Annotated in this window: 52 protein-coding genes (1 of these 52 running past the window's edge); 22 read left to right on the top strand and 30 right to left on the bottom strand. The window is 61.9% G+C overall.

The window, feature by feature from the left end; all coding sequences use genetic code 11:
* A protein-coding gene (locus tag PSH66_RS06115; protein WP_305428573.1) for a membrane-targeted effector domain-containing toxin crosses the window boundary here: on the top strand, positions 1 to 1798 show its end. It extends 3977 nt beyond the left edge of the window; only the last 1798 of its 5775 coding nucleotides appear in the window; its start codon lies off the left edge, out of view; it ends in the stop codon at positions 1796 to 1798.
* A 371-nt stretch (positions 1799 to 2169) separates the two neighbouring features.
* Complete coding sequence (locus tag PSH66_RS06110) at positions 2170 to 4581, top strand: glucose/quinate/shikimate family membrane-bound PQQ-dependent dehydrogenase (protein ID WP_003172032.1); 2412 nt, start codon at positions 2170 to 2172, stop codon at positions 4579 to 4581.
* 134 nt (positions 4582 to 4715) lie between these two features.
* Here the strand turns inward: PSH66_RS06110 and PSH66_RS06105 are convergent, their stop codons facing one another.
* The 9 genes from PSH66_RS06105 to PSH66_RS06065 form a co-directional block, all read right to left on the bottom strand.
* Entirely contained in the window at positions 4716 to 7052 is a 2337-nt protein-coding gene (locus tag PSH66_RS06105) for a bifunctional diguanylate cyclase/phosphodiesterase (protein ID WP_042944224.1), read from the bottom strand.
* A 210-nt stretch (positions 7053 to 7262) separates the two neighbouring features.
* The gene (locus PSH66_RS06100) at positions 7263 to 8435 is read right to left on the bottom strand and encodes a PotD/PotF family extracellular solute-binding protein (RefSeq protein WP_305428572.1); all 1173 of its coding nucleotides are present in this window, start codon (positions 8433 to 8435) and stop codon (positions 7263 to 7265) included.
* Positions 8432 to 9406 (bottom strand): GTP-binding protein, encoded by a 975-nt coding sequence (locus tag PSH66_RS06095; RefSeq protein ID WP_305428571.1) that lies wholly within the window; start codon positions 9404 to 9406, stop codon positions 8432 to 8434. The genes PSH66_RS06100 and PSH66_RS06095 overlap by 4 nt, the downstream gene beginning before the upstream one ends.
* Positions 9403 to 9702 (bottom strand): hypothetical protein, encoded by a 300-nt coding sequence (locus PSH66_RS06090; protein ID WP_305428570.1) that lies wholly within the window; start codon positions 9700 to 9702, stop codon positions 9403 to 9405. Before PSH66_RS06090 ends, PSH66_RS06095 begins: the two co-directional genes overlap by 4 nt.
* A 13-nt stretch (positions 9703 to 9715) precedes the next feature.
* The gene (locus PSH66_RS06085; protein ID WP_305428569.1) at positions 9716 to 10465 is read right to left on the bottom strand and encodes an SDR family NAD(P)-dependent oxidoreductase; all 750 of its coding nucleotides are present in this window, start codon (positions 10463 to 10465) and stop codon (positions 9716 to 9718) included.
* 79 nt (positions 10466 to 10544) lie between these two features.
* Entirely contained in the window at positions 10545 to 11306 is a 762-nt protein-coding gene (locus PSH66_RS06080) for an SDR family NAD(P)-dependent oxidoreductase (protein ID WP_305428568.1), read from the bottom strand.
* A 10-nt stretch (positions 11307 to 11316) separates the two neighbouring features.
* The gene (locus PSH66_RS06075; RefSeq protein WP_305428567.1) at positions 11317 to 12657 is read right to left on the bottom strand and encodes an MFS transporter; all 1341 of its coding nucleotides are present in this window, start codon (positions 12655 to 12657) and stop codon (positions 11317 to 11319) included.
* A gap of 29 nt (positions 12658 to 12686) precedes the next feature.
* Positions 12687 to 13565, bottom strand: coding sequence for a polysaccharide deacetylase (locus PSH66_RS06070; protein WP_305428566.1), 879 nt, complete (start codon positions 13563 to 13565; stop codon positions 12687 to 12689).
* 11 nt (positions 13566 to 13576) lie between these two features.
* A complete protein-coding gene (locus PSH66_RS06065; protein ID WP_305428565.1) occupies positions 13577 to 14899 on the bottom strand; it encodes an amidase in 1323 nt (440 codons plus the stop codon).
* 334 nt (positions 14900 to 15233) lie between these two features.
* On the opposite strand from PSH66_RS06065, the gene PSH66_RS06060 reads away from it, so the two are divergent.
* The 6 genes from PSH66_RS06060 to cmoB all read left to right on the top strand — a co-directional run bounded on the left by PSH66_RS06060 (position 15234) and on the right by cmoB (position 21842).
* On the top strand, positions 15234 to 16223 hold the full coding sequence (locus PSH66_RS06060) for a GntR family transcriptional regulator (RefSeq protein WP_305428564.1): 990 nt from the start codon (positions 15234 to 15236) through the stop codon (positions 16221 to 16223).
* 159 nt (positions 16224 to 16382) lie between these two features.
* Positions 16383 to 18803 (top strand): endopeptidase La, encoded by a 2421-nt coding sequence (lon, locus tag PSH66_RS06055; RefSeq protein ID WP_003172023.1) that lies wholly within the window; start codon positions 16383 to 16385, stop codon positions 18801 to 18803.
* Between the two features lie 258 nt (positions 18804 to 19061).
* Positions 19062 to 19451, top strand: coding sequence for a protease inhibitor I42 family protein (locus PSH66_RS06050; protein WP_003172022.1), 390 nt, complete (start codon positions 19062 to 19064; stop codon positions 19449 to 19451).
* 1 nt (position 19452) lies between these two features.
* Positions 19453 to 20109, top strand: a complete 657-nt coding sequence (locus tag PSH66_RS06045; RefSeq protein ID WP_305428563.1) for a lysoplasmalogenase — start codon at positions 19453 to 19455, stop codon at positions 20107 to 20109.
* A 36-nt stretch (positions 20110 to 20145) separates the two neighbouring features.
* The gene (gene cmoA / locus PSH66_RS06040) at positions 20146 to 20889 is read left to right on the top strand and encodes a carboxy-S-adenosyl-L-methionine synthase CmoA (protein WP_305428562.1); all 744 of its coding nucleotides are present in this window, start codon (positions 20146 to 20148) and stop codon (positions 20887 to 20889) included.
* Positions 20886 to 21842, top strand: coding sequence for a tRNA 5-methoxyuridine(34)/uridine 5-oxyacetic acid(34) synthase CmoB (gene cmoB, locus PSH66_RS06035; RefSeq protein WP_003172019.1), 957 nt, complete (start codon positions 20886 to 20888; stop codon positions 21840 to 21842). Before cmoA ends, cmoB begins: the two co-directional genes overlap by 4 nt.
* Before the next feature lie 77 nt (positions 21843 to 21919).
* On the opposite strand, the gene tadA is transcribed toward cmoB, so the two are convergent.
* From tadA to lptF, 10 genes are all read right to left on the bottom strand, one after another.
* The gene (gene tadA / locus PSH66_RS06030) at positions 21920 to 22417 is read right to left on the bottom strand and encodes a tRNA adenosine(34) deaminase TadA (protein ID WP_003172018.1); all 498 of its coding nucleotides are present in this window, start codon (positions 22415 to 22417) and stop codon (positions 21920 to 21922) included.
* Positions 22417 to 23799 (bottom strand): multicopper oxidase family protein, encoded by a 1383-nt coding sequence (locus tag PSH66_RS06025; protein ID WP_003172015.1) that lies wholly within the window; start codon positions 23797 to 23799, stop codon positions 22417 to 22419. Before PSH66_RS06025 ends, tadA begins: the two co-directional genes overlap by 1 nt.
* 141 nt (positions 23800 to 23940) lie before the next feature.
* On the bottom strand, positions 23941 to 24684 hold the full coding sequence (pdxJ, locus tag PSH66_RS06020; RefSeq protein WP_003172014.1) for a pyridoxine 5'-phosphate synthase: 744 nt from the start codon (positions 24682 to 24684) through the stop codon (positions 23941 to 23943).
* Positions 24685 to 24735: 51 nt separating this feature from the next.
* Positions 24736 to 25425 (bottom strand): DNA repair protein RecO, encoded by a 690-nt coding sequence (gene recO / locus PSH66_RS06015; RefSeq protein ID WP_305428561.1) that lies wholly within the window; start codon positions 25423 to 25425, stop codon positions 24736 to 24738.
* 142 nt (positions 25426 to 25567) lie between these two features.
* On the bottom strand, positions 25568 to 26470 hold the full coding sequence (gene era / locus PSH66_RS06010) for a GTPase Era (protein WP_005785147.1): 903 nt from the start codon (positions 26468 to 26470) through the stop codon (positions 25568 to 25570).
* A complete protein-coding gene (gene rnc / locus PSH66_RS06005; RefSeq protein WP_003172010.1) occupies positions 26463 to 27152 on the bottom strand; it encodes a ribonuclease III in 690 nt (229 codons plus the stop codon). The genes era and rnc overlap by 8 nt, the downstream gene beginning before the upstream one ends.
* Before the next feature lie 150 nt (positions 27153 to 27302).
* Positions 27303 to 28157, bottom strand: coding sequence for a signal peptidase I (gene lepB / locus PSH66_RS06000; protein ID WP_003172009.1), 855 nt, complete (start codon positions 28155 to 28157; stop codon positions 27303 to 27305).
* A gap of 5 nt (positions 28158 to 28162) precedes the next feature.
* Positions 28163 to 29962 carry a translation elongation factor 4 gene (gene lepA / locus PSH66_RS05995; RefSeq protein WP_305428560.1) on the bottom strand — a complete coding sequence of 600 codons (1800 nt, stop codon included), beginning with the start codon at positions 29960 to 29962 and terminating at the stop codon, positions 28163 to 28165.
* 151 nt (positions 29963 to 30113) lie between these two features.
* Positions 30114 to 31193 carry an LPS export ABC transporter permease LptG gene (lptG, locus tag PSH66_RS05990; protein WP_003172007.1) on the bottom strand — a complete coding sequence of 360 codons (1080 nt, stop codon included), beginning with the start codon at positions 31191 to 31193 and terminating at the stop codon, positions 30114 to 30116.
* A complete protein-coding gene (gene lptF, locus PSH66_RS05985; RefSeq protein WP_003172006.1) occupies positions 31186 to 32304 on the bottom strand; it encodes an LPS export ABC transporter permease LptF in 1119 nt (372 codons plus the stop codon). Before lptF ends, lptG begins: the two co-directional genes overlap by 8 nt.
* A 285-nt stretch (positions 32305 to 32589) precedes the next feature.
* Here lptF and PSH66_RS05980 point away from each other — a divergent pair, with 285 nt between their 5' ends.
* From PSH66_RS05980 to rlmF, 5 genes are all read left to right on the top strand, one after another.
* On the top strand, positions 32590 to 34080 hold the full coding sequence (locus PSH66_RS05980) for a leucyl aminopeptidase (protein ID WP_305428559.1): 1491 nt from the start codon (positions 32590 to 32592) through the stop codon (positions 34078 to 34080).
* A 56-nt stretch (positions 34081 to 34136) separates the two neighbouring features.
* Positions 34137 to 34565 (top strand): DNA polymerase III subunit chi, encoded by a 429-nt coding sequence (locus PSH66_RS05975; RefSeq protein ID WP_003172004.1) that lies wholly within the window; start codon positions 34137 to 34139, stop codon positions 34563 to 34565.
* A 7-nt stretch (positions 34566 to 34572) separates the two neighbouring features.
* Positions 34573 to 34965, top strand: coding sequence for a hypothetical protein (locus tag PSH66_RS05970; RefSeq protein WP_003172003.1), 393 nt, complete (start codon positions 34573 to 34575; stop codon positions 34963 to 34965).
* Between the two features lie 122 nt (positions 34966 to 35087).
* Positions 35088 to 37934, top strand: a complete 2847-nt coding sequence (locus PSH66_RS05965; RefSeq protein WP_003172002.1) for a valine--tRNA ligase — start codon at positions 35088 to 35090, stop codon at positions 37932 to 37934.
* A gap of 249 nt (positions 37935 to 38183) precedes the next feature.
* Positions 38184 to 39200 (top strand): 23S rRNA (adenine(1618)-N(6))-methyltransferase RlmF, encoded by a 1017-nt coding sequence (gene rlmF / locus PSH66_RS05960; protein ID WP_078823375.1) that lies wholly within the window; start codon positions 38184 to 38186, stop codon positions 39198 to 39200.
* 67 nt (positions 39201 to 39267) lie between these two features.
* On the opposite strand, the gene PSH66_RS05955 is transcribed toward rlmF, so the two are convergent.
* A complete protein-coding gene (locus tag PSH66_RS05955; protein ID WP_003171999.1) occupies positions 39268 to 39549 on the bottom strand; it encodes an HU family DNA-binding protein in 282 nt (93 codons plus the stop codon).
* Positions 39550 to 39945: 396 nt separating this feature from the next.
* On the opposite strand from PSH66_RS05955, the gene yejK reads away from it, so the two are divergent.
* Both yejK and PSH66_RS05945 read left to right on the top strand, forming a co-directional pair.
* Entirely contained in the window at positions 39946 to 40950 is a 1005-nt protein-coding gene (yejK, locus tag PSH66_RS05950) for a nucleoid-associated protein YejK (RefSeq protein ID WP_003171997.1), read from the top strand.
* Positions 40950 to 41300: a glutaredoxin family protein gene (locus PSH66_RS05945; protein ID WP_305428558.1), complete on the top strand. Its 351-nt coding sequence runs from the start codon at positions 40950 to 40952 to the stop codon at positions 41298 to 41300. The genes yejK and PSH66_RS05945 overlap by 1 nt, the downstream gene beginning before the upstream one ends.
* Here the strand turns inward: PSH66_RS05945 and PSH66_RS05940 are convergent, their stop codons facing one another.
* Genes PSH66_RS05940 through PSH66_RS05920 form a run of 5 tightly spaced genes read right to left on the bottom strand, consistent with a single transcriptional unit; the run spans position 41301 to position 45062 of the window.
* Entirely contained in the window at positions 41301 to 42278 is a 978-nt protein-coding gene (locus PSH66_RS05940; protein WP_305428557.1) for a FecR family protein, read from the bottom strand.
* Complete coding sequence (locus tag PSH66_RS05935) at positions 42275 to 42853, bottom strand: RNA polymerase sigma factor (protein ID WP_003171994.1); 579 nt, start codon at positions 42851 to 42853, stop codon at positions 42275 to 42277. Before PSH66_RS05935 ends, PSH66_RS05940 begins: the two co-directional genes overlap by 4 nt.
* Before the next feature lie 8 nt (positions 42854 to 42861).
* Positions 42862 to 43188, bottom strand: a complete 327-nt coding sequence (locus tag PSH66_RS05930; protein WP_141064070.1) for a DUF3325 domain-containing protein — start codon at positions 43186 to 43188, stop codon at positions 42862 to 42864.
* On the bottom strand, positions 43189 to 44763 hold the full coding sequence (locus tag PSH66_RS05925) for a PepSY domain-containing protein (RefSeq protein WP_305428556.1): 1575 nt from the start codon (positions 44761 to 44763) through the stop codon (positions 43189 to 43191).
* Positions 44760 to 45062, bottom strand: a complete 303-nt coding sequence (locus PSH66_RS05920) for a DUF3649 domain-containing protein (protein WP_042944219.1) — start codon at positions 45060 to 45062, stop codon at positions 44760 to 44762. Before PSH66_RS05920 ends, PSH66_RS05925 begins: the two co-directional genes overlap by 4 nt.
* Positions 45063 to 45232: 170 nt before the next feature.
* On the opposite strand from PSH66_RS05920, the gene PSH66_RS05915 reads away from it, so the two are divergent.
* The 3 genes from PSH66_RS05915 (at position 45233) to fecA (ending at position 49089) form a co-directional block, all read left to right on the top strand.
* Positions 45233 to 45721, top strand: a complete 489-nt coding sequence (locus PSH66_RS05915; protein WP_042944217.1) for a sigma-70 family RNA polymerase sigma factor — start codon at positions 45233 to 45235, stop codon at positions 45719 to 45721.
* On the top strand, positions 45718 to 46659 hold the full coding sequence (locus tag PSH66_RS05910; RefSeq protein ID WP_305428555.1) for a FecR domain-containing protein: 942 nt from the start codon (positions 45718 to 45720) through the stop codon (positions 46657 to 46659). The genes PSH66_RS05915 and PSH66_RS05910 overlap by 4 nt, the downstream gene beginning before the upstream one ends.
* A 90-nt stretch (positions 46660 to 46749) precedes the next feature.
* Positions 46750 to 49089, top strand: a complete 2340-nt coding sequence (fecA, locus tag PSH66_RS05905) for a TonB-dependent Fe(3+) dicitrate receptor FecA (RefSeq protein ID WP_305428554.1) — start codon at positions 46750 to 46752, stop codon at positions 49087 to 49089.
* On the opposite strand, the gene PSH66_RS05900 is transcribed toward fecA, so the two are convergent.
* Positions 49090 to 49962, bottom strand: a complete 873-nt coding sequence (locus tag PSH66_RS05900; RefSeq protein WP_003171987.1) for a LysR family transcriptional regulator — start codon at positions 49960 to 49962, stop codon at positions 49090 to 49092. It lies immediately after the preceding gene.
* Positions 49963 to 50066: 104 nt separating this feature from the next.
* Between PSH66_RS05900 and PSH66_RS05895 the strand changes: the two genes are divergently transcribed.
* Positions 50067 to 51578 carry an MFS transporter gene (locus PSH66_RS05895; protein ID WP_305428553.1) on the top strand — a complete coding sequence of 504 codons (1512 nt, stop codon included), beginning with the start codon at positions 50067 to 50069 and terminating at the stop codon, positions 51576 to 51578.
* A gap of 51 nt (positions 51579 to 51629) precedes the next feature.
* On the opposite strand, the gene PSH66_RS05890 is transcribed toward PSH66_RS05895, so the two are convergent.
* Together PSH66_RS05890 and PSH66_RS05885 are read right to left on the bottom strand one after the other, a co-directional pair.
* Positions 51630 to 52040: an HPF/RaiA family ribosome-associated protein gene (locus PSH66_RS05890; RefSeq protein ID WP_003171985.1), complete on the bottom strand. Its 411-nt coding sequence runs from the start codon at positions 52038 to 52040 to the stop codon at positions 51630 to 51632.
* Between the two features lie 212 nt (positions 52041 to 52252).
* The gene (locus PSH66_RS05885) at positions 52253 to 53200 is read right to left on the bottom strand and encodes a LysR substrate-binding domain-containing protein (protein ID WP_003171983.1); all 948 of its coding nucleotides are present in this window, start codon (positions 53198 to 53200) and stop codon (positions 52253 to 52255) included.
* A gap of 137 nt (positions 53201 to 53337) precedes the next feature.
* Between PSH66_RS05885 and PSH66_RS05880 the strand changes: the two genes are divergently transcribed.
* On the top strand, positions 53338 to 54714 hold the full coding sequence (locus PSH66_RS05880) for an L-serine ammonia-lyase (protein ID WP_305428552.1): 1377 nt from the start codon (positions 53338 to 53340) through the stop codon (positions 54712 to 54714).
* Between the two features lie 315 nt (positions 54715 to 55029).
* Entirely contained in the window at positions 55030 to 55347 is a 318-nt protein-coding gene (locus tag PSH66_RS05875; RefSeq protein ID WP_003171981.1) for a DUF3509 domain-containing protein, read from the top strand.
* Here PSH66_RS05875 and PSH66_RS05870 read toward each other — a convergent pair.
* On the bottom strand, positions 55344 to 55832 hold the full coding sequence (locus PSH66_RS05870) for a phosphate-starvation-inducible protein PsiE (RefSeq protein WP_003171980.1): 489 nt from the start codon (positions 55830 to 55832) through the stop codon (positions 55344 to 55346). The two genes, PSH66_RS05875 and PSH66_RS05870, sit on opposite strands and share 4 nt — an antisense overlap.
* A gap of 440 nt (positions 55833 to 56272) precedes the next feature.
* Between PSH66_RS05870 and PSH66_RS05865 the strand changes: the two genes are divergently transcribed.
* Positions 56273 to 56533, top strand: a complete 261-nt coding sequence (locus tag PSH66_RS05865; protein ID WP_003171979.1) for a YebG family protein — start codon at positions 56273 to 56275, stop codon at positions 56531 to 56533.
* A gap of 55 nt (positions 56534 to 56588) precedes the next feature.
* Here the strand turns inward: PSH66_RS05865 and PSH66_RS05860 are convergent, their stop codons facing one another.
* Positions 56589 to 57608, bottom strand: coding sequence for a Glu/Leu/Phe/Val dehydrogenase dimerization domain-containing protein (locus tag PSH66_RS05860; protein WP_078731687.1), 1020 nt, complete (start codon positions 57606 to 57608; stop codon positions 56589 to 56591).
* Positions 57609 to 57671 lie beyond the last annotated feature (63 nt).

Genomic DNA, 57671 nt, shown 5'->3' with positions numbered 1-57671 from the left:
CGCAAGTAAGCAATTTTTGATCGACAACATGCCGGCCCTCAGCAAACAAGGGGTCAAAACACTCTATATGGAACATCTGCCTCGGGACGTGTTCCAGGGCAAACTCGACCAATACAACACCACGGGGTCTTCCCGTAATGTCACCGACCGACTAAATGCGGTCGATAAAAGTTTAGGGTCAAGTAAGCACGCCAAATACAGCTACAGCAAATTGGTAACTGCCGCACGTGCCCAGAAGATTCAAGTCAAAGGCTTGGACGCATCCACCAGTTATGACCTCGACCGCGCGATGGATCTGCCCGATAACCCATCATTTGCCCATCGTTCCAACACCCTCACCAATTTCTACTCTCACAAAGTGATCGGCAGCGACACCGCACAAAAAACCGATGACCGATGGATAGCGCTTGTAGAGCAAAAACGCACGAACACCTACAACGGCGTCCCCGGGATCGCTGATCTGGAAAAAACCGTAAGCCTGCGTATCGTTGACGTTCCTGCCGGCGACCCCGTCGGCATCGGCCCGGACATCGCCGGCGACATTGCAGGAGACCCGTTGGCCAAGGCCGACTTCCGCCTGAAGCTTGAGAGCGACTACAAAGTGCCTGAAGAGCCTGGGCCCTCGCAGACGCGCCCCATCCCGGCCCAGGCCTACAGCCAGTTTGATCTGCCCGCGCAATACGCCGCCATCTACCGCGAACACATGGCCACGGCAATGGGCAAGAGAACCTTCTTTGCAACGGATTACGCTGAAACCGTTGCGCCCAAAAGCCTGGCGCAGAGTGCGTTCAAGAGAGCCCGGACCCAGCTGGCCACTGAAGCAGAGGCGTTTTTCAAAAAACTCACTCTCACACCACGTACTTCTTTGCCAGGGGTGCGGGACACCGTCACCCAGACCGAGTTTCTCGATGCTGTCTTCAGTAAAACCAACGGCTTTGTCGTCGGTGAAAGCCATGCGGCGACATCCAGCAAACGCTTCCTGATGGACAATATGAAGCACTTGGCCAAGGAATCCGGCGTCAAGACGTTGTATCTGGAACACCTGACAACCGATCTTCATCAGGCATCACTGGACACCTTGTACCTCACGGGAAGCATGTCCAAACCCCTGAAAGAGTATTTGAAACAGCTGGACGTCGGCCATGGCGTGGCGGCAGGCAGTCAGTACTCCTTCAGGGCACTGGTGGAGCGCGCCAATAAATATGGGATCCGGATCAGGGCGATTGATTGCGTGGCCAGCTTGCGTCAGGACGGCAGCCCATTCTCTCGCACCGAAGTCATGAACTATTTCGCAATGCGCACCCTCCAGGCCGACCAAGTGAAACACGGTGCCCACCGCTGGGTCTCCCTGGTAGGTAGCGGGCATACCAATTGGTTCCAAGGCGTGCCCGGCATGGTCGACCTGATGGACGCTGTCAGCCTGCATATTCACGATGTCGCGCCTGTGCAAGCCAAGGGCATCTCACGGGCCAGCCGTGAACTGCATTCCGAAGGTTCCACACTGGACGCCGACTTCCGACTGGACGTCGCCACCCCGGGACGCAATCCCGAGCCGGCTTTCGTCGCGTTCGACAGGGCGCGTCTACGCAATATTGGCGATTACGCGGTAGAACAGACTTCGCCGACCGACGTGCGTATCCTGCATCACTCCAACTCCGGCGAGATCCTGGAAACTGCGGTGCAGTTCGATGACAAAGGCTTTTTATTCATTGACCGCTGGAATCTCAAAGAGCACCGGGCCCTCAATCTGGCCTACCTCCTGGCCGCTCTTCCTCGGGGGATGAAACGCGTGACCTGACCTCGCTCGCCAAGCCTCGCACTGTCCATGGCAGGCGAGGCGTTAAGCGACGTTTTGTCACTGTTACCGGATTGGAAATGATGCATATCGCGATTGGCCCTTTCTCTCGACGCCCTCTCCCTTTATCCTTCGCAACAACCTGAAACGTTTCATCTCCCCGGTCGACCCCATCTTGCTGATTATTCCCGCCCACAAAGACAGCGCTGTCTTACACCCAACCGCGCCTGGGGATAAATCGCCGGCCTGTGGATAACCGAGCCGCTCCACGGAAAAACCCAAATAACGCTGAACCAAGCCCGCGCCGAATCGTCATCTACAGTGAATGAAGCACGGGGTTACACCTTTATTCCAACGTCACGGAGAAACACACTATGAGCACTGATGGTGCTTCAAGCCCAAGCCGCCTGCTGCCCAGGCTGCTAGGCGTCTTGCTGCTGATCATGGGCCTGGCCTTGCTGGCCGGCGGTATCAAGCTGACGATGCTCGGCGGGTCGCTGTACTACCTGCTGGCCGGTATCGGCATTACCTTGACCGGCATCCTGCTGCTGGCCACCCGTCGCACCGCGCTGGGCCTGTACGCACTGGTACTGTTCGCCAGTACGGTGTGGGCATTGTGGGAAGTCGGCCTGGACTGGTGGCAGTTGGTGCCGCGCCTGGCACTGCTGTTCGCCCTGGGCATCGTCATGTTGCTGCCGTGGTTTCGCCGTCCGTTGCTGCGTGGCCAACCGGCCCCGTTGGGCACCGGCGCACTGAGCGTGGCGGTGGTGTTGGCCGGCGCTGCCGCCCTCGCCAGCCAATTCACCAACCCCGGTGAGATCAAAGGCCAACTGGACCGCGACGCGGTACCGGGCATGGCCAATGCCGCGCCGTCCCAGGCCGATGGCGACTGGAACTCCTACGGCCGCTCCTCGTTCGGTGATCGTTACTCGCCGCTGGCGCAGATCACCCCGCAGAACGCGCACAAGCTGGTACCGGCGTGGACCTTCCGTACCGGCGACATCCCTGGCGCAGGCGATCCGGGCGAGACCACCGCGGAAAACACCCCGCTGAAAGTCAACGGCATGCTCTACGTGTGCACCCCGCACAGCCAAGTGATCGCGCTGGACCCGGACACCGGCAAGGAAATCTGGCGTTTCGACCCGAAGATCAGCACCCAGGGTGCCGAGAACTTCAAGGGCTGGGCGCACATGACCTGCCGTGGCGTGTCGTATCACGATGACGCCGCCTACGCCTCCGAACAGAGCCCGACCGGCAGCGCCAGCCCGGCCGCCGCGCCGAATGCCTGCCCCAAGCGTATCTTCGTGCCGACCGCCGACACCCGTCTGATCGCCCTGAACGCCGACACCGGCAAAATGTGCGAAGACTTCGGCGACAAAGGCCAGGTCGACCTGCGTGCCAATATCGGCAGCTTCGCCCCGGGCGGTTACTACTCCACTTCGCCACCGGCCGTGACCAGGAACCTGGTGGTGATCGGCGGTCACGTCACCGATAACGTCTCGGTCGACGAGCCCAGCGGTGTGATCCGTGCGTTCGACGTGCACACCGGCAAGCTGGTGTGGAACTGGGACAGCGGCAACCCGGACGACACCACCCCGTTGGCCGAGGGCAAAACCTATACGCGCAACTCGCCGAACATGTGGTCCATGTTCGCCGTGGATGAAAAACTCGGCATGCTCTACCTGCCGATGGGCAACCAGATGCCCGACCAGTACGGCGGCGACCGTACCGACGACTCCGAGAAATACGCCGCCGGCCTGACCGCGCTGGACATCGACACCGGCCACGTGAAGTGGACGTTCCAGTTCACCCACCATGACCTGTGGGACATGGACGTGGGCGGCCAGCCGTCGCTGATCGACATCAAGACCGACGCCGGCGTGAAGCAGGCGGTGATGGCGTCGACCAAGCAAGGCAGCATCTACGTGCTGGACCGCGCGACCGGCCAGCCGGTGGTGCCGATCCACGAAGTGGCGGTACCGCAGGGCGCAGTGGCGGGCGACCGCACCTCCCCGACCCAACCCAAGTCCGAGCTGAACTTCATGCCGCCGCCGCTCAAAGAGCGCGACATGTGGGGCGTGACACCATTTGACCAGATGCTGTGCCGCATCGATTTCAAATCCATGCGCTACGACGGCGCGTTTACTCCGCCATCGCTGCAGGGTTCGATCGTGTACCCAGGCAACTTCGGCGTGTTCGACTGGGGCGGTATTTCCGTCGACCCGGTGCGTCAGATCGCATTCGTGAACCCCAGCTTCATGGCGTTCAAATCGAAACTGATCCCGGCCGCCGACATCGCCAAGCAAGGCCCGCGCGTCAGCGAAACCCAAGGCGTGCAGCCGAACAAAGGCGCGCCGTACGGTGTGATCCTCGAAGCGTTGCTGTCGCCAATGGGCCTGCCGTGCCAGGCACCGGCGTGGGGTTATGTGGCGGCGGTCGACCTGACCACCCACAAAACCATCTGGATGCACAAGAACGGTACCGTGCGTGACAGCTCGCCGGTTCCGATCCCCCTGAGCATGGGCGTACCGAGCCTGGGCGGCACCTTCACCACCGCCGGTGGCGTGGCGTTCCTCAGCGGTACCCTCGACCAGTACCTGCGTGCCTACGACGTGAAAAACGGCAAGCAACTGTGGGAAGGCCGCCTGCCGGCCGGCGCGCAAACCACCCCGATGACCTACACCGGCAAGGACGGCAAGCAGTACGTGCTGGTCGTGGCCGGGGGTCATGGTTCCCTGGGCACCAAGCAGGGTGACTACGTGATGGCGTTCAAACTGCCGGATTAAGCAGGACCGGCGGTAAAACAAGGCGGCTACCTTCGACAGGTAGCCGCCTTTTTAATGGACGACGACGATCCAAATGTGGGAGGGGCGGTGCGACGATTCGACTTGCTCTCTCCCACAGTGGAACGCACCAGTCGTTAGGTGGGTGCCCGCTCACGCCGCATCCACCTCTCGAACGTCATGGCATCCAGCGGTCGGCTGATGAGATACCCCTGGGCGGTGTCGCAGTTCCACAGCCTGAGCAGCTTGAGGCTGGGTTCGAACTCCACCCCTTCAGCCACTACCTTAAGCCCCAGGTTGTGGCTCATCTCGATGGTGGAGCGCACGATCACACCATCGCCACTGGTGCTGTCGAGATTGCGCACGAAAGACTGGTCGATCTTCAGCTCCTGCACCGGCAAGCGCTGCAATTGCGCCAGCGACGAGTAACCGGTGCCGAAGTCGTCCACCGACAGGCTGATGCCACAACCGCGCAGTTGCTCCAGCACGCGCAGGGCCTGTTGCGGGTTGTGCATGATCGCGCTTTCAGTGATTTCGAAGAGCAACTGCGTAGCCGCTACATCGTGCTGCATCAGCAAGGTGGTGACGCGAATCGCCAGGTCATCATCGGCCAGGTCATCCACCGAGATATTCACCGACAATTGGATAAGCAAACCGCGTAGCGTCCACTCGGCGATCTGGCGGATGGCGGCTTCGATCACCCAGTGGGTCAGGCTGGCCATGCTGCCAGTGCGTTCGGCCAGGGGGATGAATTCAGCGGGCGACACCAGCCCCAACGTCGGGTGCTGCCAGCGCAGCAAGGCTTCGGCTTGGCCTACATGGCCATTCTTGAGGTCGAGCTTGGGCTGGTAACACAGGTACAAATCGCCCTCCACCGCGGCCCGGCGCAGGTCGCGAATCAGGGTGATCTGGCGTTGGTGGGCCAGGTCGCGGTCCTGCCGGTAGATCTGCAGGTAGCCCGGGAAGGCCGCCGCGTCGTGGCGGGCGATGGCGGCGCGGCTGATCAGCTCTTCCACCTGCTGGCCATCAGCAGGATAGGCGGCGATGCCGATGCTCACTTCGTGGCGCAGTTCGTCATCACCAATGCGTTGGGGTTCGGTGAGCAGCGCATAGAGACGGTCGGCGCGGGCCACGGCGCGATCAACCTCGGTGTTTTCCAGCAACAGCAGAAACTCGCTGCCGGCGATGCGCGCTGCGGTATCGCTGGCCAACAGGCTCATGGACAGGCACCGGCTGGCTTCGCGCAGCATGTCTTCCACCCCTTGCGGCCCGAAACCTTCGTTGATCACCCGATAATTCTCGATCCCCAGGTACAGCAATACCACCGGCCGCCGCGCACTGATCGCACTGCCCAAGCGCTCCATGGCCAGGGCGCGGTTGGGCAGACCCGTGAGCGGGTCATGCAACGCGTTATGGGCCAATTGCCGCTCGCGCATGGCGATGCCGCTTTGCATGGCATTGAAGGCCCGCGCCAACAGGCCGAACTCATCGTGGCCGCGCACGCGCACCGGCGTACGGTAATCACCGGAGCCGATGCGCCCGGCCGCGGCCACCAATGCAATGAGCGGGCGCGACACGCGCCGCGCCAGGAACAACGCGCCGGCCAACGACACCACCAGCACCGCCAGGGCAATTCCGAGGAACTGCCGGTCCAGCGGCGCGAAGGATTCCAGCGCATGGTCCAGTGGGCTTTGCAGCAACACGCGGACCTCATCACCATCGCCGGTATTGGCCAACGGTACTACCTGGCTGAGCACGCGCTCGCCATAAAACAGATGGACCCGCGCTTCGGGGTGGGTCGACGTCTCACGCAACAGGCTGAGGATCCTGGCCTGGTACGCGTCGGGCTGGGTGCTGAACACGCGGCCGGACTTGCCGTCCTGCACACTGAGGAACGAGACCTCCAGGTTGCTCATGGAGCGCAGTTCGTTGGCGAACAGTGTGTCCATGGGAAAGCCCATGACGACACGTGCAATGGGCTGCGGGTCGAGCACTTCATCCTGCACCAGCAAGTAGGGGCGCCCGTCCAGGGGCACGATCAACAATTGCAGGCCACTGCGTCGTGCATGACGCAACGCGTCGACATAGGGAAAGTCCTCGCCGCGCTCAAGCAAGGGCAAGGTGCTGGCCATGACTCTGCCCTCCAGGCCCAGCACAAAGACTTCACTGGAACGAATACCGGAGCCATGCCGGCGCAGCGCCGCCCGGATCGCTACCGCGTCGCCCGCGGCCACGGCCCGCTTGAACGGGCCGTCCGCAGTCAGCCAGTCGAGGCCGTATTGCAGGCGGCGACCACGCAGGTCGAGCAGGCGTTCGAACACCTGGCGACCGGTTTTCAACTGCACCTGGGCCTGGTTCTCCACGGCACGCGTCGTGGCGGCCTTGACCGCGAAGTACGTGGCGGCCACCACCACCAGCAGCAACAGCGCCAGCACCCCGGCTATGCGGGTTTGGAACGTATGGCGCCACATCATGGCAGTGCCCTCGGGCAGCGTTAGCCTTCTTCTGCCACTACGTCCCTTTGTCATGCGCATTCCTTGCAACGGCTGACCTGGCGTCAAAAAAACATCCATTTTTATTGGATATTTTGAATTAGCAGATTAGCTGGCGAAACGCATAAGTCCACCCAATAAAACAAGGGACTTCACTGACGTTTTATTGGCGATGAGCCTTCGACCGGCACCTCAGCCGCGCGCACGCATAAAGTCCCCCCAGCGCCGCACCAGGTAGTTGTGTTCATCCATCACCGAATTCCACACAGCAATATGCCCCATGCGCTGTTCATAGGACCCGCCGTCGCGCACCTCGCCGAGGTCAATCAGCGGTAAACCGTCGCTGCCCGGTAACTCTTCCCGCGCAGGCTGGCCGGCGTACCAGTAGTCCCACTCGGCGCTGCTCAGGTGGTCGCGGCTGCGCGCCGGGTTGCCGATGTAGTAGCCCTGGCGCGCCATCACCGCGCCGGGCCAGCCGGACAGCCACCAATTGAGGTACGCGTAGGCCGCATCCAGCACCGGGCCTTGGGCGTGACGCGACAGTGACAAGCCCCCGAACCAGGCGCGATAGCCCTCGCGGGGCACCGCCAGGCGGTACTTCACGCCCGCGCGGTGCAGGCGCATCAGGGTCGGCGACCACAGGCTCTGGATATCGATGCTGGGGCTGAGCATCAACTGTGCGGCTTCTTCATCGTCCGACCAGAACGCCGCGAAGTGGCCCTCCTTCTGTTTGCGCACTAGGATATCGGCAAGCACGTCGATCTCTTCGATGCTCATATTGCCGATGTCCTTGAAGTGCGCCAGCCCCGCGCCCTGCACCGCCAGCGCGGCATCCAGCGCACCGATGGCGGCGTCGCTTTGCAATGCCGTGCGGGCGCGCCAGGCCGGGTCGAGCAGCCAGCCCCAGCTCTCATTGCCGTGGCAAAAGCCTTCGGGCAGGCGCTCGGGGCGGTAGGCGAAACTGTCGGCATTGTGGGTCAGGGGCAGCATGCTGATGCGGTCGGTGACCGTGCTGCCCAGGCTGCCGTCGTGTTGCACGAACAGGCGCTCGCTGGGCACGCTGCCGCTGCCCAGGCGGTCGTTGGGCGACAGGCGACCACGCTTGGGCAGGTCGTTGATCTCGTGCCACAACGCGATACGCCGGGTGTCGATGGGCTGGATCGCCCGGGCCGGCCACACGAAGTCGACGTTGTGAAACCACTGGTCGTACAGGTCGTAGCTGTCAGGATGCATCACCGCGATGCGCTGGGCCTGTTCGACATCGTGCACCTGGTAGACCAGGCGAATCCCCAGCTCCTGCTCGGCGCGCACGCGCAAGGCTTCGAGCAAGGTCACCGAGGTACCGAGAACGCGCAGTGTGATCATGCCGCGAACCGCCGCGAGAACACATCAAAGGAGCGGCGCAGCCATACCGGGTCGAGGCCGCGCAGGATAAACACCAGCCGTGACCGGCGGTCCGTGCCCGGCCACGCGGGCAAGTGCACCGGGGCATGCAGGCAATGCTGCACGCCATGAATGACGATAGGGGCGTTACTGGCGTTCACGTTGAGCAGTCCTTTGACGCGAAGGATTCGTTCGCCGTGGCATCTTAGCAGCATCGACAACCAGACCCCGAAGCCGACCCAGTCCAGCGGCTGGTCGAAGGTCAGGCTGCACACCTGGGCGGCGCCATGGTTGGCGCTGGTGGCTTGATGCAGTTGCCAGCGGCTGACTTCCACGGCCGGCTCGGCGCTGCGCAAGCCCTCGCCGAGCAGCAATTGATCGCCGCTGTGGATGTCTTGGGTCGCGAGGATCGGTGTACCGGCGTTGAGCGCCTGCAAGTGCGCACGCAGCGGTGCGCAATCGCCGGCCAGGTCGGTCTTGCTCAGCAGCAAACGGTCGGCGGCGGCGACCTGGGCCAGCCACTCCGGGTGCAGGCGCTCTTGCAGCGCGGCATGGCTGGCGTCGACCAAGGTGACCACCAGGCCGATATGAAAACGCCCGCGCAGTTGCACATCGTTGTTCAACGTGGCGAGGATCGGCGCCGGGTCGGCCAGGCCGGTGGTCTCGAGGATCACACGTTTGAACGCGGGTATTTCGCCACGTTCACGGCGTTGCAGCAGGCCGAGCAAAGCGTCCTTGAGTTCGCCGCGAATCGAGCAGCAGATACAGCCGCTGGGCAGCAACACAGTGTCCGGCGCGACTTCTTCCACCAGCAGATGATCGATGCCGACATCGCCGAACTCGTTGATCAGCAACGCTGTGTCGCCCAGGCTTTCACCTTGCAGCAGACGCTTGAGCAAGGTGGTTTTGCCGCTGCCGAGGAAGCCGGTGATGACATTCAAGGCAATGCTCATGGGGCTGACTCCAGGTATTCCAACAGCGTTGGATCGAGAGGGTCCAACGGCCGACCAAGCATGCTTTCGGCCGCCAGCCAGAGTTGATCCAGGCCGCTGGCCAATGCTTGTTTACCGGTCGCACCGAGCAGCAGGTAGGACGCGCCCTGGAAGTCTTCGACCTTGAGCCGGAACACCGCCAGCACCTGGTTGATCGCGGCGATGCGGCGCAGGCGCTCGCGACGCCTGGGCAACTCATCGCCCAGGGGATCGCTCCAGTGCAGGTCTTCACCGAGCAAGCCGCAGAGTCCGCACATGGCTAAACCCCGCTCATGGCATGACATCGCCGGAGTTCGGGCCCAGGGTCTGGCCGACGAACAGGTTGCCGCCCGGTTCGCTGGCCAGCAGCACGGCGGTGGGCGCTACTTCATCGGCCAGGCCGAAGCGGCCCAGGGGCAGTTCGGCGGCCTTGGCGCGTTTCCACTCGGCGCTGATCCCGCCCACCAACGGCGTTTCGATCGGGCCGGGGGCGATGGCGTTGACCAGCACATTGTCCTTGGCCACTTCCAAGGCCAGGGACTTGGTAAAGCCGATCACCCCGGCCTTGGCCGCCGCGTAGTGAGTCAGTTCGGCACCGCCCTTGATGCCCAGTTGCGAGGCGACGTTGATAATCCGCCCCCAGCGCTGCGCGAGCATGTGCGGCAATGCCCGCTGGCTGGCGACAAACACGCTGGTGAGGTCGACGCGCAGCATATCGTTCCACATCTCGATGGACAGGTCGACGCAGCGGGCCTGAGTGAGCATGCCGGCGTTATTGACCAGAATGTCGATGCCGCCGAAGTGTTCGACGCAACGGTCGACACTGGCCTGGGCGCCTTCGACCGTGCCGACATCGGCCAGGCACTCGAACACCTCGGCGCCGAGGTTGCGACAGGTGATCGCGGTTTCGGCGAGGCTCGCGGCGTTGCGGTCGGCCAGCACCAGGCGTGCGCCTTCAACGGCGTAGGCACGGGCGATGGCGGCACCGATGCCGCTGCCGGCGCCGGTGATGACGGCACGGCGGTGGGTGAGTTGAGGCATATACCTATCTCCTAAAGCAAACACATATCCAATGTGGGAGGGTGCTTGGCCCCTCCCACATTTGGATCGAGTACACCAATCAATCGGGCCAGCGTACGGTCAAGCCGCCGTCGATGACGATGCTTTGCCCAGTCAGATAACTTGAGGCCTCACTGGTCAAGAACTGCACCAGCGACGCCACTTCATCCGCGCGCCCTACCCGCCCCAGCGGGATCGCCCGCGCGGCCTTGGCCAAGCCCTGCGGCCCCAACGAATTCTTCGCATCCAACGACTGCGGCGTCTCGATCAACCCCGGGATCACCGCATTGCAACGAATGCCCTTGGCCGCCAACTCCACCGCCAGCGAGCGACACAGCCCCGGCACGCCGGCCTTGGCGGCGGCATAGTGCGAATGCTCCTGCCAGCCATACACGCCACCGGCAATCGACGAAATCGCCACTAGCGCGCCGCCTTCGCCCATGTGCCGGGTCGCGGCGCGGAAGGTGCGCATCACCCCCGTGAGGTCGACGTTGAGCATCTCGTCCCACAGCGCATCGGTCATCTCCAGCAATGGCGCACGGCGCAGCAAACCGGCGTTGGCCACGGCATAATCCAGCCGGCCAAAATGCTGCACGGCCTGTGCGGCCAAGGCGTCCACCGAGGCGGTGTCGCCCACGTCCAGCGGCAACATCAGGCACGCGCCGCCGGCCTGTTCCACCAGGGCCGCGGTGCTTTGCGGGTCATGGGGGTCGGCCGGGTAATACCCGCCCACCACCGCCACGCCCACACGCGCATAGGCCACCGCGAGGGCTTGGCCGATGCCGCTGGCGGCACCGGTAATCAAGGCAACTTTACGGCTCATCACACACTCCTTACTGAACGGTTTCCGGGCGCACATGGCGGGCGGCGAACATCAACATGCCGGACAAAAAGCACGGCACGGCGCCGAACCACAGCGCGGCGGTCTGCCAGTCGCTGCCGGCGGACAACACTTGGGTGGCGCCGAAGCCTGCGACCACCGCACCGATCGGGCCCATGGCGTGGATGATCGCGCCACCGGTGGCACGAATGCTGGTGGGGAAACTTTCGCTGATAAAGAACAGCGCCGCCGAGTACGGCCCGATCAGGAAGAACAGGCCCAGGCTGTACAGCCCGACCACCATCGCCATGTTGCTCGGGCCGAACAGCATCCCGGCAAACGACAAGCCGCCGAGCATCCAGCCCAGGCCGATCACGTTGCGGCGACCGATCTTGTCGCCCATCCAGCCGTGGCTGAGGTAACCGCAGTAACCCACCAGGTTCGACAGCACGAGGATGATCAGCGAGTTCTCGAACGAGATGTGGTGCACGCTGACGATCACCGAGGTGCCCAATACGCTGAACACCTGGATCGCCGCCCAGTTGAGCAACAGCGCGGCGCCGATGACCAACGTGGCGCGTCGCGCCGGGCCCCGGAATGCGGCCTTGAGACCGGCCTTGCTGTGCTCGTCGTAATCCACGCCGTAGGTCACGGCGACGTTTTGCGCGTCTTTCACCGCGCCGCTTTTACGCAGCTCGCTGATGCGCTGGTGAATCTGGAATTGCGGGCTCTCCTTGAGCTTGCGCGCCATGATCGCAATCACGATCGCCGGGATCGCCGCGAAGATAAAACAGCCCTGCCAGCCGATGATCGGCAGCAACAGCGCGGTCAGGCCCGCCGCGATCAACGCCCCGACCGGCCAGCCGCCCTGCACCAGACTGTAGATGAAGCCGCGACGCTTGGTCAGCCGCGGGTCTTCGGAGGCGCCATACAACTCGGTCAGATAGGTGGCGTTGACGGTTTCCTCGGCGTAGCCCAGGCCGCCCAGCGAACGGATCAGGATCAGCGGCGACTTGCCCCACGCCCCGCCAATCGCAGTCAGCGCCGAGCACAGCGCGGAACCGGCCACGGTGAAGATAATCCCTTTGCGCCGCCCCAGTTTGTCGACGGTCGGCCCGATGGCCAAGGCCACGACGGCGGTACCCACCGCCACCCAGGTCGCGATTTCAGCTTGCTCCACTTCGCCCCAGCCAAAGTGCCGGCCGATCTCCGGCAGCAAGGTGCCGAACAGGATGAAGTCATACACCGCAAACACCCAGGCGAAGAAAGCGATCCAGGTCGCAAAGCGCACTTCCCGGGACGTCAGTTGCCGGGGTTTCCAGCCAGTCAGGTCAAGCTTGTTGTAGATGGACATAATCGCGCCTCAAGGGTGGGGGCAAAGGGTCAGGAACGGGGTTGGCGGCGGATAAAGTCGTCGGCGATTTCATCGAAGGTGACGAAGCGCACGCCGGCATGGCTCTGGATGTGTTCGATCAAGCGCTCAAGCATCAACAGCACTTGCGGGCGGCCGGACACGTCGGGGTGGATGGTCATGGTGAACACCGCGTGTTCGTGCTCGCGGTAGACCCAGTCGAACTGGTCGCGCCACATTTCTTCCAGGTGGCGCGGGTTGACGAAGCCGTGGCTGTTGGGGGCTTTCTTGATGAACATCATCGGTGGCAGGTCGTCGAGGTACCAGTTGGCCGGGATCTCCACCAGATCGGTTTCTTCGCCGCGCACCAGCGGTTTCATCCAGGTGTCGGGGTGCTGGCTGTAGTCGATCTTGGTCCAGCTGTCGCCCTTGCGCACGTAGTAGGGATGGAAGTCGTTGTGCATCAGGCTGTGGTCATACTTGATGCCTTTTTTCAGCAGCAGCTCGTTGGTGACCTTGCTGAACTCCCACCACGGCGCGACATAGCCGGTGGGGCGTTTGCCGGTGACCTGGGTGATCAGGTCGATGGACTTGTCGAGCACGATTTCTTCCTGCTCGGCAGTCATCGCGATGGGGTTTTCGTGGCTGTAGCCGTGCACGCCGATTTCGTGACCTGCGTCGGCCACGGCCTTCATCTGCGCGGGGAAGGTTTCCATCGAGTGACCGGGGATAAACCAGGTGGTACGCAGGCCGTAGCGTTCGAACAATTTGAGCAGGCGCGGCGCGCCGACTTCACCGGCGAACAGGCCACGGGAAATGTCGTCCGGCGAGTCTTCGCCGCCGTAGGAACCGAGCCAGCCGGCGACGGCGTCTACGTCGACGCCAAATGCACAGAGGATGTCTTTAGCCATGGTGTGTCTCCTTAAACGTTAAGTACGGATTCGACGGACAAGGCCGCGCGCAACAGGCGTGCGTCTTCTCCCGTCGGGGCGCTGAGCAGCAGCCCGGTGGGCAGGCCCTGGGCATCACGGCCGCTGGGCACGCTGACGCCGGGCATATCCAGCAAACTGCCGGGCATGGTCAGGCGCAGGGTGGCGAGGTTGGTGTGCACGAACAGCTCGTCGTCGGTTTCCAGCGGTGCCAGGGCTGGCGCGACATGGGCGACGGTGGGGGTCATGAGGACGGCGCCGTCGAGCTCGTCGATCAGTTGCTGTTGCAGACGACGGCGTGCATCGGTCAGGTGGATAAGTTGGCTGGCCGGCAGCGCGCGCGCGGCTTCGAGGCGACGGCGCACACGCGGGTCGAGTTGCTCGGCATCGCGGCTGTCCAACAAGGCTTCGTGCAGGGCGAAGGCTTCAAAGGCGCCAAGCCAGCCGTGGTGCTTGATCAGCGCCAGGGTGGCCTGGAAGGTCGTGCATTCGCGTTCTTCGATGAGCGCGCCCTGGGCCTTGAGTTGCTCCACGGCGCGCAGCAGGTTGTTGCGCACGGCCGGTTCAACGTCTTGTTGCGCCAGCACAAAGCGCTGGCCCTTGAGCGGGCGGGCGCGGTGGGTTTGAGTACGGCCATGCAGCAGATCATCGATGGTCAGCGCATCGCGCACACTGCGCGTCAGCGAGCCGAGGCTGTCGAGGGTGTGCGCCAGCGGGAAAACACCGTCGCGGCTGTAGCGTCGGCAACTGCTGCGATACCCCACCACGCCATTGAATGCCGCCGGAATCCGAATGGAGCCGGCGGTATCGGTGCCCATGGCAATCGGCACGATATCGGCCGCAACAGCCACCGCCGATCCGGACGAAGAGCCGCCTGGGATACGTGCCTGTTCCACGCCATGGGGGTTGCGCGGCGTACCGAAATGCGGGTTCAGGCCCAGGCCGGAATAGGCCAGTTCGCTGAGGTTGGTCTTGCCGACGCTGACCATCCCGGCGCGGCACAACAGGCCGACGCTGGGCGCATCGAGCAAGGCGGCGGGCGCATTGCAACGGTAAGCGGCGCCTGCGGTGGTGACGCTGCCGGCCACATCGAACAGGTCTTTCCAGGCCATCGGCACGCCATCGAACACACTCAACGGCTGGCCGGCACGCCACCGGGCGGTGGCGGCCTCAGCTTCACGGCGCGCGCGTTCGGCGGTCAGGCTGATAAACACCGCGGCGTAGCGTCCCGCTTGATCGAGCGTGTGTTCGAGGGCTTGCACCGGGTCGCTGCGACCGCTGGCAAAATCCTCGGCCATCGACGTGGCGTCTGACATCTGCATGCACCTCATAAACGTACATATTAATAAAATGTACATTTTACAAAGGCAGATTTCGTGCCAGTCTCTGTAGAAGGCCTTTGCCGGTTTTCAGGTTTATTGTTCAAGTCTGCGGGCTAGATGCTTTTTATTTAGACAAAAACGTTTCAGCGAAGCGTCATCAAGCGCGCCTACCGAATAATGTATCTTTTATAAATAAATACATTTTGGTGCAAAAAAGTAACATTCCCTGCTTCCAGGCCCCAAAAAAGTGCCACCGACGTGGCGCGGAGTGACAGGCGCATCTATGAGAGAATCCTCGGCCACCGTCCTATATGCCCCAGGGAACGCAATGAAAGCAGTGTCCGCCTCGGCCTCCCGTTACGCGATGATTCACCGACTCTTGCGCGACGCGATCGTCAACGGCACCGCCCGCCACGGCCTGGTGCTGCTGGAAGCGCCGCTGGCCGATCTGTTCGGTACCAGCCGTGTGCCGGTGCGCAGGGCGCTGGACCTGCTGCATGCCGAAGGCTTGATCTGTCGCTTCAATGGCCGTGGTTACCTGATCAACCCCGACGGCCTGGCCATTGAGCCGCTGCGCCTGCCCTTGAGCCATGCGCACCTGGGTCTGAACGGCGAGGCGGAGCTGGTGGACACACGGCCACTGGGCGAGCGCATCGTCGAGGAAATCGGCGCGGCGTTGTCCACCTGTATCGCCTTCGGCCACTACCGTCTGGATGAACAAGCCGCCGCCGACCACTACGGTGTCAGCCGCGCGGTGGTGCGCGAAGCCTTGATGCGCCTGCGTGATCGTGGTCTGGTGGAAAAGGAGCCCTACTCCCAATGGCTGGCCGGACCGTTGACCGCTCGGGAAGTCACCGAAGACTACGAACTGCGCGCCTGCCTGGAGCCCGAAGCCTTGCGCCAAAGCGCACCGGACCTGGACCGCGACCTGCTCCAAGCCATGCTGCAGCGCGTGCTCGACGCCCAGGCCAGCCCCCAGTGCAGCCTGGAAGCCATCGAACAGATTGAAAACGACCTGCACCAACGCTGCCTGGCCGGCCTGCAAAACCGCAAGATCGCCGCGCTGATCCGCCAGGGCCAGAGCCCGATGATCATCAGCCGGATTTTCTACCGTTTACTGGGGATCGGTGCTGATCCGGCGATGTTGGCCGAACATCGCCTGATATTGGAGCTGTTGCTGCATGGCGCGTTTGATGCGGCGGCGTTGAATTTGCGTGAGCATTTGCAACGGGCCAGTCAAAGGATGTTGCAGCGGTTGAAGGTGCTGTCGGTGTTGCCGGAACAGCCTTTGCCCGCCTACCTCCACAAAATCAGCTGACTAAACGCTAATCAAAATGTGGGAGGGGGCTTGTTCCCTCCCACATTGACCGCATCTGCCCGCGTAATTTCATGCAAATTATTGCTATCTCCCCTCCCCCATTGAAACCACCACTGCACCGCCCCATCTAAGCACCATACTTCCTGATGCAGGTGCCCCATGAGCGACCAGCAAGAATTCCCCGATTACGACCTCAACGACTACGCCGACCCCGAAAACGCTGAAACCCCTTCGTCCCACACCGGCCTGGCCCTGCCTGGGCAAAACCTGCCGGACAAGGTCTACATCATCCCGATCCACAACCGGCCGTTTTTCCCGGCCCAAGTGTTGCCGGTGATCGTCAATGAAGACCCCTGGGCCGAAACCCTGGAGCTGGTGAGCAAGTCCGAACATCACTCCCTGGCGCTGTTCTTCATGGACACGCCGCCGGAAGATCCGCGCCATTTCGACACCTCCAGCCTGCCGTTGTACGGCACTCTGGTGAAGGTGCACCACGCCAGCCGCGAGAACGGCAAGCTGCAATTCGTCGCCCAGGGCCTGACACGCGTGCGTATCAAGACCTGGCTCAAGCACCACCGCCCACCGTACCTGGTGGAAGTCGAATACCCGCACCAGCCCAGCGAGCCGACCGATGAGGTCAAGGCCTACGGCATGGCGCTGATCAATGCGATCAAGGAGCTGCTGCCGCTCAACCCGCTGTACAGCGAAGAGCTGAAGAACTACCTCAACCGCTTCAGCCCTAACGATCCGTCGCCGCTGACCGATTTCGCCGCCGCATTGACCTCGGCCACCGGCAACGAATTGCAGGAAGTGCTGGACTGCGTGCCCATGCTCAAGCGCATGGAAAAAGTGTTGCCGATGCTGCGCAAAGAGGTCGAAGTTGCGCGCCTGCAAAAAGAACTGTCCGCCGAGGTGAACCGCAAGATCGGTGAACACCAGCGCGAGTTCTTCCTCAAGGAACAGCTCAAGGTTATCCAGCAGGAGCTGGGCCTGACCAAAGACGACCGCAGTGCGGACGTGGAGCAGTTCGAACAGCGCCTGGAAGGCAAGACACTGCCGGCCCAGGCGAAAAAACGCATCGATGAAGAACTGAACAAACTGTCGATCCTGGAAACCGGCTCGCCGGAATACGCGGTGACGCGCAACTACCTGGACTGGGCCACCTCGGTGCCATGGGGCGTGTATGGCGAGGACAAACTTGATCTGAAACACGCACGCAAGGTGCTGGACAAGCACCATGCCGGCCTGGATGACATCAAGAGCCGCATTCTAGAATTCCTCGCGGTGGGCGCCTATAAAGGTGAAGTCGCCGGTTCCATCGTGCTGCTGGTGGGCCCGCCGGGCGTGGGCAAGACCAGCGTCGGTAAATCCATCGCCGAGTCCCTGGGCCGGCCGTTCTATCGCTTCAGCGTCGGCGGCATGCGCGACGAGGCCGAGATCAAGGGTCATCGTCGCACCTACATCGGCGCCCTGCCGGGCAAGCTGGTGCAAGCGCTTAAAGATGTGGAAGTGATGAACCCGGTGATCATGCTCGACGAGATCGACAAGATGGGCCAGAGCTTCCAGGGCGACCCGGCGTCGGCGTTGCTGGAAACCCTGGACCCGGAGCAGAACGTCGAATTTCTCGACCACTACCTGGACCTGCGCCTGGACCTGTCCAAAGTGCTGTTCGTGTGCACCGCCAACACCCTGGACTCTATTCCCGGCCCGTTGCTGGACCGCATGGAAGTGATTCGCCTGTCGGGCTATATCACCGAAGAAAAAGTCGCCATCGCCAAACGCCACCTGTGGCCAAAACAGCTGGAAAAAGCCGGCGTGGCGAAAAACAGCCTGACCATCAGCGACGGCGCCCTGCGTGCATTGATCGACGGTTACGCCCGCGAAGCCGGGGTGCGCCAGTTGGAAAAACAACTGGGCAAACTGGTGCGCAAGGCGGTGGTCAAGTTGCTGGACGCGCCGGACTCGGTGATCAAGATCGGCAACAAGGACCTGGAAAGCTCCCTCGGCATGCCGGTATTCCGCAACGAGCAAGTACTGTCCGGTACCGGTGTGATCACAGGTTTGGCCTGGACCAGCATGGGCGGCGCGACGTTGCCGATCGAAGCCACGCGTATCCATACGCTCAACCGCGGCTTCAAGCTCACCGGGCAGTTGGGCGAGGTGATGAAAGAGTCCGCAGAAATCGCCTACAGCTACATCAGCTCCAACCTGAAGTCGTTTGGCGGTGACCCGAAGTTCTTCGACGAAGCCTTCGTGCACCTGCACGTACCGGAAGGCGCCACACCCAAGGACGGCCCGAGCGCCGGGGTGACCATGGCCAGTGCGTTGTTGTCGCTGGCGCGCAACCAGCCGCCGAAAAAAGGCGTGGCCATGACCGGCGAACTGACGTTGACCGGGCATGTGCTGCCGATTGGCGGCGTGCGCGAGAAGGTGATTGCGGCGCGGCGCCAGAAGATTCACGAGCTGATTCTGCCGGAGCCCAATCGCGGCAGTTTTGAAGAGTTGCCGGACTATCTGAAGGAAGGCATGACGGTACACTTTGCCAAACGGTTCGCGGATGTGGCGAAGGTGCTGTTCTGACAAACTTCTAGCGTCTGTGAAGGCCTCTGTGGTGAGCGGGCTTGCCCCGCGCTGGGTGGCGAAGCCGCCCCTGAAAAACGCTGCGCGCTGCCAGACAAAACGTGGCGTTTGGTTTTGGGCCCGCTGCGCAGCCCAGCGCGGGGCAAGCCCGCTCACAACAACAAGCAAGCTCACACTCACTTCTGTCATTTCCCTCCTGTCACACCTTGCCCCATCTTCGGTTATGCTCGCCCTTCGTCGTGTATAAACGGAGCCCTCATGACCGCTGCCCGCCTGCTTCTCCCCTTGAGCCTTGCCCTGCTGGCCGCGTGCGCCAGCGCGCCGAAGCAAAACGTCACCGTGGACAACCAGAGCGCCTGCCCGCTCCAGCTTAAATCCGGGCAAAACCTGATCCTGACCCTGCCCAGCAACCCCACCACCGGCTACCGCTGGGCCATCCAGGACTCCGCCGGCGGCGTGCTGCGCGCGCTGAGCCCCGAGGTCTACAGCAGCACGGAGTCCGGCGTGATCGGTGGTGGTGGCCAGTCGACCTGGCGCTTCCAGGCGTTCGCCGCCGGCCAGGGCCGTTTGCGCCTGACCTCCCAGCAACCGTGGGAACCGGAAGCCGAACCGGCCGAAGTCTTCGACTGCGCCATTACGGTGAACTGAAATGCCGTGGCTGATTCTGGCGTTGATGGGCGCCGCCACTTTTGTCTACGGCCTGGCCACGCATGCGGCCTTGCTGTGCCTGCTGGTCAAGCCGCTGCCGGTGCTGGCGCTGCTTGGCTGGCTGCATGACGCGCCGCCCACCGACTATCGACGCTGGATCAGCCTGGGGCTGATTTTTTCTCTGGTCGGCGATGTGTTGCTCGCCTGGCCGGGCGACCTGTTTATCTTCGGCCTTGGTGCGTTTCTGTTTGCGCACCTGGCCTACCTCAAAGCCTATTTCAGCGATTGCCGACGCTTGGCCCTGTTGCCGTTGGTACTGGCACTGGGCGTGGGTGCGATCCTGTTGAGCATCCTGATTTTCCACGGACTCGGCAATTTGCTGATTCCCGTGGTGGTTTACGCGCTGGTGATCAGCGCCATGCTCTGGCGCGCGCTGGCACGCCTGGGCAGTGATGTGCCGAAACGCTCGGCGCTATTGGCGGCAGCCGGCGCGGTGTCGTTCGTGTTTTCCGACACGTTGATCGGTATTAATCGTTTTGTCGTGGCGTTCGAGGCAGCGCCGTATGCGTTGATCGCCACCTACTGGCTCGGGCAGTGGGGTATCACCGCTTCGGCTTTCCATCAGACAACCCGCGCATACGAGGGCCAACTTGGCTAAAATGCCGGCCTTTCCCCCATCGTCGCCGGAACAACCGTGAGCAAAGAACCCGATCGCCTATTCGCCCAGCCCCTGCCCCAGGTGCCGGACTTCGCCTTTAACGAGGACGTGGTGCGGGTGTTCCCGGACATGATCAAGCGCTCGGTGCCGGGTTACCCGACCATCGTCGAAAACCTTGGCGTGCTCTCCGCGCAGTTTGCCCAGCCCAATAGCGTGCTCTACGACCTCGGTTCATCCCTTGGCGCGGTGACCCAGGCGTTGCGCCGGCATGTGCGTACCGATGGCTGCCGGGTGATCGCGGTGGATAACTCGGCGGCGATGGTCGAGCGTTGCCGCCAATACCTGAATGGCCAGGACTCGATGTTCCAGGAGCTGCTGCCGGTGGAGGTGATCGAGGGCGATATTCTCGCACTGCAGTTCCAGCCGGCCTCGGTGGTGGCGCTGAATTTCACCCTGCAATTCATCGCCCCGGAAGAACGCCTGGCGTTGCTTGGGCGCATTCGCCAAGCGCTGTTGCCCGGCGGCGCGCTGATCCTCTCGGAAAAGCTGCGCTTCAACGATGCTGAAGAACATGCCCTGCTCACCGATCTGCATATCGCGTTCAAACGCGCCAACGGCTACAGCGAACTGGAAATCGCCCAGAAGCGCAGCGCCATCGAAAATGTCATGAAGCCCGACAGCCTCGAAGAACATCGCGAACGCCTGCTGGCGGCCGGGTTCTCGAAAGTCGTGCCGTGGTTCCAGTGTCTTAACTTTGCCTCGTTGATTGCCTTGCCATGATTGATTTGTCCCCCCTCGCCCGCCATTTGGTCGGCACTCCCCTGGCCGTTTGGGCCCAGGGCCTGCAAGCGCAGCTCGACAGCAAGATGGAGAAGGGTCACGGCGACCTGGAGCGCTGGCAAAGCGCGCTGGATGCGCTGCCGAAGATTCAGCCCAGCAACGTCGACTTGCTCAATGGCCTGACCCTCGATACCGAGTGCGATGACGCCACCCGCGCACAAATGCACACCGCCCTGATGGGGCTCAGCCCCTGGCGCAAGGGGCCGTTCCACCTGTTCGGCGTGCATGTGGACACCGAATGGCGCTCGGACTGGAAGTGGTCCCGCGTAGCGCCGCACTTGAACCTTACGGGCAAGCGCATCCTCGATGTGGGCTGCGGCAACGGTTACTACATGTGGCGAATGCTCGGCGCCGGCGCCGACAGCGTGATCGGCGTCGACCCCAACTGGCTGTTCTTCTGCCAGTTCCAGGCGGTGCAGCGTTATCTGTCTGAGCCCAAGGCGTGGCACTTGCCATTCCCGTTCGAAGATTTGCCGGCAAACCTGGAAGGCTTCGACACGGTATTTTCCATGGGCGTGTTTTATCACCGCCGCTCGCCGATCGAGCATTTGCTTGCGCTGAAAGACACTCTGGTCAAGGGCGGCGAGCTGGTGCTGGAAACCTTGGTGGTCGAAGGCGACCAGCAACAGGTGCTGGTGCCGGAGGACCGCTACGCCCAGATGCGTAATGTGTGGTTCCTGCCATCGGTGCCGGCGCTGATGCTCTGGCTGCGGCGTGCCGGGTTCAGTGATGTGCGCTGCGTGGATGTGAGCGTGACCACGGTAGAGGAGCAGCGAGGGACGGCGTGGATGAAGTATCAGTCGCTCAGCGATTTTCTCGATCCGGAAGATCACAGCAAGACGATTGAAGGGCTGCCGGCGCCGATGCGGGCCGTCATCATCGCCAGGAAATAATCCCGATCTCCCTGAAACAACAGAGATCTAAATCTGGGAGGGGCCCGCCCCCTCCCACATTTGATCTCCAGTATTTTTTAGAGCGGGGGCTTAGCCCGGCGGGCCTTGAAGAATTCGCTCAACACCGTCCCACATTCCTCAGCCAACACCCCGCCTTCAAACAACACCCGATGGTTCAGAAACCCCTGGGTAAAAAACTGCCCCTGGCTTTGCACAATCCCCGCCTTAGGCTCCAGCGCGCCATACACCACCCGCGCAATCCGCGAATGCACGATCAGGCCGGCGCACATGCTGCACGGTTCCAGCGTCACATACAGCGTGCTGCCCACCAGACGATAATTGCTGATCGCTCGCGCGGCGGCGCGGATGGCGACCATTTCGGCATGGGCGCTGGGGTCGTTGCCGCTGATGGGGCAGTTGAAGCCGCGACCGATGATTTCACCGTCCTGCACCAGCACAGCGCCCACCGGTACTTCACCCAGTACGGCGCCTTGGGCGGCGAGGGCCAGGGCTTCGCGCATGAAATGCTGATCGCGGCTGCGGTCGATGATCGCGGTGGGACGAATCTGGCGCATCACGCCACCTCGATGGCGGCCATCAGGCCGGTTTCCATATGGTCGATCACGTGACAGTGGAACATCCATACCCCTGGGTTATCCGCCACCAACGCTACACGGGCGCGCTCGTTCTTGCCCAGCAAGTAGGTGTCGGTGAAGTACGGGATCACCTTGTGGCGGTTCGAGGCGATGACCTTGAAGCTCATGCCGTGCAAGTGGACCGGGTGCTGGTACTGGGTCATGTTCTTGAGTTCGAAAATGTAGCTCTTGCCCAGCTCAAGCTTGGCAATTGGACGGTCGGCGCAGGTCTTGTCGGTGATGTCCCAGGCCTGGCCGTTGATCTGCCACAGGCTGGGCGGCTTGCCGTTGTCGACGTTGACCGACACCGAGCCGACCCATTCGAAATTGAAGTTGAGTTTCTCGGCGTTGGCCAGGTCCGGCTCGGCCACCGGGTTGGCCGGCAGTGCCGGCGGCCACGCGGTCGGCGCATCGTTGTTGACCACTGAGCGGAAGGTGCCGAGGCGTACCGGGCCGTTGCGGATCGACAGCTCTTCACCCGCCGGCGGCGCCTTGATCGCCAGGCAAATGCGCATGCCCGGGCCCAACCAGTATTCCTTGCCCAGCGGGCGCGGCTCGATAGGGTTGCCGTCCAGCGCGTAGATCTGCGCTTCGACGCCGGGGATGTTGATGCGGTAGGTCAGGGTGTTATCGAGGTTGAGCAGGCGCACGCGGGTGATCTGCCCGGCAGGCAGGTCGATGACCGCCTGGGGCACGCCGTTAATGGTCGAGAGGCGCCCGGCGGTACCGCCACGCGCTGCTTCACGCGGGATGCTGAACTCGACAAAGGCGCCCTCTTCGTCGATGTGCCAGTTCTTCAGGCTCAAGGTGCGTTCGTATTTGAAACCGGTGGGCTCGCGCTCTTCCACGATCAAAGGGCCGACCAGGCCACGGCCGAGTTCTTCGCTGCTGCTCACATGGGGGTGGTACCAGTAGCTGCCGGCGTCGGGCACGCGGAATTTGTAGTCGAAGTACTCACCGGGCAGTACCGGCAATTGCGAGACGTAGGGCACACCGTCCATTTCCAGTGGCAGGCGGATGCCGTGCCAGTGAATGGTGGTGGCGACCGGCAGGTGGTTGATGAAGCGTACCCGCAGCCATTCGCCCTGGCGCACACGCAATTCGGTGCCCGGTGCCGAGGGGCCGAACGCCCAGGCTTGGGTGGTGTGGCCCGGCACCAGCTCCACGTCCAGCGGTGCGGCGATCAGCTCGTAGTCATGGCCCGCCTCCGCCTCGGCGACTTTCCCCAGCCAGTAGCGATAGGCGCCACCGGCACCGACGCCCACTACGGCCAGGCCTGCAAGGCCACCCAGGATTTGTCGACGGGAAAAGGATCGGGACACAACAACCTCACGTATCGGCGGCAGGCCAGTGGCCTGCAAAGGGCGGATACGATACACCTGCGTCGGCTAAACAGTAAGGCTTCGCATTGCCGCATGGGTGAATTCCGGAATGCCCCTCCCACACTCGATCCTCATTGTGTTTTAGGCCTTGGCGGCAGCCAGGATCAGGGCCTTCATCTCGGCCACCGCGCCTTTGAACCCGACGAACAGCGCATGCGCCACCAGCGCATGGCCGATGTTCAGCTCGTTGATGCCCTTGATAGCGGCCACGGCTTCAACGTTGTGGTAATGCAAGCCGTGGCCGGCGTTGACGATCAGGCCTTCGCCTAGCCCACAGTTCACGCCGTCGATGATGCGTTGCAGTTCATCGGCCACTTCAGTGGGGGTGGTGGCATCGGCATAACGGCCGGTATGCAATTCGATGGCCGGCGCGCCGACGCGGCGCGAGGCTTCGATCTGGCGTTCGTCGGCGTCGATGAACAGCGACACTTCGCTGCCGATCCTCGACAGGCGCTCCACGGCGGCCTTGATCCGCGCCTCCTGGCCGGCCACATCCAGCCCACCTTCGGTGGTAAGTTCCTGGCGGGTTTCCGGCACCAGGCAAATGTGCGCCGGGCGGATGCGTTCGGCGAACGCCATCATTTCTTCGGTGACGCCCATTTCGAAATTCATGCGGGTTTGCAGCACATCCTTGAGCAGCAGCACATCGCGCTCCTGGATGTGGCGGCGGTCTTCACGCAGGTGCACGGTGATACCGTCGGCGCCCGCTTCTTCGGCATCCAACGCCGCCTTGACCGGGTCCGGATAACGAGTGCCCCGGGCCTGACGCAGGGTAGCGACGTGGTCGATGTTGACGCCAAGAAGAATGCGATTGCTGGTGGTCACGGAAGCGCTCCTGAAAAGGGAAAGAAACGGTGCACAGCATACACGGGGATGTCAGGGCTTTCGAAACAACTCGCGACTGACCAGCGGCCGTCCGCCCAGGTGCACGGCCAAGGCCTGGCGCATCAGGCGCTTGGCGGCCGACAACGCGCCGGGAGCCGACCAGTCCGCTTCGCTCATGGCGAGCAATTCGGTGCCTTGGAACAGGCCCGGTTGCAGCAGGTGCACACGCTCCAGTCCCGCGTCGACTTGCAGGCGGTACATGCCATCGGCGGCGATGGGCTCACCGTGCAGGTCGTTGGCGAGTTCGAAGCCATAGCCCAGGTCGTCGAGCAGGCGCCATTCGAAAGCCCGCAGCAGCGGCTCCAGCGGGCGGCCTTCGGCCAGGGCCAGCAAGGTGGCGGCGTAGTGATCGAAGACCGCCGGGTGCGGGTCTTCGGCGGGCAGCAGACGAATCAGCAGTTCGTTGAGGTAGAGGCCGCTGAACAACGCATCGCCGTTGAGCCAGGCCGACGTGCCGACGCTTTCCAGGCGGCCGACGTTTTTCAGCTCACCCTTGCCGCGAAACTCCACATCCAATGCAACGAACGGCCGCGCCAACGTACCCGCCTTGCCCCGCGCACTGCGCAAGACTGCACGCAGGCGGCCTTGGGGCGTGAGGAAATCCACCAGCGCGCTGGTCTCGCGGTAGGCGCGACTGTGCAGGACATAGGCGGGTTGGCTGGGGGGTTGGGATTGGGACATGGGTTCTCTATCTTGAAAACAATACAAACCTAATGTGGGAGGGGGCTTGCCCCCGATGGCGGTGGTTCAGTCACTTATCTATTAACTGACCCACCGCTATCGGGGGCAAGCCCCCTCCCACATTTTATGCCCTGCGGTGTCCTTACAGGTCGCCGTAGCCAAGGGAGCGTAACGCACGCTCATCATCGGACCAGCCACCCTTCACCTTCACCCACAGGTTGAGCATGATCTTGGAGTCGAACAGCAGCTCCATGTCCTTGCGCGCTTCGGTGCCGATGCGCTTGATGCGCTCGCCCTTGTCGCCAATGATGATTTTTTTCTGGCCATCACGTTCAACGAGGATCAGCGCATGGATATGCAGGGTCTTGCCCTGCTGCTTGAACTCTTCGATTTCGACGGTGATCTGGTACGGCAGCTCGGCACCCATCTGACGCATGATTTTCTCGCGTACCAGTTCGGCGGCGAGGAAACGGCTGCTGCGGTCGGTGATCTGGTCTTCCGGGAAGAAGTGCTCGTTCTCCGGCAGGTAACCGGCGATCACGCGCTCCAGGGCTTCGAGGTTATGGCCGTGCTGGGCCGAGATCGGCATGATCTGCGCGTTGGGCAGTTGTTCCTGCAACCAGGTCAGGTGCGGCATCAGTTCGGCTTTGTCTTCGATGCGGTCGGTCTTGTTCAACGCGACGATCAACGGACCGGTCACATACTGCACACGCTCCAGGACCATCTGGTCTTCGTCGGTCCACTTGGTGCGGTCGACCACGAAGATCACCACGTCGACGTCTTTCAACGCCGCCGAAGCGGTCTTGTTCATGTAGCGGTTCAGAGCTTTCTCGCCGCCTTTGTGCATGCCTGGGGTATCGACGTAGACCGCTTGCACGTTGCCTTCGGTCTTGATGCCCAGCATGTTGTGGCGAGTGGTCTGCGGCTTGCGCGAGGTGATCGCGAGCTTCTGGCCGAGGATGTGGTTGAGCAGCGTCGACTTGCCCACGTTGGGGCGGCCAACGATGGCAACATAGCCACAGCGTGTTGCGGTTGAATCAGTCATGGCCATTCTCCACGCCCAGGGCAATCAGTGCTGCTGCGGCCGCTACCTGTTCGGCAATACGACGGCTCACACCCTGACCTCGGCTTTTTTCATTCAGTAAGGTGATTTCACATTCCACGAAGAACACGCGGCAATGGGGTTCACCCTGGATATCCACCACTTCGTAGCGTGGCAGTTCGCACCCGCGTGATTGCAGGAATTCCTGCAGGCGGGTCTTGGGGTCCTTGTTGGTGTCGACCAGGGTGAGGCTCTCGATCTCGGAGGTCAGCCACGCGGTGACGCGCGCCTTGGCTGCTTCCATGCCGGCATCCAGGTAGATCGCGCCGATCAGCGCCTCGAGGGCATCGGCCAGGATCGATTCGCGGCGGAAACCACCGCTTTTCAATTCACCGGACCCCAGGCGCAGGTACTCCCCAAGGCCAAAACCACGGGCCAGCACGGCCAGGGTCTCGCCTTTTACCAGGCGCGCGCGCAGGCGCGATAACTGGCCTTCACGGGCCTGCGGGAAACGCTCGAACAGCGCCTCACCGGCGACAAAATTAAGGATGGCATCACCGAGGAATTCCAGGCGCTCGTTATTGCGCCCTGCAAAACTGCGGTGTGTGAGGGCAAGGACCATCAATTCCTGGTCCTTGAAGGTGTAGCCGAGCTGGCGCTCGAGACGACTGAGAGAAACGGTCACGGTTTATCCATAGTGAGTTGGTGGCACCGGCGGCCATCGACGATTGACGCAGTGTTCAAATTCAAATCCTGATGGGTGTTGCATGAGGCAGGACCGATTTGTCCCCACCCCAGAAAAGCATTCGGCGCTGTGTTCACAGCGCCGTCTGTATTACTTGATCAACCCGACCCGCGAGAAGTTCGGCAGGTGGCTGAGTTTGGGTTCCGGCCAGCTCATCCAGACCGCGAAAGCCTTGCCGACAATATTCTCGTCGGGGACCATGCCCTGCAGCTCCTTGGGAATGGTTGAATCGTCCCAGTAGCGGCTGTCGTTGGAGTTGTCGCGGTTATCGCCCATCATGAAGTAATGACCGGCCGGGACTTTCCACTGGCCGCCCTGCATCGAGCGGCTCATGGCCTTGTGCACCAAGTGCTCGGAAGCGGCGCCCAGTTGTTCCTTGTACACCGCCACATCACCCAGTTGCGGGTCGTATGTGGTGCCGATCATCTGGTCGGTGATCAGTTGATCGTTGACGTACAGATGCTTGTCGTGGGTGTAGCGAACGGTATCGCCGGGCAAGCCGATCACGCGCTTGATGTAGTTGACGCTCGGGTCTGCCGGGTAGCGGAACACCATCACATCGCCGCGCTGCGGGTCGCCGACTTCAATGACTTTCTTGTCGATCACCGGCAGGCGAATCCCGTAGGAAAACTTGTTCACCAGGATGAAGTCGCCCACGTCCAGGGTGGGTTTCATCGACCCCGAAGGGATCTGAAACGGCTCCACCAGGAACGAGCGCAACACCAGCACGATGAACAGCACCGGAAAGAACGACTTGCCGTATTCAACCAGCAAGGGCTCTTTGTTCAGCTTTTCGACCACCACCGCATCGGGCTGGCTGACGCTGCCCTGATAGGCCGCGATAGCCGAACGCCGACGCGGGGCGAAGAACACCAGATCGAGCAACGCCAGGAGGCCGCAAACGGCAACGGCGATGACCAGCAACAGCGGGAAATTTAGTGACATAGGACCTAACTATCCAACCTGAGCACCGCAAGGAAGGCTTCTTGTGGAATTTCCACGTTGCCCACTTGCTTCATGCGTTTTTTACCGGCCTTTTGCTTCTCAAGCAGCTTGCGCTTACGGCTTACGTCACCGCCGTAGCATTTGGCCAGTACGTTCTTTCTGAGAGCCTTGACGGAGGTCCGTGCAATGATCTGCCCGCCAATGGCGGCCTGGATCGCAACGTCGAACATCTGGCGCGGAATCAGTTCTTTCATCTTTTCGGTCAACTGGCGCCCTTTGTAGTGCGCGTTGTCCTTGTGCACGATCAGTGCCAGTGCATCGACCTTGTCGCCGTTGATCAACACATCCAGCTTCACCAGATTAGCCGACTGATAACGATCGAAATGGTAATCCAGCGAAGCATAGCCGCGACTGGTGGATTTGAGACGGTCGAAGAAGTCCAGGACCACTTCGTTCATCGGCAAATCGTAGGTCACTTGCACCTGGGTACCGAGGAACAGCATGTCGTGCTGTACGCCACGCTTTTCGATACACAGGGTAATGACGTTGCCCAGGTGTTCCTGCGGCACAAGAATATTGGCCCGCACGATCGGCTCGCGCATGTCTTCAATAGAGGACAGGTCTGGAAGCTTGGACGGGTTGTCGACGTAAATCGTTTCACCGTTTTTCAACAACAGCTCGAAAATAACGGTTGGCGCGGTGGTGATCAGGTCCAGGTCGTATTCGCGCTCGAGGCGCTCCTGGATGATCTCCATGTGCAGCATGCCGAGGAAGCCGCAGCGGAAGCCGAAGCCCAGGGCGTCGGAGCTTTCCGGGGTGTACTGCAACGACGAATCGTTGAGGGTGAGCTTTTGCAGGGCTTCGCGGAAGTCTTCGAAGTCGTCGGAGCTGACCGGGAACAGGCCGGCGTAGACCTGCGGCTGGATACGCTTGAAGCCCGGCAGCACATCGACGTCAGGGGTGGTGCTCAGGGTCAGGGTGTCACCGACCGGGGCACCGTGAATGTCCTTGATGCCGGCGATGATGAAACCTACTTCGCCGGCTTTCAGATCAACGGTGACGGTGTGTTTCGGGTTGAATACACCGACGCTGTCCACCAGGTGGATCTTGCCGGTGGATTTGACCAGGATCTTGTCGCCCTTCTTCACACGGCCATGGCGCACGCGGACCAGGGAAACAACGCCCAGGTAGTTGTCGAACCAGGAGTCGATGATCAACGCTTGCAGCGGATCTTCGATATTGCCGGTGGGCGCGGGGATGGTCTTGACCAGGCGTTCGAGCACTTCGTCGACGCCCAGGCCGGTCTTGGCGCTGCACTCGACGGCGTCGGTGGCGTCAATGCCGATGATTTTTTCGATTTCTTCTTTGACGCGGTCCGGATCGGCCTGTGGCAGGTCGATCTTGTTCAGCACCGGCATGACTTCCAGGCCCTGCTCGATCGCGGTGTAGCAGTTGGCCACGGACTGGGCTTCCACGCCCTGACCCGCGTCCACGACCAGCAGCGCGCCTTCGCAGGCCGCCAGGGAGCGGCTGACTTCATAGGTGAAGTCGACGTGGCCGGGGGTATCAATGAAATTCAGCTGATACTTGATACCGTCTCTGGCGGTGTAATACAGGGTAACGCTGTGGGCCTTGATGGTGATCCCGCGCTCGCGTTCGAGGTCCATGGAGTCCAGTACCTGGGCTTCCATTTCACGCTCGGCAAGGCCGCCGCACATCTGGATGAATCGATCGGCCAGCGTCGACTTACCATGGTCAATGTGGGCGATGATGGAGAAATTGCGGATATGACTCAAATCACTCACGGATCAACACTCAAAAAGGCTGCAGGCAGATTGCCCGCTGAAAAATAGCCGGGAATTGTACCTGATGCTCGGGCCAGACGTCATCTTTGCTGACCAGAACAAAAATGCCCCACTCATTCGAGCGGGGCATTTTTTGTGCATAAGCGGGGTATCAACCGGCCCGGCGCAACAGCCAGAAGCCGGCCAGGGCGCAGATGGTGGTGGGCACCAACACCGCAAACAGCGGCGAGAAACCGAACACCAGGCTCAAGGGGCCGAGCAAGTTCTGGGCGATCTGGAAGATAAAGCCCACTAATACGCCGGTAAACACGCGCTGACCGAGAGTCACCGAACGTAGCGGGCCGAAGACGAACGAGATCGCCATCAGCACCAGCGCAGCGGTCACTACCGGCTGCAGCACCTTGACCCAAAATGCCAGCCAGTAGCGGCCGTTGTTCAGGCCCTGGTCCTTGAGGTAATGGATATAGCTCCACAAGCCGGAGATCGGCAGGCTTTCGGGAATCATCACCACCGTATTGAGCAATTCCGGCTTAAGCGAGATACCCCACTCTTCGCTCGGCACGTTGATCACTTCGGTGCTGGCCTGGGTACCTTGGCCGACATTGCGGAAATAAGTCGTGGTGATGTCCGTCAGTTGCCATTTTTCATTACTGTACTGCGCACTTTTGGCGAAACTGGACGACAGCATATGACGCTCTTTGTCGAACCTGTAGCGCGTGACACCAATCAACAGTCCGCCGGGCTGAACAGCGTTGATGTGGATGAACTCATCCCCCTGGCGGTGCCACAAGCCGTGCTTGGCGCTTTGCGCATCGCCCGAACCCTGGGCCAGGGCGCGATTGGCCTGGGCTGTGGCTTCGGCCGGCGGCGCCACGTATTCGCCGATCAGCACGCTGCAGACCATCAGTAACAGCATGGGCTTCATGACCGCCCAGACGATACGGCCGATGGACACACCGGCGGCACGCATGATGGTCAGTTCGCTGTTGCTGGCCAAGCTGCCCAGGCCGATCAGGCAGCCGATCAGTGCGGCCATCGGCATCATCTCGTAGAGACGTCGCGGGGCGGTGAGGAGCACGTAGTTCAGCACGTTCCATACGGTGTAGGTGTCATTGATGCTTTTCATTTCATCAACCATAGCGAACAGCGATGCCAGGCCGATAATGATGCCAAGTACGGCCAGGATGGCGATCAGTACACTGCTGCCGATGTAGCGGTCGAGCTTAACCACGAGCCATCTCCTTCATACTGCGACGACTCTGCATCTTCAAGCGCAACGGCTCCCAATAAAGTAGAGCCAAGCCAACTGTCAGGAATATCGCGTGAACCCACCATAAGCCGAGCACGAGCGGGGTCTTGCCGTTCTCCAGCCAGCCACGGGCATAAGTCAGTAATGTCAGGTAGGTCATATACAGCAGGATGGCCGGCAACAGCTTGAGGAAACGGCCCTGACGCGGGTTGACCCGGGACAGCGGCACGGCCATCAAGGTCACGATGAACACCAGCAGCGGCAGGGAAATGCGCCATTGCAGCTCGGCGATGGAGCGCAGCTCCTGACTGCCGAACAGCGACGCCGTCGGCAGCGCGTCGCGGTCGGTCACCTCTTCACTGATATCCGGCCGTGCGAGCATTACGCCATAGGTGTCGTACTTGATCGCCCGATAGTCCGCCAGACCAGGGCTGCCGTCATAGCGATAGCCGTTTTCCAGGACCAGGTAACGGCTGCCATCGGGGCGCACTTCCTGGCGCCCGCTGTCGGCCACCAGAATCGAAATACCACGGTCTTTCTGGTTCTCGCCCTGATTTTTCTGAGAAATAAACACACCGCCGAGGTTGGCGCGGTCATCGGTCATGGTTTCGGTGTAGGTCACCCGCGTACCGTCGTTGAGCGCTTGGAAGCGTCCCGGCTCGAGCGTGTCGAACTCGGTCATCGCATCCTGCTTGTTCAGCAACAATTGGAACTGCATGGCACCCTGGGGCGCCAGGCTCAGGCTCAACCAGGCCATCACCAGGGCAACGCCGGCAGCCGGGATCATAGTCATGCCCAGCAGGCGCTGCTGGCTCATGCCGGTGGCCGAGAGCACGGTCATTTCACTTTCAAGGTACAGCCGGCCGTAGGCCAGCAGGATGCCGAGAAACAGGCCCAGCGGCAGGATCAGCTGCAAAAAGCCCGGCAGGCGAAACCCCATGATCAGGAACAGCGAGCCCGGATCCAGGGCGCCGGAAGCGGCCTGGGCCAGGTATTTGACGAAACGACCACTCATGATGATGACCAGCAATACCGCACTCACGGCACTCAGGGTCAACAGGACTTCGCGGGACAGATAACGGAAGACAATCAAACCAGACACTCCAGGGTTGTCAGGCTAAGGCGGCCAAACAAGCAAGCATACCGAGTCAGCCCCTTTACACAGGGCCGGCTAAAAAGATGGCGCATTATCCTGTGATTGACCGCGCCTGTCACTGCGCAACCTCACGCGTATGCACAAAGGCTGCGCCAAGGGTTGTCAGGCTCCGCCGGCGAGGTTCAAACTGCGGCCTTTGTCGCTGGCGGTTTACAAAGGCTGCCACGCTTTAAAGCCTGGGGACACACGCCAGGCTCACAGACCTTTATAAGGGACCCGAACATGGAATTGGTTGTAAAAAGCGTTAGCCCCGAAACGTTGAAGACCGCCACCCTCGTGGTCGCCATCGGCGAAGGCCGCACGCTTGGCGTGGCCGCCAAGCAAGTCGACGAGCTCAGCGGCGGCGCCATCAGCGCCGTGCTCAAGCGCGGCGACCTGGCCGGCAAAGTCGGCCAGAGCCTGCTGCTGCATAGCCTGCCCAACCTCAAGGCCGACCGCGTATTGCTGGTGGGCGTGGGCAAGGACGCCGAGCTGGGCGACCGCCCGTTCCGCAAGATCGTCAGCGCCATCCTCAGCACCCTCAAGGGCCTGGGCGGCAGCGACGCGGTACTGGCCCTCGACGAAGTCGTCGTCAAAGGCCGTGACAGCTACGGCAAGACCCGCCTGTTGGCCGAGTCGCTGGTAGATGGCGGCTATACCTTCGACCAGTTCAAGAGCCAGAAAGCCGAACCCCGCGCGCTGAAGAAAATCACCCTGTTGACCATCAAGGCCGCACAGGCTGAAGTCCAGCGCGCCGTGACCCACGCCACCGCCATTTCCAACGGCATGTCGTTCACTCGCGACCTGGGCAACCTGCCGCCGAACATCTGCCACCCGACTTTCCTGGGCGAACAGGCCAAGGCACTGGGTAAAGAATTCAAGGGCCTGAAAGTTGAAGTCCTGGACGAGAAAAAGATCAAGGAACTGGGCATGGGCTCGTTCTATGCCGTGGGCCAGGGCAGCGACCAGCCGCCACGCCTGATCGTGATGCAATACAACGGCGGCAAGAAGTCCGAGAAGCCTTACGCCCTGGTGGGTAAAGGCATCACCTTCGACACCGGCGGCATCAGCCTCAAGCCAGGCCTGGGCATGGATGAGATGAAGTACGACATGGGCGGCGCCGCCAGCGTGTTCGGCACCCTGCGTGCCGTGCTGGAACTCAAGCTGCCGATCAACCTGGTGTGCATCCTGGCTTGCGCCGAGAACATGCCGAGCGGCGGCGCTGCTCGCCCAGGCGACATCGTCACCACCCTGAGCGGCCAGACCGTAGAAATCCTCAACACCGACGCCGAAGGCCGCCTGGTGCTGTGCGATGCCCTGACCTACGCCGAGCGCTTCAAGCCGCAGGCGGTAATCGACATCGCGACCCTGACCGGCGCATGCGTCGTTGCCTTGGGTGCCCACACCTCAGGCCTGCTGGGCAACAACGACGAACTGATCGAGCAACTGCTCAGCGCCGGCAAGGCCGCCGACGACCGCGCCTGGCAACTGCCGCTGTTCGATGAGTATCAGGAACAGCTGGACAGCCCGTTCGCCGACATCGCCAACATCGGCGGCCCGAAAGCCGGCACCATCACCGCCGCCTGCTTCCTGTCGCGCTTTGCCAAGAACTTCAACTGGGCGCACCTGGACATCGCCGGCACCGCCTGGACCAGCGGCGGCAAGGACAAGGGCGCCACCGGCCGTCCGGTTCCACTGCTGACCCAGTACCTGCTGGATCGCGCCAAGGCCTGACAATGAAGCCCCCGGGGCGGTTGCTTCGATAACCGCCCCGGACTTCAGGAACCGCAATGACCCAAGTCGACTTCTATATATTGCCCAGCGCCGACCCGCTCGCGCGCCTGGACTTTGCCTGCAAGCTCACCGAAAAAGCCTGGCGCATGGGCCACCGCATCTACCTGCATTGCAGCGATGCCACCCAACGCGACGAGCTCGATGCCCGCCTGTGGCGCTTCAAGGGTGAAAGCTTCGTGCCCCACGGCCCCGCGGAATCCGAACCCGAAGGCCTGATCGTGCTGGGTTTGGGCGACCATTGCGGCGACCACCATGACCTGTTGGTCAACCTGGACCTGAAAGTACCGCCCTTTGCCAAGGCCTTCGCCCGCGTGGCGGAAGTGGTGGTGGAAGATCCGGCTATTCGTCAGGCCGCGCGGGAGAGTTTCCGTTTCTACCGCGAACAGGGCTATCCTTTGCAAGATCACCGGCTACAACGACTTTGAGCACACGATGGACACTTCCAACCCCGTAAAAAAAGATGACCACCTGCTGGACGACCTCGAGTCGATCCGCAAGTTGCTGGGTGATGACGACTTGCAACCGCCGCTGTTGACCGAACAGGCCGATGGCGAGGTACAGATTCCGCTGTTGTTCGACATGGTAGGCGGCAAGCCAGCCCCCGCACCGGTCGAGCCGCCCGCCGTAGAAGCGCCCCCCGTTGCCGCCGCCGCCGAGAAAACCCAGGACGCCCTGCTGCTGCACCTGGACAACGAACTGCGCGCCGCCGCACAACTGATCATGCAAGACGTGATCGACGACTTTGCCCCGCATATCGAAACCGAAATCAAGCGCCGGATGGATGCGCGGATGGAGCGTCTGATCGCCGCAGCCACAAGTAACTAGCTATAAGCTGCAAGTGAGAGCACTGCGACCCGCTTGCTGCTTGCAGCTTATAGCTTGCAGCTGCCTCACCCCTTATACTTGCCGGCTTTCCTGAATAAATGCCAACTAGGGTCCCGCCGCGCATGGATAAGACCTACCAGCCGCACGCTATTGAAACTTCCTGGTACAACACCTGGGAGTCCGAGAACTATTTCGCTCCGCAAGGTGCGGGCGAGTCCTACACCATCATGATCCCGCCACCGAACGTCACTGGCAGCCTGCACATGGGCCATGGCTTCAACAATGCGATCATGGATGCGTTGATCCGTTTCCGCCGCATGCAGGGTCGCGACACCCTGTGGCAGCCGGGCACCGACCACGCCGGCATCGCCACGCAGATGCTGGTGGAGCGTCAACTCGAAGCCACCGGCCAGAACCGTCACGACCTGGGTCGCGAGAAATTCCTGGAAAAAGTCTGGGAATGGAAAGACCAGTCCGGCGGCAATATCAGCCGTCAGATCCGTCGCCTGGGTTCGTCCGTCGACTGGAGCCGCGAGCGCTTCACCATGGACGACGGCCTGTCCGAAGCCGTGAAAGAAGCCTTCGTGCGCCTGCATGAAGACGGCCTGATCTACCGCGGCAAGCGCCTGGTCAACTGGGACACCAAGTTGCACACGGCAATTTCCGACCTCGAAGTGGAAAACCACGACGAGAAAGGTTTCCTGTGGAACCTCAAGTACCCGCTGGCCGACGGCGCCAGAACCGCCGAAGGCAACGACTACCTGATCGTCGCCACCACCCGCCCGGAAACCATGCTGGGTGACGCCGCCGTCGCGGTTAACCCGAACGACGAGCGTTACCAGGCACTGATCGGCAAGTTCGTCGAATTACCGCTGGTTGGCCGTCGCATCCCGATTATCGCGGACGATTACTGCGACCCTGAATTCGGCACCGGCTGCGTGAAAATCACCCCGGCCCACGATTTCAACGACTACGAAGTCGGCAAGCGTCACAACCTGCCGTTGCTGAACATCTTCGACAAAAATGCCGCCGTCCTGCCGGCCTGCCAGGTGTTCAACCTGGACGGTACGCTGAACGAGAGCATCGACGGCCAGATCCCGGCCGAATACGCCGGCCTCGACCGTTTTGAAGCGCGCAAGCAGATCGTGGCCGCCTTCGACGCCGCCGGTTTGCTGGTGAGCGTCGATGACCACGGCCTCAAAGTGCCGAAGGGCGACCGCTCCGGCACCGTGATCGAGCCGTGGCTGACCGACCAGTGGTACGTGTCCACCAAGCCGCTGGCCGAGCCTGCGATTGCCGCCGTGGAAGACGGCCGTATCCAGTTCGTGCCTAAACAGTACGAGAACATGTACTTCTCGTGGATGCGCGACATCCAGGATTGGTGCATCAGCCGTCAACTGTGGTGGGGCCACCGCATTCCGGCCTGGTACGACGAGTCGGGCAAGGTCTACGTGGGCCGCGACGAAGCCGAAGTGCGTGCCAAGCACAACCTTGGCGCGGACGTGGCGCTGCAACAGGACAACGACGTACTGGACACCTGGTTCAGTTCGGGCCTGTGGACGTTCTCGACCCTGGGCTGGCCGCAGCAGACTGAATTCCTCAAGAAATTCCACTCCACCGACGTACTGGTCACCGGCTTCGACATCATCTTCTTCTGGGTTGCCCGGATGATCATGCTGACCATGCACTTGGTGAAAAACGAAGACGGCACCCCGCAGGTACCGTTCAAGACCGTGTATGTGCACGGCCTGGTGCGCGATGGCCAGGGCCAGAAGATGTCCAAGTCCAAAGGCAACGTGCTGGACCCATTGGACATCATCGACGGCATCGACCTGGAAACCCTGGTGCACAAACGCACCTCGGGCCTGATGCAGCCGAAACTGGCGAAAAAGATCGAGAAGCAGACCCGCGACGAATTCGCCGACGGCATCGCCAGCTACGGCACCGACGCCCTGCGCTTCACCTTCTGCTCACTGGCGTCCACCGGTCGCGACATCAAGTTCGACATGGGCCGCGTCGAAGGCTATCGCAACTTCTGCAACAAGATCTGGAACGCTGCGCGCTATGTGCTGGATAAAGGCGAAGACTGCGGCCAGAACGGCGAAGCCTATGAACTGAGCCTGGCCGACCGCTGGATCATCTCGCAGCTGCAACGCACCGAAGCCGAAGTGACCCGCCAGCTCGACCAGTTCCGTTTCGACCTGGCCGCCCAGGCCTTGTACGAGTTCATCTGGAACCAGTATTGCGACTGGTACCTGGAGCTGTCCAAGCCGGTGCTGTGGGACGAAACCGCGCCGGTCGAACGCCAGCGCGGCACACGTCGCACCCTGGTGCGCGTACTGGAAGTGGCGCTGCGCCTGGCGCATCCGTTCATGCCGTTCATTACCGAAGAAATCTGGCAGCGCCTCGCGCCGCTGGCCGGTATCGAAGGCAAGACCATCATGTTGCAGCCTTGGCCGGTGGCCAACGAGGCACGTATCGATGAGGCGGCCGAAAGCGATATCGAATGGCTCAAGACCCTGATGCTCGGCACGCGTAACATCCGCGCCGAGATGAACATCGGGCCAGGCAAGCCACTGGCGGTGTTCGTGAAGAACGCCAGCGTCGAGGACCAGCGTCGCCTCAGCGAGAACGACGCCCTGCTCAAGAAGCTGGCGAAGCTGGAGTCGATCACCGTATTGGCCGAAGGCGCCGAAGCACCGCTGTCCGCCACCGCACTGGTCGGCGACATGGAAGTGCTGGTACCAATGGCCGGCCTGATCGACAAGGGCGCGGAACTGGCCCGTCTCGACAAGGAGATTGCGCGCCTGCAAGGCGAAGTGCAGCGCGTGGGCGGCAAGCTGTCCAACGCGGCATTCGTCGACAAGGCGCCGGCGCAAGTGATCGAGAAAGAACGCGCCAAGTTGGCCGAGGCCGAACAGGCTTTGGGCAAGCTGGCCGAGCAACATGCGCGGATTTCCAGCCTGTAAGGCTTGATTCGCGTGGAGAAAGAGACCTTCGGGTCTCTTTTTTTGCCTGGATATTCCCAATCCCTTGCTGGCAATACAGTCAATGTACGAGGGGCGGTGCGACGATTCGACTTGCCCCCGATTCCGGTATGTCAGCTGCCTATAAACTGGCTGACCCTCCACTATCGGGGGCCCCCTCCCACATTTGACCGAGTTCTCCTCGGGAATGTGTGACAATGCCCGCCACTTTGAGCCAACACCAGAATCATCATGACCGCCCCCAGCACACCCAAACCTCCGCGCAAGAAGCCTAAAACCGCAACCCCGGCCAAGCCCGTGGTCCCGCGCAAAGAGGCCACTCTGCACCCGCGCAACCGCCACACAGGCCGTTACGACTTCCCGGCGCTGATCAAGACCACGCCGGAACTGGCGCAGTTCGTGATTCTCAACCCCTACGGCAAGGAAAGCATCGACTTCGCCAGCCCGGATGCGGTGCGGGTATTCAACCGGGCGTTGCTCAAGTCGTTCTATGGCATCCAGCATTGGGATATCCCGGCGGATTACCTGTGCCCGCCAGTGCCCGGGCGTGCCGACTACGTGCATTTCCTCGCCGACCTGCTGGCAAGCACCAATGACGGCAAGATCCCGCGGGGTTCAATCGTCAAGGTGCTGGACATCGGCATGGGCGCCAACTGCGTCTATCCGCTGATCGGCTACATGGAATACCGCTGGAATTTCCTCGGTTCGGAAGTCGACCCTATCGCCGTAGCCGCCGCCAAGGCCATCGTGCAGTCCAACGACCTGAGCAAGGTCATCCAGCTGCGCCAGCAGCCCAACCCCAAGCACATCCTGTTGGGTCTGCTGGAGCCGGCCGAGCGCTTCGACCTGACCATGTGCAACCCGCCGTTCCACGCGTCCATGGACGAAGCCACCAAGGGTAGCGAACGCAAGTGGCGCGCCCTGGGCAAGGCCGACCCGAAACGCAAGTTGCCGGTGCTGAACTTCGGTGGCCAATCGGCCGAGCTGTGGTGTGAAGGTGGCGAAGCGCGCTTTGTGACGCAGTTGATCGCCGAGAGCGCGCATTTTGCCCACAAGGTGCTGTGGTTCAGCACCCTGGTGTCAAAAGCGTCGAACTTGCCCGCGATCGAGACCGCCCTGAAAAAAGCCGGCGTGCTGGAAAGCCAGGTCGTCGAAATGTCCCAGGGCCAGAAGCAAAGCCGTTTCGTCGCCTGGACCTTCCAGACCAAGAACGAACAGCAGATCTGGCGCCAGCGCTGGGTGCGATAACACCGAATCGCAGGCAACAAAAAACCGTGCCCGAATGACTCCGGAGCACGGTTTTTTTTGCTGCGTCTTACTTGTTAACAGCGTCGGTCAGGCCTTTGGCCACAACCAGCTTGATAACTTTCTTGGCAGCGATTTCGATGGCAGCGCCAGTCGAAGGGTTACGGCCAGTACGGGCAGGACGCTCGGTCACTTTCAGTTTGCCGATACCTGGCAGAGTGATTTCGCCGCCGTTTTCCAGCTGATCAGCAACAACTTGGCTCAGTTGGTCCAGCAGAGCGCGCACGGTGGTTTTCGGTGCGTCTACTGCTTCAGCCAGGTCAGCGATCAGTTGGTCTTTAGTAATAGCCATTGTGGTGTTCCTTCCCTATCAAATTCATATGGATTGCAGAGTGCAGTGTCAGCCATCGAGCCCGACCGTCTAGGTCTGGCACCCCTGGCTATAACCTCGGAGATCGGGGTTATAGATGCTTGAAACGGGGATTGGTTCGACCTGACAGATGCTGAATGCACGCTTAACGCCGAGACGCGGCGTAAGACGGGGCAAAACTAGCACAGAGACGGGGAAATATCCGCCTCTACCTACCCATTTGGTCAGCTTTATCGCTCTAAACCGTGAAAAAAAGGCATATGCCTCGTCAGAGGAAGGCCAAAACCGCCTTCGAGGGGTGTCTTGGCCAATGGGTGCGGTACACTTGTCGACTTTTCGGGGAGGCCAACCGCTCCCCTTCAACCAGCCGAGAAGCCCATGCCGATCCGTCATTGCATCGTCCACCTGATCGACAAAAAACCCGACGGCACACCCGCAGTTCTCCACGCCCGCGATTCGGAGCTGTCTGAATCGGCCGCCATCGAGAACATGCTTGCCGACCTCAACGAGAGCTACAACGCCAAACAAGGCAAGGCCTGGGGTTTCTTTCATGCCGAGTCCGGCGCGCACCCGTTCAGCGGCTGGTTGAAGGAGTATTTCGACGGTGGCCAGGATTTCACCACGTTCAGCCGCACCGCGGTCGAACACCTGCAGAAGCTGATGGAAGAATCCAACCTTTCCACCGGCGGCCACGTGTTGTTTGCCCATTACCAGCAAGGCATGACCGATTACCTGGCCATCGCCCTGCTGCACCACAGCGAAGGCGTGGCGGTGACCGATGAGCTGGACGTGACCCCGTCCCGTCACCTTGACCTGGGCCAACTGCACCTGGCCGCGCGGATCAACGTGTCCGAATGGCAGAACAACAAGCAGTCCAAGCAGTACATTTCGTTTATCAAAGGCAAGAACGGCAAGAAGGTGTCGGAGTACTTCCGCGACTTTATCGGCTGCCAGGAAGGCGTCGACGGCCCCGGCGAGACCCGCACCCTGCTCAAGGCCTTCAGTGACTTCGTTGAAAGCGAAGACCTGCCGGACGAATCCGCCCGCGAAAAAACCAAGACCCTGGTGGACTACGCCAGCAGCCAGGCCAAGCTCGGCGAGCCCATGGGCCTGGAAGAACTGTCGGGGTTGATCGATGAAGATCGGCCTAAAGCGTTCTACGACCATATCCGCAACAAGGACTACGGCCTGTCGCCGGAAATCCCGGCGGATAAGCGCACGCTCAACCAGTTCCGTCGCTTCACCGGCCGCGCCGAAGGCCTGTCGATCAGTTTTGAAGCACACCTGCTGGGCGACAAGATCGAATACGACGAAGCTGCCGGCACCTTGATCATCAAGGGCCTGCCGACGCAATTGACCGATCAGCTCAAGCGCCGTAACTGATGCTGGGCGGGGTACTCAAGAAAGTCCTGCTGGTGTTGTTGGTCGTGGTGGCGATCCAGAACTGGGGCAAGATCGAGCGGGTGTTCAACCCCTCGCAGGTGGTGCCGGAGCCGGTACGCACCTCGGCGCGCGTGGTGCTCTACGCCACCGAGTGGTGCGGCTACTGCAAGCAGATCCGCCGCTTTCTGGACCACAAAGGCATTCCCTACCAGGCGTTCGATATCGAGAAGGACGCCCAAGCGCGCAAGACATATGAGGCGCTGGGCGGCGGCGGGATTCCGTTTGTGGACGTGAACGGGACGCTGATTCGCGACTACAACCCGGATGCGATCATGGCGGCGCTGAAGTAGTCAGCGCACCACGATCATCCGCCCCAGCAGCTTGTGCTGCTCAAACCCCAGCACCGCCTGCAACGCGTTCAACACCGCTTGCGGGTCTTTGCTCGGGAAACTGCCGCTGACGCGCCTGGCGCCCATCTCTTCGTTGAGCAGCAGGATGCGGCCAGGGTAGTAGCGAGCCAAATCCTTGATCACATCGGCCAACGGCGCCTTGTAATAGTTGAGCCAGCCATCGCGCCAGGCCAGGCGCGATTGGCTGTCCACCGCCTGCAGTGGCCCAGCCATACCCTCGGCGTAGGCCACTTGCTGGCCTGCCGTGAGGATTTGCTGCCGGGCCTGCTTCGACGGCGTCACGCCCACTCGCCCCGACAGCACTGTGACCTCGGCCCCCACCGGCTGCAGGCGCACCTCGAACTGCGTCCCCAACACCCGTGCTTGCCCACCGCCCGCCTCCACTACAAAGGACTCGCCGGTGTGGTTCACGCTGAAAAAACCGGCGCCACGGCGCAGTTGGATGTGCCGCTCGCCATGGCTGAAATCCACGGCAATCGCGCTATCGGCGTCGAGGGTGACCTGGGACTGGTCGGCCAGGGTGACAGTCTTCAATTCCCCCGGCGCCGTGACGTAATCGGCGCCCAAGTCATCGACCCAGCGCGACGGCTGCCAACCGGCACCCATCGACACCATCAGCAGCAGGCACGCCGCCATGGCCAAAGCACCGGCCCCGCGCACTGCACGCGAGCGCTTGGACGTATTCATCGCATTGAGGTAGCCCTGCAGCGCCAGGGCTTCTTCGTCCGCCAGCCTACGCGCGGGTTGCTCGCTCAATTCCCACAACACCTGAGCCTGGGCATATGCCTCGGCATGGGCGGGATCGGCACGCAGCCAACGGCTGAACGTGGCCTGGTCGCCGCTGCTGGGCTGGTCGTGCAGCAGGCTCAACCAGGCCAGCGCGGCGTGTTCCTGATCGGGCGTGGGAGTGACGTTCACGGTGCTTTCCCTGGCGTGCGTGGGGGCGATGGCTCACGAAGGCTGGCCTTGCAGGCTTCGAGGGCACGCATCATATGTTTTTCCACGGCGCTTTGGGACAGCCCCATGGCCTTGGCGATTTGCGCGTACTTGCGGCCGTGGATACGGTTGAGCAGGAAAATCTGGCGTGTGCGCTCGGGCAGGCTGCGCAAGGCGGCTTCGACATGGCGCAAATCGTTGCCTGCCTCCAGTGCGGCCTGGGGTTCGCAGCCCTGGTTGTCCTGCTGCTCGGGCAACCAGCCTTCACTGCTGCGCGCCCGCGCGCCTTCGCTGCGCAGGTGGTCGATGGCGATATTGCCGGCGCAGCGCAGCAGATAGGTGCTGAGCTCTTCGACCTGCACCAGCGGCCGGCGCCAGAAGCGCAGGAACAGGTCCTGCACCAGGTCGGCCGCCGTGGCGCGGCAGCCCACGCGTCGGCTCACCAGGGCCTCCATCTGCGAACGCTGGGACAAAAACACCTGCAGGAAATACGCACGCCCGCCCGTCGCGTCAGCCTGCGGGCTGTCCTGGGGTTCGGATGGGGGGCTGATCATCATGGCGGGGCTCAGAGGACGGCAAAGGCCACGACGGGGCTGGTCAGCAGGCCGACACCCGCGAGGATCAAGGCCAGCCTTGGCCGATACGGCAACAACAGCACCAGCAGCAGTGCGCTGAGCATCAACACCGCGCACCACTCCACCAGACCCTGGGCCCAACCGGTAGCACTCACGGCGGGCCCGATCGCAAGGGCCAGCAGCAACCCTCCCGCCACACGCAACCCCAGGCGCCGACGCGGCGTTGGCTTGCTGTGCAGCAGTTCACCGTGATGGCGGTCTGTGGTCAGGCACAACGCGGTGAACCCGGCATAACACATCAAGAGCGCGAGCAACATTCAGTTCGCCTCCTGCTTGAGCTGCAGCGCAGGCATGCGTTGCGCCTTGGGCTGCGGCGCCGCGCGGTGCTGCATCTTCCAGGCCGCCCAGGCGAGGAACACGCCGCTGGCCAGGCAGGTCAGGTCGAAGCCGGCCATGGCCCAGTCGCCCCGTGCCAGGGATACGCCCAGATGTTGATGCGTGGTGAGGGCATTGAGCAGCGGCACCGCCATAAACAGCAGCGCAGCGAAGCTCAATTGCTCCACCCACGCCTGGCGACCACGACGCAGGACAGCGTGCAACAGGCTCAGGCCCCAGGCGATAAAAAAGGTCTGCACCTCCCAGCCGGAACGCTCGGCGAAGCTTACCGGCAGCAGACGGTTGGCCCAGAAGAACGCCGCGATGGCGATCAACAACCCGGACATGCTGGCAACGTTCAGCACTTCCACCAGCCGCAGCTCGAACGGCATCACAGCGGTCTTGGCGTGCTTGAGCTGGCGCTTGCCCAGCCAGAGCACCAGCCCGGTGCCGATCATCGCCGTGCCCGCCAGGCCGCAGATAAAGTACAACCAGCGCAACACCGGGCCGGCGAAATGGCCCATGTGCAGACCGAAGAACCCGCCGGCGATGACCGTCGGCAGCGACGGTTCACCGCTGACCCGTAGCAACTGGCCAGTAGTGCCGTTGAATTGCACGACGCTGCCGAAGTCATGCACCACATTGTCGGAACCGGCGCGGAACACATTGACCGACGCGTTCACATCACTCGGGTTATTCACCGCGATACGCCCGACTTCTCCGCCCGCCCACTGCGCCCGCGCCTGCTCGTACATCGGCAGCAGCGCCAGCAACTTGCCCGGCACACCCTGAGCCGGTGCGTTGTCGGTGGCGGGGAATAACTCGCTGAAGAAGGCGCGTGTATCTCCTTCATAGGCAGCCAGGATCGGCGCCGGCATCACCATGTTCATAAAGATCACCAGGCTGCTGTAGGTGATCATCAGGTGGAATGGCAGCACAAGCACACCCACCGCGTTATGCCCGTCGAGCCAGGAACGCTGGCCTTTGCGGGGACGGAAGGTGAAAAAGTCTTTGAAGATTTTCTTGTGGGTAATGATGCCGGTGATCAGTGCCACGAACATCGCCATTGCCGCGACGGTGGCAAGCCAGCGCCCCCAGGGGTAAGGCATTTGCAACTCGTAGTGGAAACGGTAGAAAAACTCGCCGCCCTTGCTTTCACGCGCCGCCACCGCTTGCCCACTGACGGGGTCGAGGGTTTTGCGACTGAAATTGCCGCGCTTGCCGGGGTCGAGCTTGTCTTGCCACATCACCGACAGGCCGGGGTCGCGGCTATTTGGCAGGATAATGAACCAGCGCGCGGCGGTGGGCGCGACGTGTTGCAGGTAGTTTTGCGCGACGCTGAGGCTGCGCGCATCGTCCCGCGGATAGGCCTGCACTTCCGGCTGCATCCAATGGCTGATCTCCTGCTTGAAATAGGTCAGCGTGCCCGTCAGGAAAATCGCAAACAGCAGCCAGCCAAAAACCAATCCGACCCAGGTGTGCAACCAGGCCATGGCTTGGCGAAATCCCTCTTTCATGCTCGCGTCATCCACACGCCTACACCCGCCAGGGTGGCAAACGCCGCGCTCGGCAACATGACGCCAGCCCAGGCGCGCCATGCCGTACGGCAGGCAAAGCACCACAAGACCGCCAACAGGTAGTACGCAAACGAACTCAGCATCCCGGTGATCACTGCATCCGCTCGGGAGGCGGGCAGCCACAATGCCAGGCAGATACTGGCCAGGGACGCCATCAGATAGCCGCCGACGACCGCGGCCAGCACACGCGAGGCGACGGCGAAGCGATAAGCAAGGGGCAATGAGGGTTTGCTTTTCATACGGGAGGCGCCAGGGTGATCAGTGCGCAATATTAATGATAAATATTCTCACAAGCAAAACAGAACGGATGAATCACCCTGCCAAGCGGATTGCCGAACCTGGTCCGGCACCCTACAATGCGAACAATTCTTGTTCTCTAAAGCTTGTCGAGGCTTGTGGAGTGTTCCTGTTGAGCCCGTCCCACACCGTCGAAGTCCTGTACAACAACCATCACCACTGGCTTACCGGCTGGTTGCGACGCAAACTCGGCTGCCCGGAAAGCGCCGCCGACCTGGCGCAGGACACCTTCATCCGCGTGCTCACTGCCCGCGAAGTTCCCACGTTGATCGAACCGCGCGCGTTCCTCACCACAATCGCCAAGCGCGTGCTGTACAACTTCTACCGTCGCCAGGACCTGGAACGCGCCTACCTCGACGCCCTGGCGCAGATGCCCGAATGCGTGGCGCCGTCGGAAGAAGAACGCGCGATCATCCTGCAAACCCTGGTGGAGCTGGACCAACTGCTCGACGGCCTGCCCGTCCAGGTCAAGCGCGCCTTCCTGCTGGCGCAACTCGATGGCCTGACCTACGCGCAAATCGGCGCCGAACTGGGTATCTCCATCGCCACCGTCAAACGCCACCTGCATAAAGCCGCCCTGCGCTGCTACTTCGCCCTATGAATGTCTCGAACCAGGTCGCCGAACAAGCCGTGCGCTGGCTGATGGAAACGCAGCAAGGCGCACTCAACCCGCGCCAGCACGCAGCCTGGCAGCGCTGGCTGAATGCCCACAGCGAACACCAGCGCGCCTGGGACCATATCCAGCACGTCAACCAATGTCTGCGCGGCATGCCCTCGCCCCTGGCCCATGCCGCCTTGAATGCGCCGACCACCACCAGCCGGCGCCAGGCGCTCAAGCTGCTGCTCATCCTCGGCGCCGGTTCTGCCGCGGCCTGGAGCCTGCGCCAGCAACATATCCTGCCACCGCTGAGCGCCGACTACCGCAGCCCGGTGGGCCAGCGGCGCAAGGTGCAATTGGCCGACGGCAGCCAGTTGCAGCTCAATACCGGCAGTGCGGTGGATGTGCATTTCGACGGCCGCCAGCGCCTGATCCGCCTTCTCGAAGGCGAGATCATGCTCAGCGGCATCGCCGGCAACGCGCCACTGCAGGTGCTCACCGGCCAGGGCCTGCTCACCAGCCAGGCGGCGCGCCTGAATGTGCGCCAGTTCAATGACCACACCCAACTGGCGGCACTCGCCGGCCAGGTCGAGGTGATGCCCAACGATTACAGCGGCCCGCCGCTCAGGGTAGAGGCCAGGCGCCAGGTCAATTTCACCGCTAAAGGCTGGGACACGCCGCGCTCCACCGAGGCCAACAGCGGCGCCTGGGCCGACGGCATGCTGGTGGCCGCGCATATGCGCCTGGAAGACTTCCTCGGCGAGTTGGGCCGTTACCGTCGTGGCCAGCTCAATTGCGACCCGCAGGTGGCCAACCTGCTGATCTCCGGCAGCTACCCGCTGGATAACAGCGAACGCATTCTCGACCTGCTGGAGGTCAGCCTGCCGGTAAAAGTGCGACGTTTTACCCGCTACTGGGTGACCGTCCAGGCACGCGTCTGAATCCATTTAAAAAACAGTGAGCCGTTTTCCCAGCCTCGCGTGACAGAGAAGGAAAGCCACCTTGATCCTTCCTTCTCAGGACCGCCCTTCATGCCCCAGCAGCCGACCCTTATCGCCCGCACCTTGCGCCAACTGTTCCTGGGCGCCAGCCTCAGTTTCACGGTATTGCCTTGCGTGATGGCGGCCGACGCCAAGCCTTATCACATCGCCCCGACCTCGCTTGAGGCTGCGCTGAACCAGTTTGGCCGCGAAGCCGGCGTGCTGATTTCCTTCGGTTCCGACGTGACGGCGGGCTTGCAGAGCCGTGGTTTGTCCGGCAATTACAGCGCCGCCGACGGCCTGCAGAAACTGCTGGAAGGCACCGGCCTGCAAGCCCGGCCCGAAGGCGACAACGCCTTCAGCCTGCAACCGGCCAATGCACCGACGAGCGTTGAGCTGGCCACCTCCAGCGTGGTCGGCGACTGGCTCGGCGATGCGGCGCAGACCAATGTGTTCGTACATCCCGGCGCCCGTGACGTGATCCGCCGCGAGGAGTTCGAACGCCAAGGCGCCACCCAGGCCAAGGACGTGCTCAACCGCATCCCCGGCGTCAACGCGCCGGACAACAACGGCACCGGCAGCCACGACATGGCGCTGAACTTCGGCATTCGCGGCCTCAACCCGCGCCTGGCGTCGCGCTCCACGGTGCTGATGGACGGCATCCCGGTGCCCTTCGCGCCATACGGCCAGCCGCAGCTATCGTTCGCGCCGATCAGTATGGGCAACATGGATGCGGTGGACGTGGTGCGCGGAGGCGGCGCCGTGCGCTACGGCCCGCAGAACGTCGGTGGCGTGGTCAACTTCGTGACCCGTGCGATCCCGGACGCGCCCACCGTCAAGGGCGGCTTGCAGACCGAAACCAGCCCGTCCTCCAGCCACGACGGCTTCAAGACCACCGGTAACCTGCTGGCCGGCGGTACCGCCGACAACGGCCTGGGCGGCGCGATTCTGTACTCCGGCACCCGCGGCGGTGACTGGCGCGAGCGCAGCGATACACACATCGACGACCTGATCCTCAAGGGCAAATATCAGCTCGACGACGCCAACAGTTTCAACGCCATGGCGCAGTACTACGAAGGTCAGGCCGACATGCCCGGTGGTTTGAACGTGGCGGACTACAAGGCCGACCCGTACCAGTCCACCCGCGCCTACGACAAATTCTGGGGCCGCCGTACGATGTTCAACGTCGGCTATCGCTATGAGCAGGACCGGCGCGAGTTCACCGTCAACAGTTTCTTCACCAAGACCCTGCGCAGCGGCTACCTGGACCAGGGCACATTCCTCTCGCTGTCACCGCGTGAATATTGGGTACGCGGCCTGGAAACCCGTTTCGCCCAGGGCTTCGATCTCGGCCCTACCAGCCATGAAGTCGGCGTGGGCTATCGCTACATCAACGAGGCCGGCCACGAACTGCGCTACCGCACGCCCATTTCCGCCAACAACCAGCAACTGCCCAGCACCGACAGCCGCAACGACCGCGACACCCGTGGCGGCACCGAAGCCAATGCGTTCTTCATCGACGACCGCATCGATATCGGCAAATGGACCCTCACGCCGGGCATTCGCTACGAGATGATCGAGTCCCAGCAGACCAACAACCTCACCAATGTGAAATACAAGGGCGACTACAACACCGCGCTGCCTGCGCTGAACGTGCTGTACCACCTGACCGACGACTGGAACCTCTACGCCAACACCGAAGGCTCGTTCGGCAGCGTGCAGTACAGCCAAATGCCCAACCGCGTGACCAGCGGCGAAGTGAAACCGGAAAAAGCCCGCACCTGGGAACTGGGCACGCGCTATGACAACGGCAGCCTGCGCGCGGAAATCGGCGCATTCCTGATCAACTTCGACAACCAGTACGAAAGCAACCAGACCAACGACTCGGTGATCGCCCGTGGCGAAACCCGCCACCAGGGCATCGAGACCAGCGTCAACTACGCACTCGACGGCCTGAGCCCGGCGCTGGCCGGCTTCGATGTGTACGCCACCTACGCGTATGTCGACGCCACCATCCGCGAAGACGGCCCGAACAAAGGCAACCGCGTGCCCTTCTCGTCCAAGCACAAAGGCACCCTCGGCGTGGGCTACACCGAAGGCCGCTGGAAACTCAACCTCGACAGCAGCTACCAAAGCAGCCAGTTCGCCGACAACGCCAATACCCAGGCCGAAAGCGCAGACGGCGCCAACGGGCGCATCCCCGGCTACATGCTGTTCAGCAGCCGCGCGGCCTATGACTTCGGCCCGCAATTGTCGGATTTGAATGTGGCGGTGGGGGTGAAGAACATCTTCAACAAGCAGTATTTCACGCGTTCGTTTGACGATAACAACAAGGGTAAGTATGTGGGGGAACCGCGTACGGTGTATGTGCAGACGTCCGTTGCGTTCTGATCAACTCCCCGCCAGGCAACTGGGCGTGCCGGCCACCAACGCGTCGATCGCACAGCGCGTCTTGGCCGGCATATGCGCCGCTGTCGGCCAGATCACATGAATGGGTGACGGCTGCTCGCGGTAGCCCGGCAGCACCGCTTCCAATTGCCCGCGCAGCACATAGTGGGCAACCAGCCAGCTCGGCAGCCAGGCCAGGCCGACGCCTGCGATAGCGGCGTCGGCCACCGCCTGCAGATCATCCATCAGCAACGGCGAAGCTACGCGGGAACGGTGCGGGGTGTTGTGGCGGTAGGCGATGCCGCGATGGGTGGCCAGGTCTTCGATGGATTCAATCGGGCCGACGCGCTGCATATACGCCGGCGCCGCCGCCAGGCACACCGACTGTTCACCCAGGCGCCGCGCGCTCAGGCGGTCGGTGTCGGGCAGCGGGCCGATGCGTACGGCGATGTCGAAACCCTCCTGCGCCAGGTCCACCAACCGGTCAGCGAAGCAAATCTCAATCTCCAAGGCGGGATAGCGATCCATCAAGCTCCACAGCGCGGGTGCCGCATAGTGGTGCCCGAAAGCCAGCGGCAAGCTCACCCGCAAACGCCCGCGTGGCTGTTGCCGACCGCTTTCCAGCACGGATTCGGCCGCCTCGAGTTCCGCCAGCGCGCGCAGGCAGTGTTCGTAGTAAGCCTGCCCGTCTTCGGTCAAACGCTGGCGACGGGTGGAGCGCTGCAACAGGCACGTGCCCAACCGCGCCTCCAATCGCGCCAAGCCTTTACCCACCGCGGAACGCGTGAGGTTCAACCGTTCGGCGGCCTCGGTCAGGTTGCCGCTTTCGACAATGTGTAAAAAGAGTTCAACGCCATCAAAACGCGGAGTAGCCATGGTTATTTGTCGCCCTGCATTCCCCTATAAGCGGAAAACTTATCACAAATAAAGAACCAGATTCCCCTGAGAATAAACCGATCCATTATCGACAGGAGAATCCCATGCCACCCGCCACGACGTTATCGGTCACCCGCGCCCCAAGCACCGCCAGGAATAATCTCGCCCTCACCGCCGTGTGCCTGGTGGCCCTGATGTTTGGCCTGGAAATCTCCAGCGTGCCGGTGATCCTGCCCACCCTGGAGCAACAACTGGGCAGCGGTTTTCAAGACGCTCAATGGATCATGAACGCCTACACCCTGGCATGTACCAGCGTGCTGATGGCGGCGGGTACATTGGCCGACCGCTTTGGCCGGCGGCGCATGCTGGTACTGTGCCTGTGGGTATTTGCCCTGGCCTCGCTGGCATGCGGGCTGGCCGACTCGACCGCCACGCTGATCGCGGCGCGATTCGTCCAGGGTATCGGCGGCGGTGCCATGATGATTTGCCAGTTCGCCATCCTGTCGCACCTGTTCCGCGAACCGGCGGCACGGGCACGAGCGTTTGCGATCTGGGGCGTGATTGCTGGCGTGGGCCTGGGCTTCGGGCCGATGGTGGGCGCGTTGATCCTGGCGGTGGCGGACTGGCGCTGGGTGTTCCTGGTGCATGTGCCGCTGACCCTGTTCACCCTGGTGCTGCTGCGCGTCAGTGTGGTGGAGTCCCGCGACCCGGCCGCGCACCGGCTGGACATCGCGGGGATGCTCACGTTGACGCTGTCGGTGTTTGCCTTGGTTTACTTCATCACCCAAGGCAGCGAGCGCGGCTTCGGCACACCGACCATGCTCGCCTGGGCGGGTTTGGCGCTGGTTGGGTTCCTGCTGTTCATCTGTATTGAGCGGCGCAGCGCGCACCCCATGTTCGATTTTTCGGTGTTTCGCATCCGGCGCTTCAACGGCGCGTTGATGGGTTCGATCGGCATGAACTTCAGCTTCTGGCCATTCATGATCTACCTGCCGCTGTACTTCCAGGCGGGCCTGGGCTACGACACGATGACCACCGGCGGCGCCCTGCTCGCCTACACCTTGCCCACCTTGCTGGTACCACCATTGGCCGAGCGCCTGGCCTTACGCTATGGCGCTGAACGCATCATTCCCCTGGGACTGGGCGCGATGGGCGTGGGCTTTTTGGCCATGGCGGCGGCCAACGGGGTCGAACAGCCGAATATCGGCCTGGTGCTGCTCAGTTGCGTGATCGCCGGCGTGGGCCTGGCGCTGACCAATTCGCCCACCACCAATACCACCACCGGTTCGGTGTCGGCGGATCGCGCCGGCATGGCCTCGGGCATCGACCTCAGTGCGCGACTGATTACCTTGGCGCTCAACATCGCATTGATGGGCCTGGTGCTGTTGCTGGGGATCAGCCATCAACTGGCGGCAGTGATACCCGACAGCACCGCCATGGATTGGCCGGCCATCAGCCAAAGCATTGCCGCCGGCAAACTGGATTCGGCGGGGCTGACCTTCAACGAGGCCCGGGCGGCACTGCGACATGGCGCCGGTTGGGCGATGTTGTTTGCAGGGTTGGGGGCTGGCGGCCTGGCAGTGCTGAGCCGGCACTTTTTCCGAGGCGGCCGCTGAACGAAAACGGGCCTGCATTTGCAGGCCCGCTTGTAGGAGGTTAAAAATCGATCAGCCGTTGATCACAGCGTTTTCGTTTTCCAGGAATTCCTCTTCCAGCGCGTCTTCATTCACTTTGTTGATCGGCTGGTTCTTCCCGGCAGCGCGAGGTTTACCTTGCAGTCTGCCGAACAGATGCTCCAAAGCGTGTTCGAGCTTGGTTGCCGCACTGTCAATTGCCTGTTCCAGGGTATCGCCCTTGGCGGATACCGACAGCGGCTGATGGCCTTTTGGCCGCGCTTCCAGGCGGCAACTTAAATCGTGGGGACCGGGCTTGTCGCCGTTCTCATCCCGCAGATAGACCTCCACACGGGTCAGGTCTTCTTCATAACGTTCGAGCGTGCTCTCAATGGTAGTACGTACCCACTCCTCCAGTCGGATGCTGCTTTCAATATGGTTATCGCTATTGACTTGGATTTGCATAGTTCTTCCCTTATTTCAGCTAGCTCGCGAGAGGTCACAACTGCGACACCAGGGTGGTGAAACCATGACCTCTTGATTACACAATTGAGCACCTGCAGAAACAATTCAACCCCTTTGCAAAGATAAATCCTACATTACAAATTAAGCCTGACGACAAGCAAAAACGCTGTTAGGGTGGGGAGTTAGTTACATCTTCTTACGCCCCGCGGACCTTACAATTGCCCCTCTCCCAAGGGATGCAATCCGCGAAAAATCTCCGCTTCCTCCACCAGCCAGTCGTGCACCGCACGCACGCCCGGATGACTCAGCGCGCCCGGCGCATACAGCAGCACATAGCGCTTATGGTTGGGCACCGCCAGGCCGAACGGCACGATCAAGGTGCCGCGCTCCAGTTCATCGTTCAGCAAGGTGCGTCGTGCAATCGCCACCCCCATGCCGGCGATGGCGGCTTCGATGGTCAGGTGGTTGCGGTTGAAGGTGTGGCCGCGGCGCACGTCAGCGTCGGGGTGGCCGATCGCGTTAAGGTAAAACTCCCACTCGGCGTACTCATAACTCCCACGCCAGGCGGTAATGTCGTGCAGCAGCGGGAAATGCACCAGGTCGGCCGGACCATGCAAGGGCGGGCGGCCACGCAGCAGGCTCGGTGCGCACACCGGGAAGATCTGCTCATCCAGCAGGGCGGTGGATAACAGGCCGGGGTAGCTGCCGTCGTTCAAGTCGACGGCCAGGTCGAAATCGCCCTCGTGCAGGGCAATACTGCTGTCCTCGGCGACCATGCGCAGTTGGATATCCGGGAAACGTTGCTGCAAACGCGGCAAGCGTGGGGTGAGCCACTTGCCGAGAAACGACGGGATCGAACGCAGGCGCAAGGTGCCGCTGATCATGCCCGCATCGAGCCGCTGCAACTCGGCATCGATGCTGCCGTAAGCCTCTCCCACCGTCGCCGCCAGCCGTTGCCCCTCGGCGCTGAGTTCCACGCCGCGGGCCCGCCGATGAAACAACCGAAAGCCCAAACGCTCCTCCAACTGGCGGATTTGCTGGCTCACCGCCCCTGGTGTGATGTGCAGTTCCTCGGCGCAACGGGTAAATGACAAATGCCGCGCTGCGCAGGAAAACACGTGCAGCCAGACGTAAGTCTGACCATGAAGGGGGCGGGTCATAGAGTTTAGTCCTGCTAAAGGGTGTCTTAGGATAATTCGTTGGTCAGCGCCGATCCAGCGGCTCAGTATCGCGCCAATTGCGCTCGCTCGACAAAAAATGGCAGCGATTTCTACTCCATTGCTTGGAAGGGTTTAGCATGGCTATCAGTGTTTTTGATCTATTCAAGGTGGGCATCGGCCCGTCCAGCTCCCATACCGTCGGCCCCATGCGGGCGGCGGCAACCTTTGCCCAGGCCCTGAGCGATCAGCACCTGCTGGGCGATATTGTCCGCGTCGAAGTGCGCCTATACGGCTCGTTATCCGCCACCGGCGTCGGCCACGCCACCGACCGCGCCTGTCTGATGGGCCTGATGGGCGAATGGCCGGACCGTGTCGACCCCACCTCAATCAACACACGCATCCAGCGGTTGCGCGAGTCCGGCCGCTTGTTGCTGGCCGGCACACAAGACATTGCCTTCAACTGGCACACCGACCTCCTGCTGCTGGACGAAAGCCTGCCCTACCACCCCAACGCCATGTCCCTGCACGCCTATGGCGACAGCGGCCTGCTCAGCGAGCAGACGTACTACTCGGTGGGCGGCGGCTTCATCATCGAAGCGGCCGAAGCCGCGTCGGGTATCGCGCCGACCAGCGATGTCGAGTTGCCCTACGACTTTTCCAGTGCCGCGGAACTGCTGGCACTGTGCAATAAACACGGCCTGCGCGTTTGCGAACTGATGATGGCCAACGAACGCGCCTGGCGCAGCGAGGAGGACATCCGCAGCGGCCTGCTGCATATCTGGTCGGTGATGCGCGAATGCGTGGAGCAAGGCCTGCGCGATGAAGGCATCTTGCCCGGCGGCCTGGATGTACCACGGCGCGCGGCGAAATTGCACCGCAGCCTGTTGGAAATCGGCAAACCCAATGTCATCACCTCGACCTTGTCGGCCATGGAATGGGTCAACCTGTTCGCCCTCGCCGTCAACGAAGAGAACGCCGCCGGTGGGCGCATGGTCACCGCGCCGACCAATGGCGCGGCAGGGATCATCCCGGCGGTGCTGCATTACTACATGAAGTTCAACGCCGACGCGTGCGACGACGATGTAGTCAATTTCTTCCTGGCCGCAGCCGCCGTTGGCATTTTGTGCAAGAAAAACGCCTCCATCTCCGGTGCCGAAGTGGGCTGCCAGGGCGAAGTCGGTTCGGCCTGCGCCATGGCCGCCGCCGGGCTGGCGGAGATCCTCGGCGCCACGCCCGAGCAACTGGAAAACGCCGCCGAAATCGGCCTGGAGCACAACCTCGGCCTGACCTGCGACCCGGTCGGCGGCCTGGTGCAGGTGCCGTGCATCGAGCGCAACGCCATTGCGGCGGTCAAGGCGATCAACGCCACACAAATGGCCCTGCGCGGCGACGGCAAACACTTCATTTCCCTCGACCGGGTGATCCGCACCATGCGCGACACCGGCGCCGACATGCATGACAAATACAAAGAAACGTCACGGGGCGGCCTGGCGGTCAGCTGGGTGGAGTGCTGACTGCGCTGTCTGCGATCGTTTTTTTCGTGTTGCCCTGAAATAGCCCACCGGCCTTCGTCACAACGCAGCACCCATGTGGGAGGGAGCTTGCTCCCGATTGCGGTCGCACAGGCCAATATTCATTGCTGATACACCGCTATCGGGAGCAAGCCCCCTCCCACATTGAGTGCTCATCGCCAGGCGGATCGCTGTACGGCACGCCCCTTGCTGTAGAGCTTCTGAGGGAAACGGACTTTGGCCGGTGGTCAGGCAACGCGAACTAATCCCGACACCGGTCGTCAATGACTGCATGTTCTTATCAGGCGGTAACGCACCATGGACAATCCTTTTCAGATCATCACGGACACCTTCAGCCCAAAATACCGGGTCAACCTGAGCATTCAACGGCTCGACGGCAGCATCATGCTCACCCTCTCCGATGAGACCGGCGTGGTGGCCAAGCGCATGATCAGCGCCGAACAACGCAAAGACCCGCAACGGCTCAAACGCCTGGTGCAGAGCATCCAGTTCGGCATCGCCATCGAACAGGGCCACAGCGCCATGGAGATCCTGGCGGTGATGACCGATGGCGACAGTCACAAACTGTTGCAACGGCCACCCAGCCGTCCCCTGCCCTTCAGCGTCGGGCTTTAAAGCTCGCCCTTCTCGGTCTCCAGGCTCGCCTCGCCCTTGCGACGCGGGCCTTCAACCTTCACAGACGGGAACGACGACGAGGCATAGCGCACTACCAGAATCGCGAAGGCCAACAGCAGAATGCCACCGCACAGGTAGATGATGCCCAGGTCCGGTGGGTTGTGGTGCGATACGTTGGAGATCAGCAGGCGTGTGAGCGCGGTGATTGCCACGTAGATCAGGAAGCGCACCGGCATGTGGTTGGTCTTGAAATAAATCCCGACCATCGCACCCAATTCCAGATAGATGAACAGCAGCAAGATGTCATCGATCTTGATGTGCCCGTTCTCCAGCATCCCCAGAAATTCCATCACCGCCGCCCAGGCGGTCACCGCACCAATGGCGAACAGCGCCAGGTAGTGGAACGTCTCCACAAACAGATTGCCCAGCGACTCGGCCAGCCCATGAACTTGCTGACGCAGCTTTTCGGCCCAGTTGATTTTCACGAAGGTGCTTCCTTAGGTCGGTTCGACCGGATAATGCGGGTTGGACGTGACGGTTGTTCTGCATGCAGAAAAAAGGCCAGAGGCGGGTATAAGATGATGGCAGGGTGATATGAGGCACAGATTGATCAACACCAACGCCTAACCTGTGGTGAGCGAGCTTGCTCGCGCTGGGGTGCGAAGCGCCCCCAAACCCTGCCAACGCGATCTCTCTGGAAAAACACCTTCGCCTGAATTGGGGCTGCTGCGCAGCCCAGCGCGAGCAAGTTCGCTCACCACAATAAAGCCCAGCGATATGAGAAATTTCCGGTGTAGCAAACCCCCATTTCCCAACTACATTAAAAACCTACTATCCAAATCCCGGCGTTTGGCATATCCTTTTAGCTGTATATCGATACAGTAGTAGCAAAAGACAACTATCGTGAAGGCATGTGAGGTGGTGAATGGCCGTCGAAGTGGTATACCGCAGCAGCCGAGATCTGGAGCGTTTGTTCATGGATAAAGCCGAAGCTGACCGTCATGACAAGATGCTTGAACTCGCTGAGTTGCTGGCAGAAGTGTTGCAAAAAGCCGTGCCGTCCCTGAGCGAGCAGCAGGTGGAGGAAGCGGGGATCTACATGGCGAAAAACCGCGATGTATTTGCCAAGGCGTTCAAGAGTCAGCCGGACGCGTTGTCCGAGTTGCTCAACGCAGCGGCGGAATAAAGCCCGAATTGAACAGGCCCTGAATCACTGGATCCAGGGCCTTTTTAATGCCTGTTCATTGGTAGAGCAGACGCTCTGCGAGTTCGTCCGCGACCCGTGCGGGGGAGCGTTTTTCGGCCTGGGCGTGGGCATAGATTTCGGTGAGACGCTTGCCGATGTTGGACAGGTGCGCGGTGATGGTCGGCAGTTCGGCGCCGCTGTGTTTGAGCGCGACGTAGATCAGGCCACCGGAGTTGATCACATAGTCGGGGGCGTAGAGGATGCCGCGACCTTCCAGTTGGTCGGCCACTTGCAGGTTGGTCAGTTGCGCGCTGGCGGAACCGGCCACGGCGGCGCAGCGCAGTTGGCCGACGCTGGTGCGGTTGAACACCGCGCCCAGGCCGCAGGGCGCAAGGATGTCGCAGGGGGTGCTGAGCAAGGCGTCGTTGGCGATGGGGTGCGCGCCCAGTTGTTCCATGGCCAGTTGCACCTTGCCGTGGTCGATGTCGCTGACCAGCAGTTCGGCACCGGCGGCGTGCAGCTGTTCGGCCAGGGCGTATCCGACGTTGCCCAGGCCCTGGATCGCCACGCGCAGGCCCTCGAGGTTGTCGCTGCCCAGGCGCGCCATGGCGGTGGTACGGATGCCGGCGAACACGCCCATCGCCGCATGGGGCGAAGGGTCGCCGGCGGCGGTGGTGCTGGTGACGAAGCGGGTGTGCTGGGCGATGCAATCCATGTCGGCTACCGAGGTGCCGCTGTCGATGGCGGTGATGTAGCGGCCATTGAGTTGTTCGACACAACGCCCGAAGGCTTCAAACAACGCCGCGCGGCTTTCCACATGGGGCGGGCGCAGGATCACCGCCGTGCCACCGCCCACCGGCAACCCGGCCAGGGCCGCCTTGTAGCTCATGCCCTGGGCCAGGCGCGCGGCATCGGCCACGGCGCTGTCGTCGTCGGGGTAGGCAATATAGCGACAGCCGCCCAAGGCAGGCCCCAGGCGGCTGTTGTGAATGGCGATGACCGCCTTGAGCCCGGTAACCGGATCGATGCTCAGGTGCAGCGATTCAAGGCGGGAGCTGTGCATGAGCGCAAACATCGTCAAGCTCCCGAATCACTTCTGGTAGTGGCCCAAGTATAGGCTTGCGGCGGAAAACTGCTC

Source organism: Pseudomonas sp. FP597 (assembly GCF_030687435.1).
In the GTDB taxonomy this organism is placed as follows: Bacteria; Pseudomonadota; Gammaproteobacteria; order Pseudomonadales; family Pseudomonadaceae; genus Aquipseudomonas; species Aquipseudomonas lactucae.
Note: the sequence above shows the minus strand (reverse complement) of the source record. Positions and strands in the feature narration are given on the sequence as shown.

Bases quoted from the DNA above. Each gene is read 5' to 3' on its own strand.
- PSH66_RS06110 (WP_003172032.1), top strand. From the start codon at position 2,170: ATGAGCACTGATGGTGCTTCAAGCCCAAGCCGCCTGCTGCCCAGGCTG.
- PSH66_RS06105 (WP_042944224.1), bottom strand. From the start codon at position 7,052: ATGATGTGGCGCCATACGTTCCAAACCCGCATAGCCGGGGTGCTGGCG.
- PSH66_RS06100 (WP_305428572.1), bottom strand. From the start codon at position 8,435: ATGATCACACTGCGCGTTCTCGGTACCTCGGTGACCTTGCTCGAAGCC.
- PSH66_RS06095 (WP_305428571.1), bottom strand. From the start codon at position 9,406: ATGAGCATTGCCTTGAATGTCATCACCGGCTTCCTCGGCAGCGGCAAA.
- PSH66_RS06090 (WP_305428570.1), bottom strand. From the start codon at position 9,702: ATGTGCGGACTCTGCGGCTTGCTCGGTGAAGACCTGCACTGGAGCGAT.
- PSH66_RS06085 (WP_305428569.1), bottom strand. From the start codon at position 10,465: ATGCCTCAACTCACCCACCGCCGTGCCGTCATCACCGGCGCCGGCAGC.
- PSH66_RS06080 (WP_305428568.1), bottom strand. From the start codon at position 11,306: ATGAGCCGTAAAGTTGCCTTGATTACCGGTGCCGCCAGCGGCATCGGC.
- PSH66_RS06075 (WP_305428567.1), bottom strand. From the start codon at position 12,657: ATGTCCATCTACAACAAGCTTGACCTGACTGGCTGGAAACCCCGGCAA.
- PSH66_RS06070 (WP_305428566.1), bottom strand. From the start codon at position 13,565: ATGGCTAAAGACATCCTCTGTGCATTTGGCGTCGACGTAGACGCCGTC.
- PSH66_RS06065 (WP_305428565.1), bottom strand. From the start codon at position 14,899: ATGTCAGACGCCACGTCGATGGCCGAGGATTTTGCCAGCGGTCGCAGC.
- PSH66_RS06060 (WP_305428564.1), top strand. From the start codon at position 15,234: ATGAAAGCAGTGTCCGCCTCGGCCTCCCGTTACGCGATGATTCACCGA.
- lon (WP_003172023.1), top strand. From the start codon at position 16,383: ATGAGCGACCAGCAAGAATTCCCCGATTACGACCTCAACGACTACGCC.
- PSH66_RS06050 (WP_003172022.1), top strand. From the start codon at position 19,062: ATGACCGCTGCCCGCCTGCTTCTCCCCTTGAGCCTTGCCCTGCTGGCC.
- PSH66_RS06045 (WP_305428563.1), top strand. From the start codon at position 19,453: ATGCCGTGGCTGATTCTGGCGTTGATGGGCGCCGCCACTTTTGTCTAC.
- cmoB (WP_003172019.1), top strand. From the start codon at position 20,886: ATGATTGATTTGTCCCCCCTCGCCCGCCATTTGGTCGGCACTCCCCTG.
- tadA (WP_003172018.1), bottom strand. From the start codon at position 22,417: ATGCGCCAGATTCGTCCCACCGCGATCATCGACCGCAGCCGCGATCAG.
- recO (WP_305428561.1), bottom strand. From the start codon at position 25,425: ATGTCCCAATCCCAACCCCCCAGCCAACCCGCCTATGTCCTGCACAGT.
- era (WP_005785147.1), bottom strand. From the start codon at position 26,470: ATGACTGATTCAACCGCAACACGCTGTGGCTATGTTGCCATCGTTGGC.
- lepB (WP_003172009.1), bottom strand. From the start codon at position 28,157: ATGTCACTAAATTTCCCGCTGTTGCTGGTCATCGCCGTTGCCGTTTGC.
- PSH66_RS05980 (WP_305428559.1), top strand. From the start codon at position 32,590: ATGGAATTGGTTGTAAAAAGCGTTAGCCCCGAAACGTTGAAGACCGCC.
- PSH66_RS05975 (WP_003172004.1), top strand. From the start codon at position 34,137: ATGACCCAAGTCGACTTCTATATATTGCCCAGCGCCGACCCGCTCGCG.
- PSH66_RS05970 (WP_003172003.1), top strand. From the start codon at position 34,573: ATGGACACTTCCAACCCCGTAAAAAAAGATGACCACCTGCTGGACGAC.
- PSH66_RS05965 (WP_003172002.1), top strand. From the start codon at position 35,088: ATGGATAAGACCTACCAGCCGCACGCTATTGAAACTTCCTGGTACAAC.
- rlmF (WP_078823375.1), top strand. From the start codon at position 38,184: ATGACCGCCCCCAGCACACCCAAACCTCCGCGCAAGAAGCCTAAAACC.
- PSH66_RS05955 (WP_003171999.1), bottom strand. From the start codon at position 39,549: ATGGCTATTACTAAAGACCAACTGATCGCTGACCTGGCTGAAGCAGTA.
- yejK (WP_003171997.1), top strand. From the start codon at position 39,946: ATGCCGATCCGTCATTGCATCGTCCACCTGATCGACAAAAAACCCGAC.
- PSH66_RS05945 (WP_305428558.1), top strand. From the start codon at position 40,950: ATGCTGGGCGGGGTACTCAAGAAAGTCCTGCTGGTGTTGTTGGTCGTG.
- PSH66_RS05935 (WP_003171994.1), bottom strand. From the start codon at position 42,853: ATGATGATCAGCCCCCCATCCGAACCCCAGGACAGCCCGCAGGCTGAC.
- PSH66_RS05930 (WP_141064070.1), bottom strand. From the start codon at position 43,188: ATGTTGCTCGCGCTCTTGATGTGTTATGCCGGGTTCACCGCGTTGTGC.
- PSH66_RS05925 (WP_305428556.1), bottom strand. From the start codon at position 44,763: ATGAAAGAGGGATTTCGCCAAGCCATGGCCTGGTTGCACACCTGGGTC.
- PSH66_RS05920 (WP_042944219.1), bottom strand. From the start codon at position 45,062: ATGAAAAGCAAACCCTCATTGCCCCTTGCTTATCGCTTCGCCGTCGCC.
- PSH66_RS05910 (WP_305428555.1), top strand. From the start codon at position 45,718: ATGAATGTCTCGAACCAGGTCGCCGAACAAGCCGTGCGCTGGCTGATG.
- fecA (WP_305428554.1), top strand. From the start codon at position 46,750: ATGCCCCAGCAGCCGACCCTTATCGCCCGCACCTTGCGCCAACTGTTC.
- PSH66_RS05900 (WP_003171987.1), bottom strand. From the start codon at position 49,962: ATGGCTACTCCGCGTTTTGATGGCGTTGAACTCTTTTTACACATTGTC.
- PSH66_RS05895 (WP_305428553.1), top strand. From the start codon at position 50,067: ATGCCACCCGCCACGACGTTATCGGTCACCCGCGCCCCAAGCACCGCC.
- PSH66_RS05890 (WP_003171985.1), bottom strand. From the start codon at position 52,040: ATGCAAATCCAAGTCAATAGCGATAACCATATTGAAAGCAGCATCCGA.
- PSH66_RS05885 (WP_003171983.1), bottom strand. From the start codon at position 53,200: ATGACCCGCCCCCTTCATGGTCAGACTTACGTCTGGCTGCACGTGTTT.
- PSH66_RS05880 (WP_305428552.1), top strand. From the start codon at position 53,338: ATGGCTATCAGTGTTTTTGATCTATTCAAGGTGGGCATCGGCCCGTCC.
- PSH66_RS05875 (WP_003171981.1), top strand. From the start codon at position 55,030: ATGGACAATCCTTTTCAGATCATCACGGACACCTTCAGCCCAAAATAC.
- PSH66_RS05865 (WP_003171979.1), top strand. From the start codon at position 56,273: ATGGCCGTCGAAGTGGTATACCGCAGCAGCCGAGATCTGGAGCGTTTG.
- PSH66_RS05860 (WP_078731687.1), bottom strand. From the start codon at position 57,608: ATGTTTGCGCTCATGCACAGCTCCCGCCTTGAATCGCTGCACCTGAGC.